The sequence below is a fragment of the Klebsiella sp. AqSCr genome, assembly GCF_008452795.1.
GTDB lineage: Bacteria > Pseudomonadota > Gammaproteobacteria > Enterobacterales > Enterobacteriaceae > Klebsiella > Klebsiella pneumoniae.
Genome location: NZ_MJDM01000005.1, coordinates 1,907,241 through 1,949,512, shown reverse-complemented (window position 1 = coordinate 1,949,512; position 42,272 = coordinate 1,907,241). Strand labels below are relative to the sequence as shown.

General features: G+C 59.2%; 42 protein-coding genes and 2 tRNA genes. 21 read left to right on the top strand and 23 right to left on the bottom strand.

The window, feature by feature from the left end; genetic code table 11:
- Together hypF and BHE81_RS13460 are read left to right on the top strand one after the other, a co-directional pair.
- The coding region (hypF, locus tag BHE81_RS13465) for a carbamoyltransferase HypF (RefSeq protein WP_228268715.1) at positions 1–1,615 on the top strand (1,615 nt) is incomplete at its 5' end.
- Positions 1,612–2,625 carry a HoxN/HupN/NixA family nickel/cobalt transporter gene (locus BHE81_RS13460; protein WP_023342623.1) on the top strand — a complete coding sequence of 338 codons (1,014 nt, stop codon included), beginning with the start codon at positions 1,612–1,614 and terminating at the stop codon, positions 2,623–2,625. The genes hypF and BHE81_RS13460, both read left to right, overlap by 4 nt.
- A 96-nt stretch (positions 2,626–2,721) precedes the next feature.
- Here the strand turns inward: BHE81_RS13460 and norW are convergent, their stop codons facing one another.
- A complete protein-coding gene (gene norW, locus BHE81_RS13455; protein ID WP_110246440.1) occupies positions 2,722–3,855 on the bottom strand; it encodes an NADH:flavorubredoxin reductase NorW in 1,134 nt (377 codons plus the stop codon).
- Positions 3,852–5,300 carry an anaerobic nitric oxide reductase flavorubredoxin gene (gene norV / locus BHE81_RS13450; protein WP_004145759.1) on the bottom strand — a complete coding sequence of 483 codons (1,449 nt, stop codon included), beginning with the start codon at positions 5,298–5,300 and terminating at the stop codon, positions 3,852–3,854. Before norV ends, norW begins: the two co-directional genes overlap by 4 nt.
- Positions 5,301–5,487: 187 nt before the next feature.
- On the opposite strand from norV, the gene norR reads away from it, so the two are divergent.
- Positions 5,488–7,038 (top strand): nitric oxide reductase transcriptional regulator NorR, encoded by a 1,551-nt coding sequence (gene norR, locus BHE81_RS13440; protein ID WP_023342624.1) that lies wholly within the window; start codon positions 5,488–5,490, stop codon positions 7,036–7,038.
- Here norR and gutQ read toward each other — a convergent pair.
- The 7 genes from gutQ to BHE81_RS13405 form a co-directional block, all read right to left on the bottom strand.
- Positions 7,001–7,966: an arabinose-5-phosphate isomerase GutQ gene (gutQ, locus tag BHE81_RS13435; RefSeq protein ID WP_023342625.1), complete on the bottom strand. Its 966-nt coding sequence runs from the start codon at positions 7,964–7,966 to the stop codon at positions 7,001–7,003. The two genes, norR and gutQ, sit on opposite strands and share 38 nt — an antisense overlap.
- Positions 7,959–8,732 carry a glucitol operon DNA-binding transcriptional repressor SrlR gene (srlR, locus tag BHE81_RS13430; RefSeq protein ID WP_002914817.1) on the bottom strand — a complete coding sequence of 258 codons (774 nt, stop codon included), beginning with the start codon at positions 8,730–8,732 and terminating at the stop codon, positions 7,959–7,961. Before srlR ends, gutQ begins: the two co-directional genes overlap by 8 nt.
- 66 nt (positions 8,733–8,798) lie before the next feature.
- Positions 8,799–9,158 (bottom strand): transcriptional regulator GutM, encoded by a 360-nt coding sequence (gene gutM / locus BHE81_RS13425; protein WP_004145754.1) that lies wholly within the window; start codon positions 9,156–9,158, stop codon positions 8,799–8,801.
- A gap of 157 nt (positions 9,159–9,315) precedes the next feature.
- Complete coding sequence (gene srlD / locus BHE81_RS13420; protein ID WP_023342626.1) at positions 9,316–10,095, bottom strand: sorbitol-6-phosphate dehydrogenase; 780 nt, start codon at positions 10,093–10,095, stop codon at positions 9,316–9,318.
- Between the two features lie 12 nt (positions 10,096–10,107).
- The gene (gene srlB, locus BHE81_RS13415) at positions 10,108–10,470 is read right to left on the bottom strand and encodes a PTS glucitol/sorbitol transporter subunit IIA (RefSeq protein WP_004174693.1); all 363 of its coding nucleotides are present in this window, start codon (positions 10,468–10,470) and stop codon (positions 10,108–10,110) included.
- Between the two features lie 13 nt (positions 10,471–10,483).
- Positions 10,484–11,464 carry a PTS glucitol/sorbitol transporter subunit IIB gene (locus BHE81_RS13410; protein ID WP_004149462.1) on the bottom strand — a complete coding sequence of 327 codons (981 nt, stop codon included), beginning with the start codon at positions 11,462–11,464 and terminating at the stop codon, positions 10,484–10,486.
- Positions 11,461–12,024 (bottom strand): PTS glucitol/sorbitol transporter subunit IIC, encoded by a 564-nt coding sequence (locus BHE81_RS13405; protein ID WP_023342627.1) that lies wholly within the window; start codon positions 12,022–12,024, stop codon positions 11,461–11,463. Before BHE81_RS13405 ends, BHE81_RS13410 begins: the two co-directional genes overlap by 4 nt.
- A 276-nt stretch (positions 12,025–12,300) precedes the next feature.
- Between BHE81_RS13405 and mltB the strand changes: the two genes are divergently transcribed.
- From mltB to BHE81_RS13310, 17 genes are all read left to right on the top strand, one after another.
- The gene (gene mltB, locus BHE81_RS13400) at positions 12,301–13,380 is read left to right on the top strand and encodes a lytic murein transglycosylase B (RefSeq protein WP_023342628.1); all 1,080 of its coding nucleotides are present in this window, start codon (positions 12,301–12,303) and stop codon (positions 13,378–13,380) included.
- Between the two features lie 336 nt (positions 13,381–13,716).
- On the top strand, positions 13,717–14,427 hold the full coding sequence (locus tag BHE81_RS13390) for a metal ABC transporter ATP-binding protein (RefSeq protein WP_015958867.1): 711 nt from the start codon (positions 13,717–13,719) through the stop codon (positions 14,425–14,427).
- On the top strand, positions 14,424–15,287 hold the full coding sequence (locus BHE81_RS13385; protein WP_002914775.1) for a metal ABC transporter permease: 864 nt from the start codon (positions 14,424–14,426) through the stop codon (positions 15,285–15,287). Before BHE81_RS13390 ends, BHE81_RS13385 begins: the two co-directional genes overlap by 4 nt.
- A 7-nt stretch (positions 15,288–15,294) precedes the next feature.
- A complete protein-coding gene (locus BHE81_RS13380) occupies positions 15,295–16,173 on the top strand; it encodes a metal ABC transporter substrate-binding protein (RefSeq protein WP_032424086.1) in 879 nt (292 codons plus the stop codon).
- A 139-nt stretch (positions 16,174–16,312) separates the two neighbouring features.
- Positions 16,313–16,810, top strand: coding sequence for a nicotinamide-nucleotide amidase (gene pncC / locus BHE81_RS13375; protein WP_002914771.1), 498 nt, complete (start codon positions 16,313–16,315; stop codon positions 16,808–16,810).
- A gap of 90 nt (positions 16,811–16,900) precedes the next feature.
- Positions 16,901–17,959: a recombinase RecA gene (gene recA, locus BHE81_RS13370; RefSeq protein ID WP_002914769.1), complete on the top strand. Its 1,059-nt coding sequence runs from the start codon at positions 16,901–16,903 to the stop codon at positions 17,957–17,959.
- A 67-nt stretch (positions 17,960–18,026) separates the two neighbouring features.
- A complete protein-coding gene (recX, locus tag BHE81_RS13365; protein WP_023301547.1) occupies positions 18,027–18,527 on the top strand; it encodes a recombination regulator RecX in 501 nt (166 codons plus the stop codon).
- 250 nt (positions 18,528–18,777) lie between these two features.
- Entirely contained in the window at positions 18,778–21,405 is a 2,628-nt protein-coding gene (gene alaS, locus BHE81_RS13360; RefSeq protein ID WP_002914765.1) for an alanine--tRNA ligase, read from the top strand.
- 363 nt (positions 21,406–21,768) lie between these two features.
- On the top strand, positions 21,769–21,954 hold the full coding sequence (csrA, locus tag BHE81_RS13350) for a carbon storage regulator CsrA (RefSeq protein ID WP_000906486.1): 186 nt from the start codon (positions 21,769–21,771) through the stop codon (positions 21,952–21,954).
- Between the two features lie 322 nt (positions 21,955–22,276).
- Positions 22,277–22,369: transfer RNA gene (locus BHE81_RS13345), tRNA-Ser, on the top strand.
- A 4-nt stretch (positions 22,370–22,373) separates the two neighbouring features.
- Positions 22,374–22,450: transfer RNA gene (locus BHE81_RS13340), tRNA-Arg, on the top strand.
- Positions 22,451–22,805: 355 nt separating this feature from the next.
- Positions 22,806–23,120, top strand: a complete 315-nt coding sequence (locus BHE81_RS13335; RefSeq protein WP_002914359.1) for a BON domain-containing protein — start codon at positions 22,806–22,808, stop codon at positions 23,118–23,120.
- A 125-nt stretch (positions 23,121–23,245) separates the two neighbouring features.
- Complete coding sequence (gene yqaB, locus BHE81_RS13330) at positions 23,246–23,812, top strand: fructose-1-phosphate/6-phosphogluconate phosphatase (RefSeq protein ID WP_004174701.1); 567 nt, start codon at positions 23,246–23,248, stop codon at positions 23,810–23,812.
- Complete coding sequence (locus tag BHE81_RS13325) at positions 23,809–24,237, top strand: YqaA family protein (RefSeq protein WP_002914355.1); 429 nt, start codon at positions 23,809–23,811, stop codon at positions 24,235–24,237. The genes yqaB and BHE81_RS13325 overlap by 4 nt, the downstream gene beginning before the upstream one ends.
- Before the next feature lie 66 nt (positions 24,238–24,303).
- Positions 24,304–25,860, top strand: coding sequence for a glutamate--cysteine ligase (gshA, locus tag BHE81_RS13320; RefSeq protein ID WP_023285481.1), 1,557 nt, complete (start codon positions 24,304–24,306; stop codon positions 25,858–25,860).
- Between the two features lie 156 nt (positions 25,861–26,016).
- Entirely contained in the window at positions 26,017–26,532 is a 516-nt protein-coding gene (gene luxS, locus BHE81_RS13315; RefSeq protein ID WP_002914351.1) for an S-ribosylhomocysteine lyase, read from the top strand.
- A gap of 52 nt (positions 26,533–26,584) precedes the next feature.
- Positions 26,585–27,352, top strand: coding sequence for an AraC family transcriptional regulator (locus BHE81_RS13310; protein WP_004149452.1), 768 nt, complete (start codon positions 26,585–26,587; stop codon positions 27,350–27,352).
- Here BHE81_RS13310 and leuA read toward each other — a convergent pair.
- The 14 genes from leuA to BHE81_RS13240 all read right to left on the bottom strand — a co-directional run bounded on the left by leuA (position 27,331) and on the right by BHE81_RS13240 (position 41,917).
- Positions 27,331–29,007, bottom strand: coding sequence for a 2-isopropylmalate synthase (gene leuA, locus BHE81_RS13305; protein WP_004185353.1), 1,677 nt, complete (start codon positions 29,005–29,007; stop codon positions 27,331–27,333). The two genes, BHE81_RS13310 and leuA, sit on opposite strands and share 22 nt — an antisense overlap.
- Positions 29,008–29,143: 136 nt before the next feature.
- Positions 29,144–30,682: a multidrug efflux MFS transporter permease subunit EmrB gene (gene emrB, locus BHE81_RS13300; RefSeq protein ID WP_002914342.1), complete on the bottom strand. Its 1,539-nt coding sequence runs from the start codon at positions 30,680–30,682 to the stop codon at positions 29,144–29,146.
- Between the two features lie 15 nt (positions 30,683–30,697).
- A complete protein-coding gene (gene emrA, locus BHE81_RS13295) occupies positions 30,698–31,870 on the bottom strand; it encodes a multidrug efflux MFS transporter periplasmic adaptor subunit EmrA (protein ID WP_002914339.1) in 1,173 nt (390 codons plus the stop codon).
- Between the two features lie 125 nt (positions 31,871–31,995).
- Positions 31,996–32,526 (bottom strand): transcriptional repressor MprA, encoded by a 531-nt coding sequence (gene mprA / locus BHE81_RS13290; protein WP_002914337.1) that lies wholly within the window; start codon positions 32,524–32,526, stop codon positions 31,996–31,998.
- Positions 32,527–32,616: 90 nt separating this feature from the next.
- Positions 32,617–32,952, bottom strand: a complete 336-nt coding sequence (gene ygaH / locus BHE81_RS13285; RefSeq protein WP_004174712.1) for an L-valine transporter subunit YgaH — start codon at positions 32,950–32,952, stop codon at positions 32,617–32,619.
- On the bottom strand, positions 32,942–33,688 hold the full coding sequence (locus BHE81_RS13280) for an AzlC family ABC transporter permease (RefSeq protein ID WP_002914333.1): 747 nt from the start codon (positions 33,686–33,688) through the stop codon (positions 32,942–32,944). The genes ygaH and BHE81_RS13280 overlap by 11 nt, the downstream gene beginning before the upstream one ends.
- 178 nt (positions 33,689–33,866) lie before the next feature.
- Positions 33,867–34,865: a glycine betaine/L-proline ABC transporter substrate-binding protein ProX gene (proX, locus tag BHE81_RS13275; protein ID WP_002914330.1), complete on the bottom strand. Its 999-nt coding sequence runs from the start codon at positions 34,863–34,865 to the stop codon at positions 33,867–33,869.
- A gap of 78 nt (positions 34,866–34,943) precedes the next feature.
- Entirely contained in the window at positions 34,944–36,011 is a 1,068-nt protein-coding gene (proW, locus tag BHE81_RS13270; RefSeq protein WP_004174727.1) for a glycine betaine/L-proline ABC transporter permease ProW, read from the bottom strand.
- The gene (gene proV, locus BHE81_RS13265) at positions 36,004–37,206 is read right to left on the bottom strand and encodes a glycine betaine/L-proline ABC transporter ATP-binding protein ProV (protein WP_002914328.1); all 1,203 of its coding nucleotides are present in this window, start codon (positions 37,204–37,206) and stop codon (positions 36,004–36,006) included. Before proV ends, proW begins: the two co-directional genes overlap by 8 nt.
- 356 nt (positions 37,207–37,562) lie before the next feature.
- Positions 37,563–38,525 (bottom strand): class 1b ribonucleoside-diphosphate reductase subunit beta, encoded by a 963-nt coding sequence (gene nrdF / locus BHE81_RS13260; RefSeq protein ID WP_002914327.1) that lies wholly within the window; start codon positions 38,523–38,525, stop codon positions 37,563–37,565.
- 10 nt (positions 38,526–38,535) lie between these two features.
- Positions 38,536–40,677: a class 1b ribonucleoside-diphosphate reductase subunit alpha gene (gene nrdE / locus BHE81_RS13255; protein ID WP_032428382.1), complete on the bottom strand. Its 2,142-nt coding sequence runs from the start codon at positions 40,675–40,677 to the stop codon at positions 38,536–38,538.
- Positions 40,650–41,060, bottom strand: coding sequence for a class Ib ribonucleoside-diphosphate reductase assembly flavoprotein NrdI (gene nrdI, locus BHE81_RS13250; protein WP_110246658.1), 411 nt, complete (start codon positions 41,058–41,060; stop codon positions 40,650–40,652). Before nrdI ends, nrdE begins: the two co-directional genes overlap by 28 nt.
- Positions 41,057–41,302, bottom strand: a complete 246-nt coding sequence (gene nrdH, locus BHE81_RS13245) for a glutaredoxin-like protein NrdH (protein WP_002914320.1) — start codon at positions 41,300–41,302, stop codon at positions 41,057–41,059. Before nrdH ends, nrdI begins: the two co-directional genes overlap by 4 nt.
- A 183-nt stretch (positions 41,303–41,485) precedes the next feature.
- A complete protein-coding gene (locus BHE81_RS13240; protein WP_004151037.1) occupies positions 41,486–41,917 on the bottom strand; it encodes a carboxymuconolactone decarboxylase family protein in 432 nt (143 codons plus the stop codon).
- An 88-nt stretch (positions 41,918–42,005) separates the two neighbouring features.
- On the opposite strand from BHE81_RS13240, the gene BHE81_RS28750 reads away from it, so the two are divergent.
- The coding region (locus BHE81_RS28750; protein ID WP_228268714.1) for a GntR family transcriptional regulator at positions 42,006–42,272 on the top strand (267 nt) is incomplete at its 3' end.

The following is a 42,272-nucleotide window of genomic DNA, read 5'->3' as shown; positions in this document are numbered from 1 at the left end:
GGGCGACATCGTGGCGATAAAAGGCATCGGCGGCTTTCATCTGGCCTGCGATGCCGGTAACCCCGCTGCCGTTGCCACGCTGCGGGCGCGAAAACACCGCCCGGCAAAACCGCTGGCGGTAATGCTGCCGACGGCAACGGGCTTACCCGCCGCCGCTGCGGCGCTGATGGGCTCCTCGGCGGCGCCCATCGTACTGATTGCCAAAGCGCAGGTCTCCGGCCTGTGCGACGAAATAGCGCCAGGGCTTGCGGAAGTTGGGGTGATGCTGCCGTCTAATCCGCTGCAGCATTTGCTTCTGCAGGGCCTGGCGCGCCCCATCGTAATGACCTCCGGCAACCTTAGCGGCCGTCCGCCGACGTTAAGTAATGCTCAGGCGCTCAATGAGTTAGCCGACATTGCCGACGGCTTTCTCTTGCATAATCGCGACATCGTACAGCGGATGGATGATTCACTGGTGCGCTCAAGCGGTGAAATGCTGCGCCGCGCCCGGGGCTACGTCCCGGACGCGCTGCCGCTGCCGCCAGGGCTAGGAGACATCCCGCCGCTGCTGGCTCTCGGCGCGGATATGAAAAATACCTTCTGCCTGGCGCGCGGCAGCGAAGCGGTGCTGAGCCAGCACTTTGGCGATCTTGGCGAGGAAGGTGTTGAACAGCAGTGGCGCAGCGCCCTGCAGCTGATGCAGAGCATTTACGCGTTTGTGCCGCAGCGGGTGGTGGTTGATGCCCATCCCGGCTATCGCTCAACGCAGTGGGCGGCCTCCCTGCCCCTGCCGCTGGAGACAGTGCTGCATCACCATGCCCACGCCGCGGCGTGCCTGGCGGAGCACCGCTGGCCGCTTGACGGCGGGGACGTTATCGCCCTGACACTCGACGGTATTGGTATGGGGGAGAACGGCGCGCTGTGGGGCGGGGAGTGCCTGCGGGTCAACTATCGCGAATGCGAACATCTTGGCGGGCTGCCGGCCGTCGCGCTGCCAGGGGGGGACCTGGCGGCACGCCAGCCGTGGCGAAATTTGCTGGCCCACTGTCTGGCCTTTGTCCCTGACTGGCAGGATTATCCGCAGGCCGCCACCCTGCGCCAGCGCAACTGGCCGCTGCTGGCGCAGGCCATCGAGCGCGGGATTAACGCGCCGCGCGCTTCATCCTGCGGACGGCTGTTTGATGCCGTTGCCTGCGCCCTGGATTGCGCGCCGGAGAGCCTGAGCTATGAAGGCGAAGCGGCCTGTCGGCTGGAGGCGCTGGCCGCCAGTTGCCCCGGCGTCAGCCACCCGGTTACGCTGCCGTGGCGCGACGACGCGCTGGATTTAGCGACCTTCTGGCGGCAATGGCTGAGCTGGCAGGCGACTCCGGCGCAGAAAGCCTGGGCATTCCACGACGCCCTGGCCTGTGGACTGGCGGCGATGGCCCGCGACTGCGCCACCGTCCGCGGCATCGACACGATGGTCTGCAGCGGCGGGGTGCTGCATAACCGCCTGCTGGCGGCGCGATTGACCTTTTATCTGGCGGATTTTACTCTGCTGTTTGCACAGCAGTTGCCGGCCGGCGACGGCGCAATCGCCTATGGTCAGGCGGTGATCGCCGCCGCCCGCGGGCAGGCTCAAGGAATACAACCATGATAATGACAGTTTTACGCCAGCAGCCGCGCGCCGCGGGTCTGGTGCTGGGGTTGATCGCGGCGAATTTTCTGGCCTGGTGCTGGGCGCTGCAGGCCTTTGGCGACAGCGGCGCGCTGATGGCCGCCAGCCTGCTGGCCTGGGGCTACGGCCTGCGCCACGCGGTGGACGCCGACCATATTGCGGCGATTGATAACGTGACCCGCAAGATGATGCAGCAGGGGCGGCGGCCTTTCGCCGTCGGGGCGTGGTTTTCGCTGGGCCACTCATCGATTGTGGTGCTGGCCTCGGCGGCGATTGCCGCGACCGCCACCGCCTTCAGCACGCAGATGAGCTGGCTGCATGATACCGGTAGCGTTATCGGCACCGCCGTGTCGGCCCTGTTTTTACTGGCGATGGCCTTTATCAACCTGGTGATTTTACGCAGCGTGTGGCGCAGCTTTCGGGCATGGAAGCGCGGAGAGCCGGTGAGCGACGAAATCGTCAGCGGCGGCGGGGTGATGAGCTGGCTGTTTGGCAAGACCTTCCGTCTGATAAGCCGCAGCTGGCAGATGTACCTGGTCGGTTTCCTGTTTGGTCTCGGTTTTGATACCGCCACCGAAATCGGCGTACTGGGTATCTCCGCCGCCGGTGCGTCGAGCGGGATTTCCGTCTGGTCGATTATGGTCTTCCCGGCGCTGTTCGCCAGTGGTATGGCGCTGGTGGATACCCTCGATAACGTGCTGATGGTCGGCGCCTACGGCTGGGCGTTCAGCAAACCGCAGCGCAAGCTCTATTACAATATGACCATCACCGGCACCTCGGTGGTGGCGGCGCTGTTTATCGGCGGCCTGGAAGCGCTGGGTTTGCTGATGGATAAGTTTGCGCTCAGCGGCGGAATATGGCGCTGGGTAGGGGCGTTAAACGACAACCTCGGCGACGCCGGATTTGTGGTGGTCGGGTTGTTTGTCGCCTGTTGGGCGCTATCGGTGCTTAACTATCGCTGGCGCGGCTACGACAATCTGGCGCGCTAGGCTGGATATGTTCCCGGCTTGCGCTGCGCTTAGCCGGGCTACCAGGACAATACCGTAGCCCGGCTAAGGCGTTTACGCCGCAAGCCGGGAAAACCATCAACTTACCAGTTGTTTGAGCAGCGCAAAGGCTTCCTTCATTTTGTCTTCGCTGACCACAAAGGCGCGCAGCTGGTTTTCGGCATCCACGCCTTTCGCCATCAGCCCCTCTTTGGCGGCTACGATGTTCCACGTCAGATCGTCGCGGCGGGTGTCGCCGGCCAGATGCAGCGGCAGATCCGGGGTTTTCACCTTCACCAGCATTGGCGGCAGCTTGAGTTCTCCCGCCTGCGCCAGCAGATTTTTACTCAGGCACATGGCGCTGAGTAAAATCGGCTGCAGGAACGGCAGTACCACGCCGTTGATTTCCGCACAGTCGCCGAGCGCATAAATCGCCGGGTCGCTGGTTTGCAGCTGGCTATTGACCACAATACCGCGGTTAATCTGCAGTCCGGCGTGGCGCGCCAGCGACGTTTCCGGGCGCAGGCCGGCGGCGGCCACCACCGCATCGACGGTTATCGCGCGCTGGCGATCGAGACTGACGCGAATGCCGTCGGCGGTTTGCTCCAGCCCCTCCAGCTGCGTTTTCAGCATCAGATGTACGCCCATCTCGGTGAGCCGATGCTGCAGGCGGCTGCTGGCCTCCGGCGGCATCAGCGCCGCCAGCACGCTGGCGGAGTTATCGACTACCGTTACCGCTTTACCGGCGCGGCAGAAATCCATCGCCAGTTCGCAGCCAATCAGGCCGCCGCCGACGATCAGCACGCGCTTCGCGTCGTGCAGCCGGCTCTGCGCCGCGCCATATTCGCGCTGGCTATTGAGCGTTAGCATCAGCTCGCGCCCCGGCACCGACGGGATAAACGGCGTCGCGCCGGTGGCCAGCACCAGTTTGTCGTAGCGCCACTGGTTATCGTGGCTCTTCACTAACCGGTTTTCGGCGTCGATATCGCTTACCCAGGTATGGGGAAACAGACGCAGAGTGTACTGCTCGGCGAACTCGCCGGCACTTTGCAGGGTCAGATCGTCGGCCTTCTGTCCGCGGCTGATGACATGGCTGAGGTCCGGTTTGTTGTATTCATCCATGCTATCGGCGGCGATGAGGGTCAGCGGGATTTGCGCATCCTGCTTACGAATATTTTTCACCAGCTGGCGGGCCGCGAAGCCCGAGCCGATGATGACGATGCCATCACTCATTTTGCCTCCGTCGCCAGTACGTCAAAGACATCTTTGCCAAGAGAACACTCAGGGCAGAGGAAATTGTCCGGCACTTCGCTCCACGGCGTACCCGGCTGTACATCCTGATTAGGTTCGCCTTTCGCCGGGTCATAGACCCACTGGCACACGCTGCACTGCATCATGGGACCGAGATCGGCGGCCGCGGCCGCGGCACAGGCGCAGTCCTGTGGTTCCGGCGTTGTCGCTGCTTCAGCAACCGGCAGCGGCGAGAGGGCCCATTGGCGGGCGATGTCGCGACCGTGTTGGCGGCACAGCTCCAGCGCGTCGATATCCGGGCGCCATTTGGCTTTCAGGCTCAGCGACATCTCAAAGCCGGCATCCTGCAGGCGGGTGGACAGGCGGTCTACCGCGCCGCCGCTCCAGCCGTGCGAGCCAAAGGCGCTGGCGCGTTTATTGCGAAAACGCAGCCCGGTCATCTCTTCCACCAGCCCGGCGATTTTCGGCATCATCACGTTGTTCATGGTGGACGTGCCGACAAGTACGCCTTTCGAGCGGAAAACATTGGTGAGGATGTCGTTTTTGTCGCTGCGGGCGACGTTAAAGATTTTCACCGCTACCCGTGGGTCAACCTCGGTGATCCCCTGGGCAATGGCGTCCGCCATCATGCGGGTATTATTGGACATGGTGTCGTAGAAGATGGTGATGCGATCTTCCTGATAATCTGCCGCCCACTCGAGGTATTTCTCGACGATTTGCGTCGGGTTATCGCGCCAGACCACGCCGTGGGAGGTGGCAATCATCTCCACCGGCAGGTTGAAGCCGAGGATTTCAGTAATTTTCGGCGTTACCAGGCGGCTAAAGGGCGTCAGAATGTTGGCGTAGTAGCGCTGGCACTGTTCGTACAGTTCAGTCTGGTCCACTTCGTCGTTGAACAGATGTTCGTCGCAATAGTGCTGACCGAAGGCGTCGTTGCTGAACAGCACCGCGTCGCCGGTCAGGTAGGTCATCATGCTGTCCGGCCAGTGCAGCATCGGCGTTTCCACGAAGATCAGCTGTTTACCGTTACCGATGTCGAGAGTATCGCCGGTTTTCACCACGTGGAAGTTCCACTCCGGATGATGATGGTGGCCGTTGATCGAGTCGATGGCGTTGGCAGTGCAGTAGATCGGCGTATCCGGGATCTGCATCATCAGTTCGGTCAGCGCGCCGGCATGGTCCTCTTCGGCGTGGTTAATGACGATATAGTCGAGGTCGGCGAGGTCGATTTCGCGGCGCAGGTTCTGTACGAACTCGCGGCTGAATTTATGATCGACGGTATCGATCAGCACGTTTTTCTCTTCGCGGATGAGATAGCTGTTGTAGCTGCTGCCGCGCAGCGTTTTATATTCGGTGCCGTGGAAATCACGCACTTCCCAGTCACGTTGGCCAACCCAAAGAATGTTATTTTTCACCACAATAGACATAGCAACCTCAATCAATACAGTGTGTTTAAACTCAGTTGACTGGCTTATATCAAGTTGCGTGCCAACTTTTTAATTCATTGATAATTATCTTTTTTTAATTTTTTCTGATTTTGGTTGTTGTCAAAATGACAATGGTTAAAATAGTCGATATGACAATGCGTATTGTCAAAATGACAATGGAGCGGCAATGAGTTTTTCCGTCGACGAGCTGGCGAGAATCGCCATAGATTTACAAAGTGATATTGGTCACACCGACCGCTTTTCGCGCCTGATTACTACCCTGCGGCAAATTCTTGGCTGCGATGCCTCGGCGCTGCTGCGCTATGAGGCGCATCAGTTTGTGCCGCTGGCGATCGATGGCCTGGCGCAGGATGTGCTCGGTCGGCGCTTTGCCCTGGAAGGACACCCGCGGCTGGAGGCGATTGCGCGCGCCGGGGATGTGGTGCGCTTCCCGGCGGATAGCGACCTGCCCGACCCCTATGACGGGCTGATCCCCGGTCATGAGAGCCTCAAAGTCCATGCCTGCGTGGGACTGCCGCTGTTTGCCGGGCAGACGCTGATTGGCGCGCTGACCCTGGACGGCATGGATGCCGATCGTTTCGATAGCTTCAGCGATGAAGAGCTGCGGCTGATTGCCGCGCTGGTGGCCGGGGCGCTGAATAATGCGCTGCTTATCGCCCGCCTTGAAGCGCAAAACGTCCTGCCGGCGCAGGCGGTGAATTACCCGCTGCCGGAGCGCCAGGAGATCATCGGCCTGTCGGGGCCCATGCTGCAGCTGAAAAAAGAGATCGATATCGTCGCCGCCTCGGATTTAAACGTGCTGATCAGCGGCGAAACCGGCACCGGCAAAGAGCTGGTGGCGAAGGCGGTGCATCAGGGGTCGCTGCGAGCCGCCAACCCTCTGGTGTACCTCAACTGCGCGGCGCTGCCGGAAAGCGTAGCGGAGAGCGAGCTGTTCGGCCATGTGAAAGGGGCATTTACCGGGGCTATCAGCAACCGCAGCGGTAAATTTGAGATGGCGGATAACGGCACCCTGTTTCTTGACGAAATCGGCGAACTGTCGCTGGCGCTGCAGGCCAAACTGCTGCGCGTGCTGCAGTATGGCGATATTCAGCGCGTCGGCGATGACCGCAGCCTGCGGGTCGATGTGCGGGTGCTGGCGGCGACGAACCGCGATCTGCGCCAGGAGGTGGTGGAAGGGCGCTTTCGCGCCGATCTGTACCATCGGCTGAGCGTCTTCCCGCTGTCGGTTCCGCCGCTACGCGAGCGGGAAAGTGACGTGGTGGTGCTGGCGGGCTATTTCTGCGAGCAGTGCCGCCTGCGGATGGGGCTGGCGCGGGTCATTTTGGCTGAGGCGGCGCGAAACCGGCTGCAGCAGTGGTCCTGGCCGGGCAACGTGCGCGAACTGGAGCATGCTATCCATCGGGCGGTGGTGCTGGCGCGGGCCACCCAGGCCGGTGATGAAGTGGTCCTGGAGCCGCAGCATTTCCAGTTTGCGGTGGCGGCGCCGATGTTGCCGACTGAGACGGCGGCAGCGGCGCCCGCGACGGGAAACATCAATCTGCGCGAGGCGACCGACTCTTTTCAGCGAGAAGCCATTAGCCGCGCGCTGGAGGCGAACCAGGGCAACTGGGCGGCGACCGCCCGAGCGCTGGAACTGGACGTCGCCAACCTGCATCGGCTGGCGAAACGTCTGGGGCTTAAAGGATCCCCGCCTGGTAAAAGTTCTGCAGGTTAATGGCGCCGACCAGTTGGCCGTTCTCATCCACTACCGGCGCGGCGCTGATTTTGTGTTTCATCAGCCGCTCTTTGGCTTCCACCGCGCGGCTATCCGCCTGCAGCGTTACGCCGTTGCGGGTCATCGCCCGAGTGACGCCATCGTTGAGCGTACCGCCAGCAACCAGCCAGCGGCGCAGGTCGCCGTCGGTGAAAACGCCCTGCACGCGGTTGGCTTCATCGCAGACCGCCACCAGGCCGAGCCCGGTTCGGCTTAGTTCAAGCATGGCGTCCATGACGTTGGCCTCGGCATTGACCCGCGGCACTTCTTCGTCGCGGCGCATCAGGTGATGCACTTTGTTCAGCAGCCGCGCGCCGAGGGCGCCCGCCGGGTGGGAACGGGCGAAATCCTCTTCATTGAAACCGCGCGCCTGCATCACCGCCATCGCCAACGCGTCGCCCAGCATCAGCGTGTTGACGGTGCTGGAGGTTGGCGCCAGATGCATCGGGCAGGCCTCGCGCTCCACGGCGATATCCAGCACCGCTTTCGCCGCCAGCGCCAGCGGCGAGGTGGATTTGCCGGTCATCGCCAGCAGCGGAATGCCTTTTTCTTCCAGCCGCGGCACGATGAGATCCAGCTCTTTCGCGCTACCGGAGTAGGAGATAAACAGCATCACGTCGCGGCTATCGAGCATGCCGAGATCGCCGTGCAGGGCTTCCGCCGGATGGACGAAAAAGGCCGGGGTGCCGGTGCTGGCGAAGGTTGCCGCCAGCTTTTTACCGATGTGGCCGGATTTACCGATACCGGAGACAATCAGTTTGCCCTCGCAGTGGATAATGGTTTCCGCCGCGCGGATGAAGTCGTCGCCCAGGCGCTCCGGCAGGCGGCTCGCCTCCTGCAGCTCAAGCATCAGGGTCTGGCGTCCGGCCTCTAACAAAAAGTTATTCATGATGTTCTCCAGTAATAATGACTTCAATGCCTTTGGCTTCCAGCGCCCGCTGGAATTCCGGGTCAATATCGGCATCGGTAATCAATTTATCCACGCGTTCAAGGCCGCAGACAATATTGGGGCTTTTACGACCAAACTTGGATGAGTCGGCCATCAGGATCACTTCGCGGGCGGCGTTGCACATCGCTTTGCTGACGGTATAGACCTCATTAAAGGTAGTGACTCCGGCGTTCAGATCGATACCGTCGGTGCCCATAAACAGCTTGTCGAAGCTGAACTGTTCGAAGGCGTTTTCCGCCAGCTGGCCGTGAAAAGAGGCCGATTTTTTACGGAAGGTGCCGCCCGGCATCAGGATGGTCTGCTCGTTATCGAACTCTGATAGCGCGTTGACGATATGCAGGCTGTTGGTCATCACCGTGATGTTATTAAAGTGACTCAGCAATGGCACCATCTGCAGCACGGTGCTGCCGGCGTCGAGGATAATTGAATCGCCATCGTGGATGTATCGCACGGCGGCCTCGGCAATCTGGGCTTTTTTATGGGTGTTGATCAGCGTTTTATGGTCAATCGGCGGATCGGCTTCATCCTTGTTGAGTACCACGCCACCGTAGGTGCGAATGACGGTGCCGGCGTTTTCCAGCGTGACCAGATCCTTGCGGATGGTGGTGCCAGTGGTATCGAAGTGTTGCGCCAGCTCTTCGACCGAGCATTTTCCCTGCGACTGCAGGAACTCGAGAATGGCTGCCTGGCGCTGACGTGGTTTCATAGGCGTCTATCCTGCGTTTAAGTTTCGAAGTGATAATTTCGCAAGATATTTACTTTTACAACGAAATTATCCATGTTTCGGATTAAGCGCTAATGATAGTGCATTCTGACAGCGCGGATCATGGGGAAAGATCACATCAGGCTGCAATTCCGCAATATGTTTGCCTGCCAGAGCCGGGATCTTTTGCGGACTGGCGAAAATGGTGAAGCCTTTCATCAGCAGCGTGTCGCTAATGCGGTCGTTATCATCGACGGCAATGGCGACGATGGCGCGCGGTTGAAAGCGCCCGGCGGAGCGGCCGACGCCCACCCGCCCCTGCTGGCACAGGCTATCAAAGGCGCGATTGAAGCGGCGGATCTGCCAGCCGCCAAAGGCCAGCTGGGTAAGCCAGGCGATGGCGGCGACGATGATTAATGCAGTAACCATAGGTCTCTCCTTAAGGGGGGCGGGAACAGCCCAGGTCACGGCGCGAGCGCCTAACCCGAGCGACCCGCGGTGCCGTTTTTTTGTCGGGTGGCGGCTAACGCCTTACCCGACCTACAGTTTTGTAGCCCGGATAAGCGCAGCGCCATCCGGGAACCTGTTAAAACATCACCTGGCCGCCGGTGACGTTGATCGACTGCCCGGTGCAGTACGACGCCTGTGGGCTAGCGTAAAACATCAATACGTTCAGCACATCCTGATATTCGCAGCCGCGCTTCAGCGGCACCTTGTCGATGTAGTACTGCTCGACTTCGCTCTCATCGATACCGAGCTTGGTGGCATACTGCGGCAGCAGCGACTGGAACATCGGCGACTTCAGCAGATTGCCGAGCATCAGCGAATGCACGGTAATGCCATATTCCGCCAGATCCAGCGCCAGCGACTGGGTCAGCCCGACGCCGCCGAACTTCGCCGCGCTGTAGCCGGAGTTGTGCTTACTGCCGACTTTGCCGGATTTCGAGTTGATCTGAATGATCCGCCCCTTAATGTCGTCGCGGATCATCAACCGCGAGAACTCGCGGGCGCAGAGAAAATAGCCCACCAGATTGACCTGCAGCGAGCGGTCGAAATCCCCCAGCGCGAAGTCGCTAATAAACGCCGCCTTGGCGATCCCGGCGCTGTACACCAGCAGGTCGACGCGCGAAAAAATCTCATCCACCCCGTGGGCCAGGGCGGTGACGCTGGCCTCGCTGGTGGCGTCGGCGCCGAAGCCGTACGCCATACCTTCGCCATACTCAGCGTTAATCTCCTGGGCGACGCGGCTGGCTTTTTCGCTCTGAATATCGACCACCGCCACGCGGTAGCCCTCGGCGGCCAGCCCGCGGCACAGAAACTCTCCTAAGGTTTGTCCACCGCCAATGACAACAGCAACCTGATTCATCTCTCTCTCCTTTTAAGCAACAAACTTCAGTACGCAGCCGGGCGCGATGGCGTCCGGCACCGGGCCCGCCACATGGACGGTACCTGGGAACTCCGCTTCACGATGGCCGTCAAAGCGCAGGGTGATGTGGCCCAGCTCGCGCAGGTTTTGTTCAGCGACCTCGCCGACGGCGGTCACCGGGTAGCGCTGTTCGCCAAGCTGCAGCTCTGCCCCCGGCTGCAGCGTGCCAGCAAGCTCGCCGTGGTTGTGAATAAAGCAGTACTCTTCGATATCCGCCGGGGCGCCCTCGCGGAAGGTGATCAGCATTTGCTCTTCCAGCGCCATCGTCGCGCAGGCGCCGATGTGCGTAATGGTGGTCTGGTAAATCACAGTCATCTGCAGGAACCTCTTACTGGTAAATAAATCCGGAAACGAACCACGCGATCAGCACCGTTGGTGCGCCGGTCAGAAAGCGGCTGACCAGCACCGACGGCACGCCGACGCGCACGGTATCCTGGCGGGCTTCGGCTAGCGACAGGCCTACCGGAATAAAATCGCAGGCGGCCTGGGCGTTAATGGCGAATAGGGCGGGCAGGGCGAGGTGCGGCGGAATGTTGCCGAGGCCGATTTGAACGCCGATCAGCACGCCGATCACCTGAGCTATCACCGCGCCGGGGCCGAGAAACGGCGACAGCAGCGGGAAAGAGCAAATCAGCGCCAGGGTTACCAGCCCCAGCGGATGGCTGGCGAGCGGCGCCAGGCCGTGGGCGATCCAGTCGCCGATGCCGGAGGCCATGATGATGCCGATCAGCGCCGAGACGAAAGCCATAAACGGCAGAATGGTTTTCAGCACCGTATCAATGGTGTCGCGCCCGGCCTGGAACAGCACCGCCACCACCGAACCCATGCCCATCCCGACCTTCGCCAGCAGGCCATCGCTCTGTTCAGTAATCTTCTTGCTGGTGTCGTAATCGCGACCCGCGCTCTTGTTTTCCGCCGGCGGCTCGGAAACCCCTGCGCTGTCGGGAGCGATGCACTGGATGTTGTCCTCTTTGACGCCGGAGACATAAATATCTTCCGTGATGTACTGGGCCAGCGGCCCTGATTTGCCGGTGGCATGGATATTCACCGTCGGGATGCGGCGTTTAGGATAGAGCCCGCAGCGCAGGGTGCCCCCGCAGTCGATAATCGCCACGCCGATGTCGCTTTCCGCTGGTTCTCCCTCTTTAAACCCGTCCACCGGCTGCCAGCCGGTCAGACTGGCGATGCGGTCAACGATCGCCGGGCGGGTGCCGGCGGTGATATAGACGATCTTTTTGCCTTCGACGGCGTCGAGCTCAAGCGGGCCGCCCCAGCCGCCGGTGCCTTTCTCTATACGAATACGGGTCATGATGTCGCTCCTGACAGATGCACTTTCTGGGAAAGCTGAATCGCCATTTTTCTCTCGAAAATCGAGGTGGTCAGGTCGGTGACCCAGCCGCGGAAGAAGTTAGTCACCAGCCCGACCAGCAGGTAGCTCACCGCCAGCGGACCGAGCGGTAGGCCGAGGGTAGTGAGGCCGTTGGCGATGCCGAGATAGACGAACAGCTCGCCGGGGTTGATATGTGGAAACAGCCCGTTCATTGAGTGGCAGCTATACGACGCCGCCGCGTAATAGCTGGGCTTATACTTCTCTGACATAAACCGGCCGAGGCTTAACGTCATTGGGTTACAAAACACGAAGGTGCCGATGCAGGGTAGCAGCAGGTAACGGGAGATTGGGTTTCCGGCGCAGCGCTGCGCCAGCTTCTCGATCCGCTGCTGGCCGATAAAGTTGATCAGCGCGTTCATGATCACCAGCAGGCTGATCAGCAAGGGGAGGATCCCGGTCACCATGCCGGTAAATACCTCGCCGCCTTTCTGAAACAGGCCGATAAACCACTCCGCGCCGTGGGTCACGACGTCAATCATTGTTCTCTCCTTCAGCATGTTATTTTTCTTGCTAATCGCAGGTTGATTTTAATCATTTTGAAAGGTTTAAAAGTGTTAAATGGATCGCAAAATGAAAGATAAATATTTTATTTTGAAAGATGATGCGGGCGAGATGAAATGTTGCAGGGCATGAAAGCACGCAGGGGAGGAGCAGTTGAAGGACTATTTTGTCTACAAACAGATTGTCGCTTTCTTGTTGGTCGTCGCATGCTTTACCATAATTATCCCTTGCTGAATTTGTTAAACGGAATTCCCATGTTGAAGCGTCGCTATCTGGCTTTACTTCCCCTTTGTGTGCTCCTCGCTGCCTGCAGCAGCAAACCCAAGACCCCCGCGGAAACAGAGATGGCGAGTGGAACCGGCGGCTTTTTGCTGGAACCGCAGCATAACGTGATGCAGATGGGCGGCGACTTCGCCAACAACCCGGCGGCGGCGCAGTTCATCGATAAGATGGTGGCGAAGCACGGCTTCGACAGGCAGCAGCTGCAGGAGATCCTGTCGCAGGCAAAGCGCCTGGATTACGTCCTGCGTCTGATGGATCGTCAGGCGCCGACCGGCCTGCCGCCAACCGGGCCGACCGGCGCCTGGCTGCGCTACAAGAAACAGTTCATTACCCCGGATAATGTGCAGAACGGCGTGGTGTTCTGGAATCAGTATCAGGACGCGCTCAACCGCGCTTATCAGGTTTACGGCGTGCCGCCGGAAATCATCGTCGGCATTATTGGCGTGGAGACTCGCTGGGGCCGGGTGATGGGCAAAACCCGGATCCTCGACGCGCTGGCGACGCTGTCGTTTAGCTACCCGCGCCGCGCCGAATACTTCTCGTCGGAGCTGGAAACTTTCCTGCTAATGGCGCGCAGCGAAAGCGACGACCCGCTGGATCTGAAAGGCTCTTTCGCCGGGGCGATGGGCTACGGTCAGTTTATGCCGTCCTCCTATAAGCAGTATGCGGTCGATTTTAACGGTGACGGACATATCAACCTGTGGGACCCGGTGGATGCTATCGGCAGCGTGGCCAACTACTTCAAACAGCATGGCTGGGTGAGCGGCGATCTGGTGGCGGTGCAGGCGCTGGGGCAGGCCCCGCGGCTGGAGAATGGTTTCAAGACTAAATACAGCGTTTCGCAGCTGGCGGCCGCAGGGCTGACCCCGACCCAGCCGCTGGGTAACCATCAGCAGGCCAGCCTGCTGCGGCTGGACGTCGGCACCGGCTATGAGTACTGGTACGGGCTGCCGAACTTCTACACCATCACCCGCTACAACCACAGCACCCACTACGCGATGGCTGTCTGGCAGCTGGGTCTGGCGGTTGCGCAGGCCCGCGGCGGTTATTAATCCTTTCATCCGGCTGACAATTTCCCAGCCTCCCCGGATAGCGGCGCGTAGCGCCTTATCCGGGCTACGGTCTGGTATCCGGTTGCTAGCCCCGGGAAGCGCAGCGCGACCGGGGGATGACGCCGGTAAGGCCGCGCTTATCCCCCGTTTTTCCCGTCTCCATGCCTCTTGTTGACCTTTGTTACATTTCCGCTGACTGACGCTGATTTACATTCTTTCTTCGCTTCGTTATTGTTATGTTATAACATCAAGTTGAGGCAGGGGTATGTTCACATCGATTTTTATGGCATCCGCCGCGACGCGCGCGGCCATCGCAGGCGTGCTGCTGGCGGCGCTATGGTTAGCAACCTGGTGGGCGGTGACGCTGCCATGATTGAACTGGAGCAGCTGGTCGCCGGCTATGACGGGGTAGCGATCACCCCTCCGCTGAGCGGGATGATATGCCCCGGCAGCCTGACGGCAATTGTTGGCCTCAATGGCTGCGGAAAATCAACGCTGCTGAAAACCCTCGCCGGGTTTCTTCCGCCGGTCAGTGGCCGCCTGCGCTGGCAGGGAAAACGGCCGGTGATCGGCTGGCTGGCGCAGCGCCATGCCCTCGAGTCGCAGTTTCCTCTCAACGTGCAGGATGTGGTAAGCCAGGGCGCATGGCCCGGCGTGTCGCTGCTGCGCGGTCTGGGGGGCGGCACCCGGCGACGCATCGGCGCGGTGCTGGAGCGGGTCGGGCTGGCGGGCCTGGCGAAAACGCCGATCGAAGCGCTCTCCGGCGGCCAGTTTCAGCGCATGCTATTTGCCCGGGTGATGGTGCAGCAGGCGCCGCTGGTGATGCTCGACGAGCCCTTCACCGGTATCGACGAAGCGACCAGTCGCGAACTAATGGATTTGATCCTCGAGATGCACCGGCAGGGACAGACCATCCTGGCGGTGCTGCATGATAACCAGCGGGTGGCCGACTTTTTCCCCGAGACGCTGCTGCTGACTCCCCAGCGCGCCTGCTGGGGCGCTACCCGGGCGGTGCTCCCGGCCTTCAGTCATGTGAGGTCGGCATGATCTGGCACACCTTCTTTCAGCCTTTCATTGAATTCGGCTTTATGCGTCGGGCCCTCGTGGTGTGTCTGGCGCTGTCGCTGAGCACCACCATGCTGGGCGTCTTCCTGCTGCTGCGGCGCATGAGCCTGATGGGCGATGCGCTGTCGCACGCCATTCTCCCCGGCGTGGCGGTGGGGTATCTGCTGAGCGGCATGTCGCTGCTGGCCATGACCCTCGGCGGCTTCATCGCCGGTATCGTGGTTGCCTTGGTGGCCGGGTGGGTGAGCCGGCGGACACCGTTAAAAGAGGACGCCAGTTTTGCCGGATTTTATCTGGGCTCGCTGGCCCTGGGCGTCACCCTGGTGTCGCTGCGCGGTTCCAGCGTGGACCTCCTGCATCTGCTGTTTGGCTCCATTCTGGCGGTCGACCGCGATGCGGCGCTGTTTGTCAGCGGCGTCGCCAGCCTGACGCTATTGTGCATTGCGCTGTGCTACCGCGGTCTGGTCTGCGAGGCGTTCGACAGCGCCTGGCTGCAGGTGAATCACCGGCGGCTGCCTGCGCTGCTGCATGGGCTTTTTCTGGCGCTGCTGGTGCTTAATCTGGTGGCCGGGTTTCAGGTGCTCGGCACGCTGATGGCGGTAGGGGTAATGATGCTCCCGGCGGTCGCCGCGCGCTGCTGGGCGCGCACGCTGCCGGGCATTCTGCTGCTGGCGGCGGGAATGGGCGCGCTCTGCGCCTGGCTGGGATTAAGCCTCTCCTGGGCGATTAGTCTTCCCGCCGGGCCCGCTATTGTGCTGACCGCCAGCGCACTGTTTTTTGTTTCGCTATTTTTTGGCACGCGCAGCCGGCTGCTGGTCGGTTGGCGCACATTGATGGGGTAAGGAAATGATGAAACGTAGTGCAATAGTGGTCGCGCTGGCCCTCGGCCTGATGGCGCAGGGGGCCATGGCGAAAACGCTGAATGTGGTAAGCAGTTTTTCGGTGTTGGGTGATATAGCGCAGCAGGTCGGCGGGGAGCATGTCCATGTGGATACCCTGGTCGGCCCGGACGGCGATCCGCACACCTTCGAACCGTCTCCGAAGGATAGCGCGCTGCTCAGCAAGGCCGACGTGGTGGTGGTTAACGGCCTGGGGCTGGAAGGGTGGCTGGATCGCCTGATTAAGGCCTCTGGTTTTAAGGGCGAGCTGGTGGTGGCATCGAAAGGCGTCAAGACCCATATCCTTGATGAAGAGGGTAAAACGGTGACCGATCCCCACGCCTGGAACAGCGCAGCGAACGGCGCATTGTATGCGCAGAATATCCTCGATGGTCTGGTGAAAGCCGACCCGGAAGATAAAGCGGCGTTGACCAGCAGCGGCAAGCGCTATATCGACCAGCTGACGTCTCTCGACGGCTGGGCGAAAGCGCAGTTCAGCGCCATTCCGCTGGCCAAGCGCAAGGTCCTGACCAGCCATGACGCTTTCGGCTATTTTGGCCGGGCTTATCACGTGACCTTCCTCGCGCCACAGGGGCTCTCTTCAGAGAGCGAGGCCAGCGCGGCGCAGGTGGCGGCGCTGATTAAGCAAATCAAAGCGGATGGCGTCCATACCTGGTTTATGGAGAACCAGCTTGACCCGCGGCTGGTGAAGCAGATTGCCAGCGCCACCGGCGCGCAGCCGGGGGGCGAACTCTATCCGGAAGCGCTATCTAAGCCGGGCGGCGTCGCCGATAGTTACGTCAAAATGATGCGTCACAACGTTGAGCTTATCGCTAACAGCATGAAGTAACAGGTTGTCTGGTCGTCCTGGTTATCACAGGACGACCCATTTCTGGATCCCCCCTCGTAAAATCGCCACTTCATCCCCATATCTCTGTCGAAAGTGCTATCTCTGATGGCCTCTTTATCCAGAGCAAAGCGGGGCGATAATGACCGATTCAGAATTAATGCAGCTAAGCGAGAAGATTGGCCGGGCGCTGAAGGCGCGTGGGGCGACGGTGACCACGGCGGAATCCTGTACCGGCGGCTGGATTGCGAAAGCGATCACCGATATTGCCGGCAGCTCGGCGTGGTTTGAACGCGGCTTTGTCACCTACAGCAACGAAGCTAAATCGCAAATGATCGGCGTCAGCGAAGCGACGCTGCGCGACAACGGCGCGGTAAGCGAACCGGTGGTGGTGGAGATGGCGATTGGCGCGCTGCGCGCGGCGCGTGCGGATTATGCCATCTCCGTTAGCGGCGTCGCCGGGCCGGATGGCGGCAGCGTCGAAAAGCCGGTCGGCACGGTATGGTTCGGCGTCGCCAGCGTGAGCGGGCAAGGGGTGACGCGGCGGGAATGCTTTGCCGGAGACCGCGAAGCGGTGCGTCGTCAGGCGACGGCCTATGCGCTAAATCTGCTCTGGCAACAATTTCTACAAAACACTTGATACTGTATGACCATACAGTATAATTGCCTCAACTGAACAAATATTAACGGCGAAGCGAACACGCTTTACCCTGCATGATTAGGAGTAACAATGGCGATCGACGAAAACAAACAGAAAGCGTTGGCGGCTGCACTGGGCCAGATCGAAAAGCAATTCGGTAAAGGCTCCATCATGCGCCTGGGTGAAGACCGCACCATGGATGTGGAAACCATCTCCACCGGCTCGCTTTCTCTGGATATCGCGCTGGGCGCCGGCGGTCTGCCAATGGGCCGTATCGTCGAGATCTACGGTCCGGAATCCTCCGGTAAAACCACCCTGACGCTGCAGGTTATCGCCGCAGCGCAGCGTGAAGGTAAAACCTGTGCGTTCATCGATGCTGAACATGCGCTGGATCCTGTCTATGCACGCAAACTGGGCGTCGATATCGACAACCTGCTGTGTTCTCAGCCGGACACCGGCGAGCAGGCGCTGGAGATCTGTGACGCGCTGGCGCGCTCTGGTGCGGTTGATGTTATCGTCGTCGACTCCGTCGCGGCGTTGACGCCGAAAGCGGAAATCGAAGGCGAAATCGGCGACTCTCACATGGGCCTTGCGGCGCGTATGATGAGCCAGGCGATGCGTAAGCTGGCGGGTAACCTGAAGCAGTCCAACACGCTGCTGATCTTTATCAACCAGATCCGTATGAAAATTGGCGTGATGTTCGGTAACCCGGAAACCACTACCGGTGGTAACGCGCTGAAGTTCTACGCCTCTGTGCGTCTGGACATTCGCCGCATCGGCGCGGTGAAAGAGGGCGACAACGTCGTCGGCAGCGAAACCCGCGTCAAAGTGGTGAAAAACAAGATCGCCGCGCCGTTTAAACAGGCCGAATTCCAGATCCTCTACGGCGAAGGCATCAACTTCTACGGCGAGCTGGTAGACCTCGGCGTGAAAGAGAAGCTGATTGAGAAAGCGGGTGCCTGGTATAGCTACAACGGCGACAAAATCGGTCAGGGTAAAGCGAACGCGATCACCTGGCTGAAAGAGAACCCGGCGGCGGCAAAAGAGATTGAGAAGAAAGTGCGCGAACTGCTGCTCAACAATCAGGATGCGAAGCCAGACTTCGTTGTTGACGGCAACGACGCAGAAGAAACCGAACAGGATTTCTGATATCGTCTGCAAGACTGACAGGGCTGCTTAGGCAGCCCTTTTGCTTTGTGAGATTATCGAGGTGCCTGTGACTGAACCTTCATCACGCCGCTCCGGCTACGCCCGCCTGCTGGACCGTGCTATCCGCATTCTGGCGATGCGCGACCACAGCGAGCAGGAGCTGCGACGCAAGCTGGTCGCTCCGGTGATGAGCAAAAACGGTCCTGAGGCGCTGGACGTCACCCCCGACGAGCTGGAGCAGGTTGTCGCCTGGTGTATCGAAAACCGCTACCTTGACGACAACCGCTTCGTCGGCCAGTTCATCGCCAGCCGGAGCCGCAAAGGCTATGGTCCGGCGCGCATTCGCCAGGAACTCAGTCAGAAAGGGATCGCGCGTCAGGCCGTAGAACAGGCGATGCGCGAATGCGATATCGACTGGGTGAGTCTTGCCAGGGAGCAGGCACAGCGTAAATACGGCGAACCGTTACCTTCCGCCTTTACTGAAAAAGTGAAAGTTCAGCGATTCCTGCTTTACCGCGGCTACCTGATGGAAGATATCCAGGAAATCTGGCGAAATTTTGCAGATTGACCCATCCGGGATTTTACTTCGCCGTAAAGAAAACTTATCTTATTCCCACTTTATTCCGTCGGGCCGCTGGTTGTGACTGTGCAGGCAGCGGCCTGGGCGATTATTCCTTTACACAAAATCATTCAAGCTGCATCAGGGCGGCAAGAGAGACTCTCTTTCGCAACGTACGTCAGTTCGGTGCCGGAAGAGCAAGCGCAGCCAGGACAGAGGCGACTTGAAGGATGACGTGTAGCTTGATTTCAGGATAATTATGAGCAAGAGCACCGCTGAGATCCGTCAGGCGTTTCTCGACTTTTTCCATAGCAAGGGACATCAGGTAGTTGCCAGCAGCTCCCTGGTGCCGCACAACGATCCGACCCTGCTGTTTACCAATGCAGGGATGAACCAGTTCAAGGATGTCTTCCTTGGTCTCGACAAACGTAATTATTCGCGTGCGACCACCGCACAGCGTTGCGTGCGTGCGGGTGGTAAACACAACGATCTGGAAAACGTCGGTTACACCGCGCGTCACCACACCTTCTTTGAAATGCTGGGCAACTTCAGCTTTGGCGATTACTTCAAGCAGGATGCCATCAAATACGCGTGGGAACTGCTGACCGGTGAGAACTGGTTCGCACTGCCGAAAGAAAAACTGTGGGTTACCGTTTACGAGACCGATGACGAAGCTTTCGACATCTGGGCCAATGAAGTAGGCGTTCCGCGCGAGCGTATTATCCGCATCGGCGACAACAAAGGCGCGCCGTTTGCTTCTGACAACTTCTGGCAGATGGGCGACACCGGTCCGTGCGGCCCGTGCACCGAAATCTTCTTTGACCACGGCGATCACATCTGGGGCGGCCCTCCGGGAAGCCCGGAAGAAGATGGCGACCGTTACATTGAGATTTGGAACATCGTCTTCATGCAGTTCAACCGTCAGGCTGACGGTACCATGGAGCCGCTGCCGAAGCCGTCCGTCGACACCGGTATGGGTCTGGAGCGTATTGCCGCGGTGCTGCAGCACGTTAACTCCAACTATGACATCGACCTGTTCCGCGATCTGATCGCCAGCGTGGCGAAAGTCACCGGCGCGACCGATCTGACGAACAAGTCGCTGCGCGTTATCGCCGACCACATTCGCTCCTGCGCCTTCCTGGTTGCCGACGGCGTGATCCCGTCGAATGAAAACCGCGGCTACGTGCTGCGTCGTATCATTCGCCGCGCGATCCGTCACGGCAACATGCTGGGCGCGAAGGACACCTTCTTCTGGAAACTGGTTGCCCCGCTGATCGATGTGATGGGCTCCGCCGGCGACGAGCTGAAGCAGCAGCAGGCTCAGGTTGAGCAGGTGCTGAAAACCGAAGAAGAGCAGTTTGCCCGCACCCTCGAGCGCGGCCTGGCGCTGCTGGATGAGGAGCTGTCGAAGCTGAAAGGCGACACCCTGGACGGCGAAACCGCCTTCCGTCTGTACGACACCTACGGCTTCCCGGTCGACCTGACCGCCGATGTGTGCCGCGAGCGCAACATCAAGGTTGATGAAGCTGGTTTTGAAGCCGCAATGGAAGAGCAGCGCCGCCGCGCGCGCGAGTCCAGCGGTTTCGGCGCCGACTATAATGCGATGATCCGCGTTGACGGCGCCTCTGAATTTAAAGGCTACGATCATCTGGAGCTGAACGGCAAGGTTACCGCCCTGTTTATCGACGGCAAAGCGGTGGATAGCGTTAGCGCTGGCCAGGAAGCGGTGGTGATCCTTGACCAGACCCCGTTCTATGCGGAGTCCGGCGGCCAGGTGGGCGATAAAGGCGAATTAAAAGGCGCGGGCTTCTCTTTCGCAGTCAGCGACACGCAGAAGTACGGCCAGGCTATTGGTCATATCGGTAAAGTCGCCAGCGGCACACTGAAAGTGGGTGACGCGGTGCAGGCCGACGTAGATGAGGCTCGCCGTCAGCGTATCCGTCTCAACCACTCCGCGACGCACCTGATGCACGCGGCGCTGCGCCAGGTGCTCGGCACCCATGTGGCGCAGAAAGGTTCGCTGGTCAATGATAAAGCGCTGCGCTTTGACTTCTCGCATTTTGAAGCGATGAAGCCGGAAGAAATTCGTGCGGTGGAAGACCTGGTCAACGCGCAGATCCGTCGTAACCTGGCTATCGAAACCAACATTATGGATATCGATGCCGCGCGCGCATCCGGCGCCATGGCGCTGTTTGGCGAGAAATACGACGATCGCGTGCGCGTTCTGCGGATGGGCGACTTCTCCACGGAGCTGTGCGGCGGGACTCACGCGGCGCGTACCGGCGATATCGGCCTGTTCCGCATCACGTCAGAGTCTGGCACCGCTGCTGGCGTGCGCCGTATCGAAGCGGTGACTGGCGAAGGCGCGATGGCCATCCTGCATGCGCAGAGCGATCAGCTTAATGATATCGCTCAGCTGCTGAAGGGTGACAGCCACAATCTCGGCGAGAAGGTTCGCGCCGCGCTGGAGCGTACCCGTCAGCTGGAAAAAGAGCTGCAGCAGCTGAAAGAGCAGGCTGCGGCGCAGGAGAGCGCAAACCTCTCCAGCAAAGCGGAAGAGATTAACGGCGTTAAGCTGCTGGTCAGCGAACTGACCGGCGTTGAGCCGAAAATGCTGCGTACCATGGTTGACGATCTGAAGAACCAACTCGGTTCGACGATCGTTGTATTAGCTACGGTAGCGGATGGTAAGGTTTCTCTGATTGCAGGTGTGTCTAAGGATGTGACAGACCGCGTGAAAGCAGGGGAGCTGGTTGGTATGGTCGCCCAGCAGGTGGGCGGTAAAGGGGGCGGTCGTCCGGATATGGCGCAGGCCGGTGGTACCGATGCGTCTGCTCTCCCTGCAGCGTTAGCCAGTGTGAAAGGCTGGGTCAGCGCAAAACTGTAATAACTATAAACGCATTTACCCTAAATAATTCGAGTTGCAGGAAGGCGGCGACGCAGCGAATCCCCAGGAGCTTACTCAAGTAAGTGACTGGGGTGAGCGAGGAAAGCCAACACGCATGCAACTTGAAGTATGAGGGGTATAGGTGCCATAACCAGAGGGTTATGGCACCTTGCGTCAGAAACACTGATAACGATAAAGTCGGGTTGAAATTGTGTATATCGGCTAAACTTAGGTTTAACAGAATGTGATGCCATGACTGCTTATACCCTAAGGTATTTGTCATCGCTTACTTTTTGGCGTTATATGATGGATAATGCCGGGATACGAGAGACCCGACTCTTTTAATCTTTCAAGGAGCAAAGAATGCTGATTCTGACTCGTCGAGTTGGTGAGACCCTCATGATTGGAGATGAGGTCACTGTGACAGTTTTAGGGGTGAAGGGTAACCAGGTTCGTATTGGCGTAAACGCCCCTAAAGAAGTGTCTGTTCACCGTGAAGAGATCTACCAGCGTATTCAGGCTGAAAAATCCCAGCAGTCCAGTTACTAAGGTTTCCGCGCCTCGCTGTGCAGTGAGGCGCATCACTTACCGCCGCTTTTTCCCTTTTTCTGTTTTTTCCCCCTGCGCCATAACGCTTTTCATTACCCTTTGCCGCTTTGGTCGTTTGGCGTTATGCCAGCGTCAGGGCTGATTTCCTGTTGATAAATTGCCCTTTTTGCCGTTTTTGCACGCGAATTGCGTGCGAAGTGTGCAAACGAAAAAAGGTCTCGAAAAAGTGTTTGACTTATAAGTACCAGAAAGTAATATGTGCGCCATCGCAGCGACGAAGAGCAGAAACAAGTTCTTCGAAGCACTCGAAAGAGGCGTGTGTGGTGAGGTGGCCGAGAGGCTGAAGGCGCTCCCCTGCTAAGGGAGTATGCGGTCAAAAGCTGCATCCGGGGTTCGAATCCCCGCCTCACCGCCATTTTGCATCCGTAGCTCAGCTGGATAGAGTACTCGGCTACGAACCGAGCGGTCGGAGGTTCGAATCCTCCCGGATGCACCATATTCTCCTTAATAACAGTGACGACGTTGTTTTATGGTCTGCGAAATCATCGCCAGCACCAGGGGGGATAACGTTGCGTAAGCAACGGCCCAAAGGGCGAGGCGTAGCCGAGTCATCCTCCCGGATGCACCATATTCTCCTCAGTAACAACGACGATGTTGTTGCGTAGGCTGCGAAATTATCGCAGCACCCGTTCTGAATGCATAATCTTCACTCTTCTCTCACCATCCCGATTACCTCGTTTTCCATCACTGGCTTCATCCTGACTTTTTTATTGGCAAGACGCGCTTTCCACTATAATTTATCCTTGTATATCAGCGTTATCAGGCTGAGATAAATGCAAGGAGAGAAATCCATGAAATGGTTCAAAGCAATACCTGCTTTTTGCGCGACGCTGCTGGTAACGACGGCCCTCGCTGGCTGTGCGGGATCGGCTACAAAGGAGAGTACGGGCGGCTATATTGACGATACCGTGGTGACCACCAAGGTGAAAACGGCGCTCTTTAACGATAAAGACATTAAGTCCTCAGAAATTAGCGTCCAGACCTTTAAAGGCCGCGTCCAGCTGAGCGGATTTGTCTCCTCCGCGGAGAGCGCTAAACGAGCCGTAGAAGTCACACGCCGAGTGCAGGGCGTGCGAATGGTCGAGAACGATCTGCGTATTAAATAAGGCTGGTTATCCGGCCTAATGTTTGGGGGCGCCTGAGGGCGCCTTTGTCGTCTGCGCCGCTGGCCGCGACAACGGCGGGCTTTTGCGTTACAGTAATCATTCCCAAACCGGTTGGTGAGAAGACAATGTACGAAGGTTACGCAGGACTGATCTTTGATATGGATGGCACCATTCTCGATACCGAGCCGACCCATCGGCAGGCATGGAACGAGGTGTTGGGCCGCTACGGTATGCGTTTCGACGAACAGGCGATGGTCGCGCTCAATGGCTCACCAACCTGGCGAATCGCCCAGGCGATTATCGAACTCAACCAGGCCGATCTCGATCCACATCGCCTGGCGCAGGAAAAAACCCAGGCCGTCAAAGCGATGCTGCTGGACAGCGTACGCCCGTTGCCGCTGATTGAGGTGGTTAAGGCATGGCACGGCCGTCGCCCGATGTCGGTGGGAACCGGCAGCGAGAGCGCCGTCGCCGAAGCGCTGCTGGCGCACCTGGGGCTGCGTCATTACTTCTCCGCGGTGGTGGCGGCCGATCATGTGGTCAACCATAAACCCGCGCCCGATACCTTCCTGCTGTGCGCCGAGCGCATGGGCGTCGCGCCGGAAAAATGCGTCGTCTTCGAAGATGCCGACTTTGGTCTGCAGGCGGCGAAGCGCGCGGGAATGGACGCAGTTGACGTGCGTTTGCTGTGAGCGACGCGCTGTCACTCACCTCGCTGTTTGCCAGTAGCTTTTTAAGCGCCACGCTGCTCCCCGGCAATTCGGAGGTTGTGCTGGTGGCTATGCTACTTGCGGGGGTCAGTCATCCGTGGTGGTTAGTATTAATAGCAACAATCGGCAATAGCCTTGGAGGGGTAACTAACGTTATTCTGGGGCGCTTGTTTCCGCTGCGCAAAACCTCGCGCTGGCAGGAGCGGGCGGCCGGCTGGCTTAAGCGCTACGGCGCGGTCACGCTCTTACTGAGCTGGGCGCCGGTTGTCGGCGATTTACTGTGTTTGCTGGCGGGATGGATGCGCATTTCCTGGGGACCGGTACTCTTTTTCTTATGCCTTGGTAAGGCGCTGCGCTATATCGCTATTGCGGCAGCGACGCTTCAGGGCATGACGTGGTGGCACTAATTGGACTGACAGTTCATCCATTACAATTATGCTTATTCAAACGATTTCGACAGGCGGGAGGTCAAATTGATCCCGGACGTATCACAGGCGCTGGCCTGGCTGGAAAAACATCCGCAGGCTCTGCAGGGTATTCAACGTGGTCTGGAGCGGGAAACGCTGCGCGTGAACGCAGACGGCACCCTTGCAACGACCGGTCACCCTCCGGCGTTAGGCTCAGCGCTAACGCATAAATGGATTACCACCGATTTTGCCGAAGCTTTACTTGAGTTCATTACGCCAGTAGATGGCGATATTGAGCATATGCTGACCTTTATGCGCGATGTCCATCGCTATACCGCGCGTCAGCTTGGCGACGAGCGGATGTGGCCGCTGAGTATGCCATGCTATATCGCCCCCGGTCAGGATATTGAGCTGGCGCAGTACGGCACCTCTAACGTGGGGCGCCTGAAAACGCTATATCGCGAGGGGCTGAAGAACCGCTATGGCGCGCTGATGCAGACTATCTCCGGCGTGCACTATAACTTCTCCCTACCGATGGCCTTCTGGCAGGCAAAATGTGGTGTGGAGGATGCCGAGAGTGGTAAAGAGGCCATTTCGGCGGGCTATTTCCGCTCAATTCGTAACTACTATCGCTTTGGCTGGGTGATCCCCTATCTGTTTGGCGCCTCGCCGGCGATTTGCTCCTCATTCCTGCAAGGCAAACCGACAACGCTGCCCTTTGAGGAAACGGGCAACGGCATGTATTACCTGCCGTATGCCACCTCGCTGCGCCTCAGCGACCTTGGTTATACCAATAAGTCGCAAAGCAATCTCGGAATTACGTTTAACGATCTGCACGAGTATGTGGCAGGATTGAAGCGGGCGATTAAAACGCCGTCGGAAGAGTACGCCAAAATCGGGCTGCAGAAAGACGGCAAGTATCTGCAGATCAACAGCAACATTCTGCAGATTGAAAATGAACTTTATGCGCCGATCCGCCCGAAACGCGTCACCCGTCGGGGCGAAACCCCGTCCGATGCGCTGTTGCGCGGTGGTATTGAGTATATCGAAGTGCGTTCGCTGGATATCAATCCGTTCTCGCCGATCGGCGTTGACGCCCAGCAGGTGCGTTTCCTCGACCTGTTTATGGTCTGGTGCGCGCTGGCCGACGCGCCGGAGATGAGCAGCGATGAGCTGCTGTGCACCCGCACCAACTGGAATCGGGTGATTCTGGAAGGGCGTAAGCCGGGCTTAACGCTGGGGATTGGCTGCGAAAGCGCGCAGTTCCCGCTGGCTCAGGTGGGCAAAGATCTGTTCCGCGATTTACGCCGCGTGGCGCAGACCCTGGACAGTATCCACGGTGGCCAGGCATATCAGCAGGTCTGCGACGAGCTGCTGGCCTGCTTTGACGATCCGGAATTAACCTTCTCAGCCCGCATTCTGCGTTCTATGATTGAAGAAGGCATTGGCGGTACCGGCCGTGCGCTTGCCGATCGTTACCGGACGCAGCTGCGCGAAGAGCCGCTGGAGATCCTGAGCGAAGACGATTTTATCGCCGAGCGCGACGAGTCGGTGGCGCGACAGAAGAAAGTGGAAGCTGAAGACAGCGAGCCGTTTGAGGCGCTGCTGGCGCGGCACGCGTAGCGCTGGAAAAGAAAAAGGCCACATCACTGTGGCCAAACTTTCATCTCTGATTCAGGGATGATGATGATAATAAATGCGCGTCTTTCATATACTGAGACTCGCGGCTGAACAAAGAGTTCATTTTATTTTAAAAAAATTCACTCCTGGAGGTGACGAATGCCGTTGTTAGATAGTTTCACAGTCGACCATACCCGAATGGAAGCCCCAGCGGTGCGTGTCGCGAAGAAAATGAACACGCCGCATGGCGATGAAATCACCGTTTTCGATCTGCGCTTCTGCGTACCGAACCAGGAAGTGATGCCGGAACGCGGTATCCACACCCTGGAGCATCTGTTCGCGGGCTTTATGCGCGATCATCTGAACGGGAATGGCGTGGAAATTATCGACATTTCGCCAATGGGCTGCCGCACCGGCTTCTATATGAGCCTGATTGGTACGCCGGACGAGCAGCGCGTCGCTGACGCCTGGAAAGCGGCGATGGCCGATGTGCTTAAGGTGAAAGATCAGAACCAGATCCCGGAGCTCAACGTCTACCAGTGCGGGACTTACACCATGCACTCGCTGGAAGAGGCCCAGGACATCGCTCGTCATATCATTGAGCGCGATGTGCGCATCAACAGCAACGACGAACTGGCGTTGCCGAAAGAAAAACTGCAGGAACTGCACATCTAGTGCTTCCGCCACGGCCCGACGCCTGTCGCCGGGCCGCTCTTCTGACGCCGCGATGACGACGACGCTTTCCTTCTCCTTTCAGCACCGCCCTTTGGTGCCCTTTGCCCATGATTATGCCCACGGTGACCAGGAAGACTGGCATCAGCATGACTGCGCCCAGCTGCTGCATATACTAAGCGGCGTGGTGCGGGTCGCGACGCCGGTAGGCTACTGGGTGGTGCCGCCCGGGCGCGGCGTCTGGCTGCCGGCGGGAACGCCGCACGCGCTACGCATGACCGGCAACGTGGCGGCGCGCACCCTGTTTATCGATCCGCTGGCGCGCGCCGATCTTCCGGCGGGCTGCCAGATCGTACAGATCACGCCGCTGCTGCGGGAACTGATCGTGTCATCCCTGGCGCTGGCGGAACGCTATGCCCCCGCCAGCCGCGACGAAAGAATTTATGAACTGATCCTCGATGAGATCCGCGGGATGGCGATCCTGCCGTTTGGCCTGCCGGAGCCGCAAAGCGAAACGCTGCGTCGGCTGTGCCAGCAGGTACGCGAGGCGCCGGGCGAGGCCTGGAGCAGCGGCCAGGCGGCGAAGGCGTGCAGCATGAGCGAGCGAACCCTAAACCGCCATTTTCAGCAGCAGACTAGCCTGACGTGGAGCGAGTGGGTGCGCCGGGCGAAGCTAATGGAAGCGCTGGTGCGCCTGGCGCAGGGCCACTCCGTGCTGCGGGTGGCGCTGGAGCTGGGCTACGGTAGCCACAGCGCCTTCAGCGCCATGTTTCGTCGGGTGATGGGCGTCGCCCCCAGCGACTATTTTCGTCCCCCGGCCTGATCGGCGGCGCTGAGCGCATTGCACAGCGCCTGCAGCGAGGCGCGCGCCACGTCATTATCGATACCCACGCCCCAGTAGCTTTCTCCTTGCGGAAAAACGCAGCGGATATAGGCCACCGACCGGCTGTCGCTGCGCGCGCCGAGGGTATGCTCATGATAGTCCTTGATCATAAACGGCTGCCGAAACAGCGCGCTGAGCCCGCTGGCTGCGGCGGAGAGCAGGCCGTTGCCCTGGCCCTGCAGGCGTCGGGTTTCGCCGTGGTGACGCAGCGTTGCCTGCAGGGAAAGCTGGCCATCCTGCTGGCTGGCGCTCTGATAATCGAGCAGCGTCAGCGCCGGTTGCGCCTGCAGCCCGTAGCGCGTGCGGAACAGCTGCCACAGCGCATGGTGGGTCATCTCTTTGCCGTCGCTATCGGTGGCCTGCTGAACGTGCTGGCTGAAGTCCTGCTGCAGCCCGCGGGGCAGTTTCAGACCATGATTTTGTTCGATAAGCCAGGCGCTGCCGCTCTTCCCCGACTGGCTGTTGACGCGGATCACCGCCTCATAGCTGCAGCCAATATCCTGCGGGTCAATGGGCAGGTAGGGCATCTGCCACGGATCGCCAGGCTGACGGGCATCAAACCCTTTTTTGATCGCATCCTGATGGGAGCCGGAGAAGGCGGTGTAAGCCAGACTTCCCGCCCACGGGTGGCGCGGGTGAACGGGGATCTGGTTGCAGTTTTCCACCACCTCCACCACCCGGTTCATCTGCTCGAAGCGAAGCTCAGGGTCGATGCCCTGGCTGTAGAGGTTCATCGCCAAAGTCACCAGACAGACGTTGCCGGTGCGTTCGCCGTTGCCAAACAGGCAGCCTTCTACCCGATCGGCGCCGGCCATCACCGCCAGCTCGGCGCTGGCGACGCCGGTGCCGCGATCGTTATGCGGGTGTACGCTGATGCAGACCTCGCCGCGGCGGGAGAAGTGGCGGCAAAAATACTCGATCTGATCGGCATAGACGTTGGGGGTGTTGACTTCCACCGTCGCCGGCAGATTGACGATCATCGGTCGCTCGGCGCAGGGCTGCCAGACATCCGCCACCGCTTCGCAAATCTCAAGCGCAAACTCGGGCTCGGTGAAGCAGAAGGTTTCAGGCGAATATTCATATTGCCAGCGGGTCTCCGGCTGCTGTTCGCACTGCTGACGGATAAGCCGGGTGGCGCGGGTCGCGAGGGCGATCACCTCGGCCTTGTCCATGCCGAAAACCAGCTCGCGGAACAGCGGCGCGGTGGCATTGTAGAGGTGGACGGTAGCCCGGCGGGCGCCGCGCAGCGCCTCAAAGGTGCGCAGGATCAGCGGGTCTCGCGCCTGGGTCAGCACCTGGATGGTGACATCCTCCGGGATGCGCTGTTCGTCAATCAGCTGGCGGACAAAGTTGAAATCGGTTTGTGAGGCGGAAGGGAAGGCGACTTCAATCTCTTTAAAGCCGCACTCCAGCAGCAGATCCCAGAACTGCAGTTTGCGGGCGCTGTCCATGGGCTCCGCCAGCGCCTGGTTGCCGTCGCGCAGGTCAGTCGACAGCCAGCGCGGGGCGTGACTGATTTGCCGGTCTGGCCAGCGGCGGTCAGGCAGGGCGATCGGCGGATAGGGACGGTACTTTTCAGCAGGATGGCTCAGCATAGTGTTCTCCTTAATGGTCAGCCTTTATCCTGCCCGAGCGCAGGGTGACGGGCTTTCGCAAACGAGACAGAAACTAGCGAGAACTGGACAACCTGACGCCGTAAAAAAGGGACCCGGAGGTCCCTTTATGTGAGGCTTAGTGCGCGCCGCCGCCGCCTCCGCCGGCGCTGAACGGTGGTCTGGCGAACCACACCAGCCCCAACAGCAGGATGAAAATAGCCGCAGAAATCCAGAAGATTTCGTTGGCGGAGATAATGAGCCCCTGGTTGGTTATCTGCTGCGCTATCCAGCCGGACGCCTGCTGCTGCGTCATTCCCATGCCCTGCAGCTGATCGTATATCTGCTGCGCGTTGGGGTTAAAGGGGGTCACCGATTCGGTGAGCTGCGCATGATGCAGCGCCTCGCGGTTGGTCCACAGGGTGGTGGTGATCGAGGTCCCGATGGAGCCGGCAAGGGTACGGGTGAAGTTCGACAGGCTCGACGCCGCCGCCAGCCGCTCCGGCGGCAGGCCGGAGAGGGTGATGGTGGTCAACGGCATGAAGAAGCAGGCCACCGCGAAGCCCTGGATAAACTGTGGCCACGCCGAGGCGCCAAAGTCCATCCCCGGTTCGAAGGTCCAGGCGCGCCAGTAGAAGCAGACCGCGTACATAATAAAGCTGAAGGTGACCAGCCGCCGCATGTCGAGCTTATGCGCGAAGCGGCCGATAATCGGCGACAGAATGACCGGGATCACCCCCACCGGCGCCGACGCCAGGCCGGCCCAGGTCGCGGTGTAGCCGTATACCTCCTGCAACAGCTGCGGCAGCAGTACGATGGCGCCGAAGTAGAGCATATAGGCCAGACTGATACAGAGGCAGCCGATGGTGAAGTTGCGCGACTTAAATAGCGACAGATCGACAATCGGGTTATCGTCGGTTAGCTCCCAGACGATCAGGAAGCTTATCGCCACCACCGCCACGATGGTCAGAATGATAATCTCATTGGAGGAGAACCAGTCCAGCTCTTTACCCCGGTCCAGCATCACCTGCAGGCTACCGATACCGATGATCAGCAGCGCCAGACCGACGCCGTCGATCCGCCGCTGTTCGGTTTTGGTTTCCCGGTTGCGCAGGGTCTGCAGGGTCATCAGCACCACCGCCACGCCAATGGGCACGTTGATAAAGAAGATCCAGCCCCAGTGATAGTTATCGCTGATATAGCCGCCGAGGATCGGACCGCAGATGGGTGCGACAATCACCGTCATCGACCACAGCGCCAGAGCGATAGAGCGCTTCGCCGGGGGATAGTTGCTGAGCAGCAGACTTTGCGACAGCGGGATCAGCGGTCCGGCGACGATCCCCTGAATGACGCGGAAGAAAATCAGCATCGTCAGGCTGTTGGAGACGCCGCAGGCCCAGGAGGCAATGGCGAAGGCGGTGGTTGACCACAGGAACAGCTTCACCTCGCCGACGCGCTTGGCCAGCCAGCCGGTGATCGGGATGGAGATGGCGTTAGCGACCCCGAACGAGGTGATGACCCAGGTCCCCTGGCTCAGCGACGAGCCAAGGTTGCCGGCAATGGTCGGGATCGCCACGTTGGCGATAGTGGAATCCAGCACCTGCATGAACGTCGCGAGCGACAGCGCAATGGTCATAATGACCAGCTGCGCGCCTTCCAGCGGTTTTTGCTGTTGCATTACACTCACCCCGAATTATCCGGCGTTGGCCTGAATGATCTCGTCTATCAGCTTATTAACCGGATCGAGAGCGATTTCACGGGCATTGCTCTCGTAAACCGGGGAGCTCCGCACCTGGCTGGCCAGCATTTCACCATCGCGATCGGTGGTGTTGACTTCCACCAGCGTCGAGAGGCCGATGCGCAGCGGGTGTTCCGCTAGTTGTTTTTCATCCAGCTCGATACGAACCGGCAGACGCTGTACCACTTTGATCCAGTTGCCGGTGGCATTCTGCGCCGGCAGCAGAGAGAAGGCGCTGCCGGTGCCCATATCCAGACCGACCACTTTACCGGTGTATTTCACGTCATCGCCATAGATATCGCTGATCACGGTGGCCGGCTGGCCGATACGCATATGCGCCAGCTGAGTCTCTTTAAAGTTAGCATCGATCCACAGGTTGGTCGCCGGGACCACCGCCATCAGCGGCGTGGTGGTGCCGATCTGCGCGCCAGGCTGTACCGAGCGACGGGAAACGTAGCCGCTAATCGGGCTGACGATCTGCGTACGCTGCAGGGCCAGCCAGGCGTTACGCACTTCAGTGGCCGCCTGGAGCACCGCCGGCTGCTGTTCCAGCCTGGTGCCCAGCACGATCGCCTGGTTGGCGTTGTACTGCTGGATTGCCACGTCGAGTTCGGCCTGTGCGCTGGCGACGGTATCGCGGGCGTGCTGCAGCTCTTCGCGGCCAATGAGATTCGCGGCGCCCAGCGGGATGCGGCGGTTCAGGTCAGCCTGCGCCTGGGCGAGGGCGGTTTTTTTGACGTCGATATTTGCCTGCAGCTGCTTGCTGTTGATCATCTGCTGGCGGGTCTGACGCACGCTGGCGGCCAGTTGGGTCTTAGCCTTTTCAAACGCCTGTTGGGCATCGGTCCGATCGAGCGTGACCAGCGGATCGCCTTTCTGCACGTAGTCCGTGTTGTCAGCCCAGACTTTGGTCACGCTGCCCGCGACCTGAGCCATAATTTGTACCTGATTCCCTGCCACGTAGGCATCGTCGGTCTCTTCGTAGTGACGCAGTACCAGAAACCAGTAAATCCCATATGCCACGGCAATAATAATGAAGAGCAATGTCAGCAACAGAAGGGCGCCTTTACGCTTTCCTTTTTTGCTGCCTGGTTGCTGCGGGGTTTGGCTCTCCGCATTTGCACTCATGTTATTCTCCACGATCTTATTATTTCACATCGGCTGAGCCGACCTGTTTATCAGAAAGGCCAGCAGAGATCTGCTGGCCTGGCTGTTTTCCTTGCAACGTAAAAATGGGCTGAGCGACGCCGCCCTTAGCGTAGAGAGTCCGCTAGCACGCCTTCTTCTTCCATCTGATCAAGGCGGCTCAGGAGTTTACGGGTGATGTGTTCGAGCTGATCTTTTTCGCTGGTGCTAAGTGAAGACCACAGCTGATGCAGGCAGTTATGCTGCGGCGGCAGGACTTCACGCAAAAACTGATGGCCCTTTTCGGTCAGTTGCAGATGCAAACAGCGACGATCGTTATCGCTCTCGCGGCGCTCAATCCAGCCGCGTTTTTCCAGTTCATCAGCGATACGGGTGGCGTTGGTACGTGACGAGCCCAGCGCACAGCTCAGCTCGGACGGCTGGATGCTGTGGTTTTCCTGTGACTCCAGCGTAATCAGCGCCATAAATAATGTCTCGTTAATTCCCTGCGCTTTGAGCATTTTATTGCGATTTTCCAGCAGCTTACCTTGCATATGCATGCAAAGACGAGTTAACAGGATCTCCTGAAACGGGAAATCTTCATGGCGGCTGGCGCGGAACTTGAGCATTTGCTCAATGGGAGTAAACGAACTATCCATTTGGGTATGACCTCATTAATTACAGCCGATATAATAACTATTGTGACAAATAAATCAAATGAATTATTGACCAAAATTGATACGTAAAGCTTAGAGCCCGTTGGTGATTTTCCATGCCAGACCATAGGCAAACGCCGACAGCAGGGTCGGGACAATGATGCTGCGGGTTTTCCAGAAGGCGGCCCCCAGCACCAGGAAGCCGGTCAGCGTCGGCGCCAGGCGATGGGCATCGGCGAGGATCTCCGGCACGCTGGAGACCACCAACAGCGCGCAAATCGAGGCGATGCCAATGGTATCCAGCAGCACGCTGACCGGGCCGCGGCGGGCAGGACGGGCGTGGCCGGCGCGCAAACGCAGAGGAAGATAGCGAAAGAGATAGTTGACGCCGCCGACTATCACCCCGAGCAGAAGGACTTCACTGTTCATCCGGCATCCCCTTGAGCATGGCCTGAAGCAGCGCCGTCAGACACCCGCAGACAATTCCGGCGAGGATCGCCGCCGGAATGGAAAATAACAGAATGCCGCCCAGCGCGCCCGCCAGCGCCGCCGTGACGCAGAGTGACTGCTGACGCTGGAAAGAGGCCAGCAGGAAGCTCATAAACAGCGCCGGCAGCATAAAGCCGAGGGCGGCTTCCACCGCCGGATAATCCACCAGCAGGCCGTTGCCGGACCAGGCGCCGGCCAGCGTGCCGCACACCCACGATGCCCACGAGGTAAAAGCGAGACCGAGCATCCAGTTTTCGCTCCAGCGGCGGTTATCGCGAACCAGCCTGGCGGTAGCGGCGGCGAAAACCTCATCGGTGAGGCCGAAGGCCCAGAGGGCGGTTTTCTTTTTATCCAGCGCTGAGCGAATGCGGCTGCGCAATGAGGGGCCATACAGCACGTGGCGGACATCCATCGCCATTACCGTCAGGGCGGCGACCCACAGCGAACTGCCGGCGGCCAACATGGCGGTGATCACAAACTGGCTGGCGCCGGCGTAAATAATGCAGGAGAAGAACAGGCTTTCCAGCGGGGTGAAGCCCAGCCGGGTGGCATTGAGTCCGAAGGCGAATGCCACCGGAAGGTAGCTGATGACGATGGGGAGACTGTCTTTGACGCCTTCGCCGACGGTGGCGACGCGTTCAGGTAAGGCACAGGTTAAGGGCGCGGGGTTTTCCATATGAATAACTTATCGCTGGATCCATGTGAAGATGGCAATTTGACCGATGTCTCCACCTTAACAGAGCGCGATGCGCCTTAACACTATGGAAATTCCTGGAATCGCGTTTCTATGACCTGGCCACGAGAAAGGGGGCAAGGGGGCCGGATAAGGCGCTGGGCCTTATCCGTGAGCGGGTTTACTGCTGCGCGGCGAGGGCGGTTTTCACCCAGCTGTCGAACAGCGGCTGGTGGGCTTTGATCCAGCCATCAACGTGGCCGTTAATGTCGGCTTCGGAAGCATGGCCTTCGTGCATCATCGCATTCTCGGCGTTGATGTCGGCGATCGGCAGCTTCATGACGCTAAACAGAGTGGCGGCGGCCGGATTTTTCTCCGCCCAGGCTTTGTTAGCGACGATGTGCATGGTGTTCACCGGGAAGCCATAGTTGGCGCCGTTGGCCAGTTTGGTGTCGATGTTTTTCTGCTCGCCCGGCAGGGAGGAGAACGGCACCTGCAGCCAGACGACGTCCTTGCCAGGCTTCAGCACGTCGCTAACCCAGTACGGCGTCCAGGTATAGTAGAGCACCGGTTTACCTTCTTTATACCGGGCAATGGTGTCGGCCATCATCGCCGCGTAGTTGCCCTGGTTATGGGTGACGGTTTTGCTCAGGCCATAGGCGTCAATCTGATGGTTAATCACTGCTTCGCAGCCCCATCCTGGGGTACAGCCGGTGAGATCCGCTTTACCGTCATTGTTGGTATCAAACAGTTTGGCGATCTGCGGATCTTTGAGCTGATCGATGGAGGTGATGTGGTACTGCTCAGCGGTTTTTTTGTCGATTAAATAGCCCTGGGCGGCGCCTGAGACGTACACTCCTTTGCGATAGAATTTGTTATCACCGCCCGCCGCGGCGTACATGTCATCGTGCAGCGGTTGCCAGTTGGTGGCGATAAAGGTGGTATCTCCGGCGGCAATCGACGTATAGGCAACGTTATAGTCCACTTCGCTGGGTTTCTCGACGGTGTAGCCCAGCTTCTCCAGCGCGCGACTGACCAGCAGGGTCTGGAAGCTCTCTTCGGAGATAGTGCTCTGAGCGGGCTTCACCGTAATCCCTTTACCCGGCAGGTCGGCGGCGAAGGCGCTGGTGGCGAGCAGGGTGGCAAAGGCGGCGGTGGCCAACATCGTACTATGTCGCATGGTGGTTCCTCTTATTGTTTAACGGGAAGGGCCGCTCCCGGGCATCGGCTGGTGTCGGGGAGCGGCGCTGTTATCGACTTATCGACAGAAAGGGCGAGTGATAAGCCCCAGCGGGCCGGTGGTGTACCAGCGGCGGTTGCCGCGACTGCGGGCGTCGCGACCGACGGCCTGGGTGAGGCGGTCAAGAATAATCGCCAGGATCACGATCCCCACCCCGCCGACGGTCGCCAGGCCCATATCCAGGCGACCGATACCGCGCAGCACCATCTGGCCGAGGCCGCCGACGGCGATCATCGAGGCGATCACTACCATCGACAGGGCCAGCATCAGGGTCTGGTTAACCCCGGCCATAATGGTGGGCATGGCCAGCGGCAGCTGCACCTTAAACAACAGCTGGCGCGGGCTGGCGCCAAATGAGCGCGACGCTTCGATCAGATCCGCAGGCACCTGGTTTATCCCGAGGATGGTCAGACGGACGATCGGCGGCAGGGCGAAGATAATCGTCACCACCACGCCCGGTACGTTGCCGATGCCGAACAGCATCACGATCGGCACCAGATAGACGAACGCCGGCGTGGTCTGCATGGCATCTAATAGCGGGCGGATGATTTTCGCCGCCCGCGGGCTGCGCGCTAGCCAGATCCCCAGCGGCAAGCCGATAACCATGCAGAACAGCAGGGCGGTGAGGACCAGCGCCAGAGTGACCATGGCTTGAGACCACGCGCCGATGGCGCCGATGGCAATCAGCGATACCAGAGTGGCGACCCCCATGCCGAGGCTGGAGATCTGCCAGGCGATTAGCGCGAAGACGATAATCGCCACCGGCGCCGGCATCCCCAACAGCAGCTGCTGGAAGGCGCTGAGGATGTAGTCGATCGGCACGCGGATCCCCTGGAACAGCGGACGGAAGTGCAGCACGATCCAGTCGATGGCGTGGGTCACCCAGCTGTCGAGCGGGATCAGGGTCTTATGGAACGGATCCATGATATTGAACTGTTCCGGCTGCGGCGCAGGGGCGCTGTGCAGCCAGTCGGCGCCGCCGCCATTAGCCGGCGCGGCAGTAGAGGCGCCACCCCAGGCGTCGGCAGCCTGCGCGGCGCTGTCGGTTGACGGGGCGCTGCCCCACGGGTTGGTCTGATCAGCCATGATTCACCCCCTCGCGATCTAAAGCCTGGAGCAACATCCTTTTGGAAATGATGCCAATATATTGTTGTTCTTCATCCACTACCGGCACGGCGCACGGAGCGTGGCCGACGTGGGAGAGCAGATCGCTGAGCGGGGTTTGCGCTTCCACCGCCAGCGGGGCGTCAATCAGCGCCGCCTCGATCCCCTGCCCGGCGCTGAGGGCTGTTTTCAGAGAATCAATCGAGACAATCCCGACAAAGCGATTACCGCGCTCTATGACATAGCCATATTCCCGGTCTTCATCCTGTAATAATTTCAGCGCCGAACGGGGGCCAAAACCAGGCGTTTTACGAATCAGGCCAACCGGGCTGCGGCGGGCAATATCTTTCGCGCTGAATACCTGGCTAATATCCACGCCGCGGAAGAAGGTGCGCACATAATCATTGGCCGGATTATTTAATATTTCATCCGGAGTGCCGACCTGGACCACTTCGCCATTTTGCATAATGGCGATACGATCGCCAATTCGCATGGCTTCATCAAGGTCATGGGAAATAAAGACGATAGTGCGTTGATGCTTCGCCTGTAATTTGATGAGCTCATCCTGCATTTCGGTACGAATGAGCGGATCGAGCGCAGAGAAGGCTTCATCCATTAACAGAATATCGGGATTAATCGCCAGGGCGCGAGCTAAACCGACGCGCTGGCGCATGCCGCCGGAGAGTTCATCCGGCCAGGCGTGGGCATAATTCTCCAGCCCCACCTGACGCAGCGCCTCCCGGGCTTTTTGCTCTCGTTCGGCGGCGGGAACGCCGGCAAGCGCCATGCCAAACGCCGTGTTGTCGAGCACGCTCATGTGCGGCATCAGCGCAAAGGACTGAAAAACCATCGCAATTTTCTTGCGACGCACCTCGCGCAGCTCGGCATCCGACATTTTGGCGATATCGACCCCGTCAATCAGCACCTGGCCGCGGGTGGGTTCAATCAGGCGATTGAGAAGGCGAACCATGGTGGATTTCCCCGAGCCGGAGAGCCCCATGATGACGAATATCTCGCCTTCTTCAATGGCCAGACTGGCGTCTTTGACGCCAAGCGACAGCCCCGTTTTTTCCAGTATTTGCGCTTTGTTGAGTCCTTTCTCAATATATTTGAAAGCACGGTGTGGATGCTCGCCAAATATCTTATAAAGATTTTTGATTTCTAATTTAATTGCCATGCAATAGAGAAGTTCCTGTTATTTGTTTATTGCGATATGATACCCGATGGTGATTATGATCTTTTTACACCCTAACATACTCAGATTCTGTGACAACCCTCAATGGCAAACTCTCGGCAAAATCAGATGGGGGCAACTGTGGCTAAGCCCCCGTGATATAAGGGCTGGGCGGTAATTTGTTGTTGGTAATATTTTTTGATTATCTTTGGATAATTCGACTGAAATGGACCGGTTTTCTGCTAAATATGACGAAGTGATGACGGTTAGGTCATGGAGAGAATATTTGGTGGATTAAACGCTATTTTGTGAAATTAATCACCAGGAATCCGCCTGCGATATTCCTGGTGAAAGTACGGTTAAAAGTCCCAATCGTCGTCGGCGGTCTCTTCCATTTTTCCTATCACGTAGGAGGAGCCGGAACCGGAGAAAAAGTCATGGTTTTCGTCGGCGTTGGGCGACAGCGCTGCGAGGATTGCCGGATTGACCGCCGCCATCTCCGCCGGGAACAGCGCCTCGTAGCCGAGGTTCATCAGCGCTTTGTTGGCGTTGTAGCACAGGAAAGCGCTGACGTCGTCGAACCAGCCGCTCTCGCCGTACAACTCCCGGCTGTAGGCCAGTTCGTTGTCGTAAAGATCCATCAGCAGATCGAGGGCGAAATTTTTCAATTCTTCGCGCTTGCCGGGGCTGACGATCTCCAGTCCTTTCTGGTACTTGTAGCCGATGTAATAGCCATGCACCGCTTCATCGCGAATGATCAGGCGGATCAGATCCGCAGTGTTGGTCAGCTTTCCCCGGCTGGAGAAGTACATCGGCAGCCAGAAGCCGGAGTAGAAGAGAAAGGATTCGAGGAACACGCTGGCGATTTTTTTCTTCAGCGGCTCGTCGGCCTGATAGTAACCCAGCATCAGCTGCGCCTTGCGCTGCAGGGGATCGCAGCTTTCGCTCCAGGCGAAGGCGGCATCCACTTCCTTGCTGTGGCACAGCGTGGAAAAGATGGAGCTGTAAGAGCGGGCATGAACCGCCTCCATAAAGCTGATGTTCGACAGCACCGCCTCCTCATGCGGGGTTAAGGCGTCCGCCATTAGCGCCGGGGCGCCGACGGTGTTCTGAATGGTGTCAAGCAGGGTCAATCCGGTAAAGACGCGAATGGTCAACTGCTGCTCCGCCGCGCTGAGGGTTTGCCAGGCGGGAATGTCGTTCGACAGCGGCACTTTCTCCGGCAGCCAGAAGTTGCTGGTGAGACGGTTCCAGACCTCAAGATCTTTATCGTCATCAATGCGGTTCCAGTTGATTGCGCTGACGCGCGTTAAATGGGTCATCCTGTTCTCCTTACAGCGCGCAGGACACGCAGCCTTCAATTTCAGTGCCTTCCAGCGCCAGCTGGCGCAGACGGATGTAGTAGAGCGTCTTGATGCCTTTCTTCCAGGCGTAAATTTGCGCCTTGTTGATATCGCGGGTGGTGGCGGTATCGGGGAAGAACAGGGTCAGCGACAGCCCCTGGTCGACGTGGCGCGTCGCCTCGGCGTAAGTGTCAATGATCTTCTCCGGCCCTATCTCATACGCATCCTGGTAGAGGGCCAGATTGTCGTTATTCATAAATGGCGCGGGGTAGTACACCCGTCCGGTTTTCCCCTCTTTGCGGATCTCAATCTTCGAGACGATCGGATGAATGCTGGAGGTGGCATGGTTGATGTACGAGATCGAGCCGGTGGGCGGCACCGCCTGCAGATAGCGATTGTAGATGCCATAGCGCATGACATCGTCGCGCAGCTGGCGCCAGCTTTCCCGGTCGGGCAGAGAGATGCCGGCGCGGGCGAACAGCGTGCGCACCCGTTCGGTTTTCGGCTGCCACTCCTCCTGCAGATATTTGTCGAAGTACGCCCCGCTGGCGTAGCGCGACTGCTCGAAGCCGGCGAAGCGCTGGCCGCGCTCGCGGGCCAGCTGCATCGAGGTGTGCAGCGCGTGCCAGGTCACGGTGTAGAAGTAGATATTGGTGAAGTCCAGCCCCTCCGGGCTGCCGTAGGCAATGCCCTCCCGCGCCAGGTAACCGTGCAGATTCATCTGCCCCAGGCCGATGGCGTGGGAGGCCGCGTTGCCGGCCGCCACCGAGGGAACCGACTGAATGTGGCTCATGTCGGACACGGCGGTCAGGGCGCGCACCGCGGTGGCGATTGTGCGGCCGAAATCCGGCGAGTCCATGGTATGGGCGATGTTCAGCGAGCCGAGGTTGCAGGAGATATCTTCCCCGATATGGGCATAGCTGAGGTCTTCATTATAGGCGGACGGCGTACTGACCTGCAGGATCTCCGAACACAGATTGCTCATGGTGACCCGCCCGGCCACCGGACTGGCGCGGTTCACGGTGTCTTCAAACATGATGTACGGGTAGCCGGATTCAAACTGGATCTCCGCCAGGCGCTGGAACAGGTCGCGGGCGCGGATCCAGCGCTTGCGGACCCGCTCGTCGGCCACCAGCTGCGGATAGAGGTCGCCGATGGCGCAATCGGCGAAAGGTTTGCCGTACAGCCGTTCGACGTCATAAGGCGAGAACAGGGCCATCTGCGCATCTTCTTTCGCCAGCTGGAAGGTGATATCAGGGATCACCACCCCCAGCGACAAGGTTTTGATGCGGATTTTCTCATCGGCATTTTCACGCCGGGTATCAAGAAAGCGTAAAATATCGGGATGGTGAACATGCAGCCAGACCGCACCCGCCCCCTGGCGGGCGCCGAGCTGATTGGCATAGGAGAAGGCGTCCTCCAGCATCTTCATCACCGGCACCACCCCAGAAGACTGGTTTTCGATGCGCTTGATCGGCGCCCCGGCCTCGCGCAGGTTGGAGAGTAAAAAGGCCACCCCGCCGCCGCGCTTCGACAGCTGTAGCGCCGAGTTCACCGCCCGGCCGATGGACTCCATATTATCCTCAATACGCAGCAGGAAGCAGGAGATCAGCTCCCCGCGCTGCTGTTTGCCAGCGTTAAGGAAGGTCGGTGTGGCGGGCTGAAAGCGGCCGCTGAGTATCTCCTCCGTCAGCTGCCGCGCCTGCTGTTCATCGCCCCGGGCCAGCGTCAGGGCCACCATCACGCTGCGTTCGGCGAAATCCTCGAGGTAGTGCTTGCCGTCAAAGGTCTTCAGCGCATAGCTGGTATAGAACTTCCAGGCGCCGAGGAAGGTCTGAAAGCGAAACGGAGCGCGCCGGGCATGGGCGAACAACGCCAGCACAAACCCGCGGTCATAGCCGGCCAGCACCTGCGGATCGTAATAGCCCTCGCTGACGAGCCAGCTGAGCTTATCCTCCGGGCTGGGGAAGGTGAGGGCGTTGGGCTGAACCTGGGTCGCCATAAAGGCCTCAACCGCCTGGCGATCTTTCTCAAACGGGATGCGGCCCTCGCTGTCGTACAAATTCAGCATCGCGTTGAGGGCGTGAAAATCCACGGCGGCGGTTATACGTTCTGCGGTTGTCGTTGCCAAAATTCGCTGACTCCTTTACGCACGGTGTTGATATCGTCGGGGGTTCCCATCAGCTCGAAGCGGTAGAGATAGGGCACGGCGCATTTTTGCGCGATGACATCTCCGGCACGCCCCCAGCCGTCGCCAAAGTTGCGATTGCCGGCGGCAATCACTCCGCGGATCAGCTGGCGGTTATGCACTTCGTTTAAAAAGCGGATCGCCTGACGCGGTACCGCGCCGGCGGTGCCGCCGCCGCCATAGCTGGGAACGATGAGAATATAGGGCTCGTCTACCCGCAGATGTTCACGCTCGTTCAGCGGGATGCGCACCGCCGGCAGCCCCAGGCGCTGCACAAAGCGATGGGTATTCTCCGAACGGCTGGAGAAGTAGACGATGAGGCTCATGCGCTGGCCGCCGTAAAGGAGGGGCGCAGGCGATTGATCATATCCGGGCGGAAGCCGCTCCAGCGCAGCTCACCGGCGATCACCACCGGCAGCTGGCGAAATCCCTGCTCGCGCAGGGTGTCGGCGGCATCCGGCTGCTGGTCGACGTTGACCATTTCAAAGGCCAGTCCCCGGCTCTCCATGGCTCGCCGGGTGGCATGGCACTGCACGCAGTCATTTCGAGTGTAAATAATAATGCGCATGATTCGTATTTCCATTTAAGATAACAGCACGGCGCTAAACATAGCGTCGAACGTAGTGGGCCATTCGATAAGGAAATACTAGATGTAGTTATTTAAAACTTCAACCACTCAATATATAGCGTTTTTGGCAAGCGAGTCCCCCGCCGGGATAGATCGGCGGAGGAGGGGGGAGGCTGTGCGGAACTACAGGCGCATGGCCACGGCGAGGCGGTTAAAGGCGTTCATCAGACTGACGGCGAAGGTCAGATCGCTTATCTGACGCGGGGTAAAATGTTCGCGCAGCGGCTGGTAAACCTCATCTTCCGCATGGCTGGCGGCAATGTCGGTGACCGACTCGGCCCAAGCCAGCGCCGCGCGTTCGGCCGGAGTAAAGTGGGCGCTTACCCGCCAGCCCGCAAGGGCATCCAGTTTGCTTTGCGCCATGCCGCCTTTGCGCAGCGCCTGGCTATGCTTCTCAAGACAGAAGGCGCAGCCGTTGATCTGCGAGACGCGTAAATAAACCAGCTCTACCAGGGCGTTGCCCAGCTCGCTTTTCTCCAGCGCGATGCTGGCCTGTACCAGCCCTTTATAGACTTCCGGGCTCAGTTCACTGAATGGCTGACGTAATTGGTTCATGGTGTTCTCCTCTCTAAGACGGCAGCCAAAATAGCACTATAATGGACTGCAAAAGATAGCCATATTGTGATGAAAAAAGCAGACCATAATGGAAGCGATTAACCTCCCGCTTTATCAGCGTATCGCCCGCCAGTTGAAATCGGCGATTGAACGTGGCGAACTGACCCCGGGCAGCCGTTTGCCCGCCAGCCGGGTGTACGCTCAGGAGCAGGGCGTCTCCCGGGCGACCATCGAAAACGCCTGGGGAGAGCTGGTCGCCCAGGGATGGCTCGAGCGGCGTGGGCAGGCGGGGACCTTTGTCAGCGAGCGGCTCAGCCCGCGCCAGCTGGCGCCGGTACCGCCCGTGCAACACGCC

Bases quoted from the DNA above. Each gene is read 5' to 3' on its own strand.
- BHE81_RS13460 (WP_023342623.1), top strand. From the start codon at position 1,612: ATGATAATGACAGTTTTACGCCAGCAGCCGCGCGCCGCGGGTCTGGTG.
- norW (WP_110246440.1), bottom strand. From the start codon at position 3,855: ATGAGTGATGGCATCGTCATCATCGGCTCGGGCTTCGCGGCCCGCCAG.
- norV (WP_004145759.1), bottom strand. From the start codon at position 5,300: ATGTCTATTGTGGTGAAAAATAACATTCTTTGGGTTGGCCAACGTGAC.
- norR (WP_023342624.1), top strand. From the start codon at position 5,488: ATGAGTTTTTCCGTCGACGAGCTGGCGAGAATCGCCATAGATTTACAA.
- gutQ (WP_023342625.1), bottom strand. From the start codon at position 7,966: ATGAATAACTTTTTGTTAGAGGCCGGACGCCAGACCCTGATGCTTGAG.
- srlR (WP_002914817.1), bottom strand. From the start codon at position 8,732: ATGAAACCACGTCAGCGCCAGGCAGCCATTCTCGAGTTCCTGCAGTCG.
- gutM (WP_004145754.1), bottom strand. From the start codon at position 9,158: ATGGTTACTGCATTAATCATCGTCGCCGCCATCGCCTGGCTTACCCAG.
- srlD (WP_023342626.1), bottom strand. From the start codon at position 10,095: ATGAATCAGGTTGCTGTTGTCATTGGCGGTGGACAAACCTTAGGAGAG.
- srlB (WP_004174693.1), bottom strand. From the start codon at position 10,470: ATGACTGTGATTTACCAGACCACCATTACGCACATCGGCGCCTGCGCG.
- BHE81_RS13410 (WP_004149462.1), bottom strand. From the start codon at position 11,464: ATGACCCGTATTCGTATAGAGAAAGGCACCGGCGGCTGGGGCGGCCCG.
- BHE81_RS13405 (WP_023342627.1), bottom strand. From the start codon at position 12,024: ATGATTGACGTCGTGACCCACGGCGCGGAGTGGTTTATCGGCCTGTTT.
- mltB (WP_023342628.1), top strand. From the start codon at position 12,301: ATGTTGAAGCGTCGCTATCTGGCTTTACTTCCCCTTTGTGTGCTCCTC.
- BHE81_RS13390 (WP_015958867.1), top strand. From the start codon at position 13,717: ATGGTTAGCAACCTGGTGGGCGGTGACGCTGCCATGATTGAACTGGAG.
- BHE81_RS13385 (WP_002914775.1), top strand. From the start codon at position 14,424: ATGATCTGGCACACCTTCTTTCAGCCTTTCATTGAATTCGGCTTTATG.
- BHE81_RS13380 (WP_032424086.1), top strand. From the start codon at position 15,295: ATGAAACGTAGTGCAATAGTGGTCGCGCTGGCCCTCGGCCTGATGGCG.
- pncC (WP_002914771.1), top strand. From the start codon at position 16,313: ATGACCGATTCAGAATTAATGCAGCTAAGCGAGAAGATTGGCCGGGCG.
- recA (WP_002914769.1), top strand. From the start codon at position 16,901: ATGGCGATCGACGAAAACAAACAGAAAGCGTTGGCGGCTGCACTGGGC.
- alaS (WP_002914765.1), top strand. From the start codon at position 18,778: ATGAGCAAGAGCACCGCTGAGATCCGTCAGGCGTTTCTCGACTTTTTC.
- csrA (WP_000906486.1), top strand. From the start codon at position 21,769: ATGCTGATTCTGACTCGTCGAGTTGGTGAGACCCTCATGATTGGAGAT.
- BHE81_RS13335 (WP_002914359.1), top strand. From the start codon at position 22,806: ATGAAATGGTTCAAAGCAATACCTGCTTTTTGCGCGACGCTGCTGGTA.
- yqaB (WP_004174701.1), top strand. From the start codon at position 23,246: ATGTACGAAGGTTACGCAGGACTGATCTTTGATATGGATGGCACCATT.
- luxS (WP_002914351.1), top strand. From the start codon at position 26,017: ATGCCGTTGTTAGATAGTTTCACAGTCGACCATACCCGAATGGAAGCC.
- BHE81_RS13310 (WP_004149452.1), top strand. From the start codon at position 26,585: ATGACGACGACGCTTTCCTTCTCCTTTCAGCACCGCCCTTTGGTGCCC.
- leuA (WP_004185353.1), bottom strand. From the start codon at position 29,007: ATGCTGAGCCATCCTGCTGAAAAGTACCGTCCCTATCCGCCGATCGCC.
- emrB (WP_002914342.1), bottom strand. From the start codon at position 30,682: ATGCAACAGCAAAAACCGCTGGAAGGCGCGCAGCTGGTCATTATGACC.
- emrA (WP_002914339.1), bottom strand. From the start codon at position 31,870: ATGAGTGCAAATGCGGAGAGCCAAACCCCGCAGCAACCAGGCAGCAAA.
- mprA (WP_002914337.1), bottom strand. From the start codon at position 32,526: ATGGATAGTTCGTTTACTCCCATTGAGCAAATGCTCAAGTTCCGCGCC.
- ygaH (WP_004174712.1), bottom strand. From the start codon at position 32,952: ATGAACAGTGAAGTCCTTCTGCTCGGGGTGATAGTCGGCGGCGTCAAC.
- BHE81_RS13280 (WP_002914333.1), bottom strand. From the start codon at position 33,688: ATGGAAAACCCCGCGCCCTTAACCTGTGCCTTACCTGAACGCGTCGCC.
- proX (WP_002914330.1), bottom strand. From the start codon at position 34,865: ATGCGACATAGTACGATGTTGGCCACCGCCGCCTTTGCCACCCTGCTC.
- proW (WP_004174727.1), bottom strand. From the start codon at position 36,011: ATGGCTGATCAGACCAACCCGTGGGGCAGCGCCCCGTCAACCGACAGC.
- proV (WP_002914328.1), bottom strand. From the start codon at position 37,206: ATGGCAATTAAATTAGAAATCAAAAATCTTTATAAGATATTTGGCGAG.
- nrdF (WP_002914327.1), bottom strand. From the start codon at position 38,525: ATGACCCATTTAACGCGCGTCAGCGCAATCAACTGGAACCGCATTGAT.
- nrdI (WP_110246658.1), bottom strand. From the start codon at position 41,060: ATGAGCCTCATCGTCTACTTCTCCAGCCGTTCGGAGAATACCCATCGC.
- nrdH (WP_002914320.1), bottom strand. From the start codon at position 41,302: ATGCGCATTATTATTTACACTCGAAATGACTGCGTGCAGTGCCATGCC.
- BHE81_RS13240 (WP_004151037.1), bottom strand. From the start codon at position 41,917: ATGAACCAATTACGTCAGCCATTCAGTGAACTGAGCCCGGAAGTCTAT.